This window comes from Vibrio sp. JCM 18905, from assembly GCF_055393305.1.
Genome location: NZ_AP043878.1, coordinates 919,873 through 977,543, shown reverse-complemented (window position 1 = coordinate 977,543; position 57,671 = coordinate 919,873). Strand labels below are relative to the sequence as shown.

51 protein-coding genes and 1 riboswitch (2 of these 52 only partly in view) are annotated in these 57,671 nt (G+C 45.6%); of the genes, 29 read left to right on the top strand and 22 right to left on the bottom strand.

The window, feature by feature from the left end:
• On the bottom strand, window positions 1-773 hold the 5' portion of the coding sequence (locus ACZ5ZC_RS04245; protein ID WP_464931414.1) for a formate C-acetyltransferase/glycerol dehydratase family glycyl radical enzyme. Its footprint begins 1,651 nt before the window's first position; the window shows 773 of its 2,424 coding nt (coding positions 1-773); its start codon is at window positions 771-773; the stop codon falls past the left edge of the window.
• A 2-nt stretch (window positions 774-775) separates the two neighbouring features.
• Complete coding sequence (locus ACZ5ZC_RS04240; protein WP_054866823.1) at window positions 776-1,705, bottom strand: glycyl-radical enzyme activating protein; 930 nt, start codon at window positions 1,703-1,705, stop codon at window positions 776-778.
• A 214-nt stretch (window positions 1,706-1,919) separates the two neighbouring features.
• Between ACZ5ZC_RS04240 and ACZ5ZC_RS04235 the strand changes: the two genes are divergently transcribed.
• Together ACZ5ZC_RS04235 and ACZ5ZC_RS04230 are read left to right on the top strand one after the other, a co-directional pair.
• Complete coding sequence (locus ACZ5ZC_RS04235) at window positions 1,920-2,594, top strand: fructose-6-phosphate aldolase (protein WP_005499892.1); 675 nt, start codon at window positions 1,920-1,922, stop codon at window positions 2,592-2,594.
• A 341-nt stretch (window positions 2,595-2,935) separates the two neighbouring features.
• Window positions 2,936-3,448 (top strand): DUF2799 domain-containing protein, encoded by a 513-nt coding sequence (locus ACZ5ZC_RS04230; RefSeq protein WP_005484189.1) that lies wholly within the window; start codon window positions 2,936-2,938, stop codon window positions 3,446-3,448.
• Between the two features lie 10 nt (window positions 3,449-3,458).
• Here ACZ5ZC_RS04230 and ACZ5ZC_RS04225 read toward each other — a convergent pair whose 3' ends face one another.
• From ACZ5ZC_RS04225 to ACZ5ZC_RS04215, 3 genes are all read right to left on the bottom strand, one after another.
• Window positions 3,459-3,914, bottom strand: a complete 456-nt coding sequence (locus tag ACZ5ZC_RS04225) for a GNAT family N-acetyltransferase (RefSeq protein WP_062889130.1) — start codon at window positions 3,912-3,914, stop codon at window positions 3,459-3,461.
• Between the two features lie 184 nt (window positions 3,915-4,098).
• A complete protein-coding gene (locus ACZ5ZC_RS04220; protein ID WP_005396599.1) occupies window positions 4,099-5,181 on the bottom strand; it encodes a type I restriction endonuclease in 1,083 nt (360 codons plus the stop codon).
• Between the two features lie 120 nt (window positions 5,182-5,301).
• Window positions 5,302-5,772, bottom strand: coding sequence for a GNAT family N-acetyltransferase (locus ACZ5ZC_RS04215; protein ID WP_258478427.1), 471 nt, complete (start codon window positions 5,770-5,772; stop codon window positions 5,302-5,304).
• A gap of 132 nt (window positions 5,773-5,904) precedes the next feature.
• Here ACZ5ZC_RS04215 and ACZ5ZC_RS04210 point away from each other — a divergent pair, with 132 nt between their 5' ends.
• The 10 genes from ACZ5ZC_RS04210 to ACZ5ZC_RS04165 all read left to right on the top strand — a co-directional run bounded on the left by ACZ5ZC_RS04210 (window position 5,905) and on the right by ACZ5ZC_RS04165 (window position 17,104).
• The gene (locus ACZ5ZC_RS04210) at window positions 5,905-7,095 is read left to right on the top strand and encodes an MdtL family multidrug efflux MFS transporter (protein ID WP_464931413.1); all 1,191 of its coding nucleotides are present in this window, start codon (window positions 5,905-5,907) and stop codon (window positions 7,093-7,095) included.
• Window positions 7,070-8,038 (top strand): HTH-type transcriptional regulator YidZ, encoded by a 969-nt coding sequence (gene yidZ, locus ACZ5ZC_RS04205; protein WP_054866820.1) that lies wholly within the window; start codon window positions 7,070-7,072, stop codon window positions 8,036-8,038. Before ACZ5ZC_RS04210 ends, yidZ begins: the two co-directional genes overlap by 26 nt.
• 141 nt (window positions 8,039-8,179) lie before the next feature.
• On the top strand, window positions 8,180-9,049 hold the full coding sequence (locus tag ACZ5ZC_RS04200) for a DMT family transporter (protein ID WP_021452935.1): 870 nt from the start codon (window positions 8,180-8,182) through the stop codon (window positions 9,047-9,049).
• Between the two features lie 388 nt (window positions 9,050-9,437).
• Window positions 9,438-11,612 carry an FUSC family protein gene (locus tag ACZ5ZC_RS04195; protein WP_464931412.1) on the top strand — a complete coding sequence of 725 codons (2,175 nt, stop codon included), beginning with the start codon at window positions 9,438-9,440 and terminating at the stop codon, window positions 11,610-11,612.
• Between the two features lie 10 nt (window positions 11,613-11,622).
• The gene (locus tag ACZ5ZC_RS04190) at window positions 11,623-13,266 is read left to right on the top strand and encodes a TolC family protein (protein ID WP_395196410.1); all 1,644 of its coding nucleotides are present in this window, start codon (window positions 11,623-11,625) and stop codon (window positions 13,264-13,266) included.
• Window positions 13,266-13,469, top strand: a complete 204-nt coding sequence (locus ACZ5ZC_RS04185; RefSeq protein ID WP_005462724.1) for a DUF1656 domain-containing protein — start codon at window positions 13,266-13,268, stop codon at window positions 13,467-13,469. Before ACZ5ZC_RS04190 ends, ACZ5ZC_RS04185 begins: the two co-directional genes overlap by 1 nt.
• Window positions 13,470-13,481: 12 nt before the next feature.
• The gene (locus ACZ5ZC_RS04180) at window positions 13,482-14,372 is read left to right on the top strand and encodes an efflux RND transporter periplasmic adaptor subunit (protein WP_395196411.1); all 891 of its coding nucleotides are present in this window, start codon (window positions 13,482-13,484) and stop codon (window positions 14,370-14,372) included.
• 16 nt (window positions 14,373-14,388) lie between these two features.
• A complete protein-coding gene (locus ACZ5ZC_RS04175) occupies window positions 14,389-15,075 on the top strand; it encodes a potassium channel family protein (RefSeq protein WP_005396612.1) in 687 nt (228 codons plus the stop codon).
• Window positions 15,068-16,216: an AI-2E family transporter gene (locus ACZ5ZC_RS04170; RefSeq protein WP_005396613.1), complete on the top strand. Its 1,149-nt coding sequence runs from the start codon at window positions 15,068-15,070 to the stop codon at window positions 16,214-16,216. The genes ACZ5ZC_RS04175 and ACZ5ZC_RS04170 overlap by 8 nt, the downstream gene beginning before the upstream one ends.
• A gap of 216 nt (window positions 16,217-16,432) precedes the next feature.
• Entirely contained in the window at window positions 16,433-17,104 is a 672-nt protein-coding gene (locus ACZ5ZC_RS04165) for a DUF2057 domain-containing protein (protein WP_054866817.1), read from the top strand.
• A gap of 134 nt (window positions 17,105-17,238) precedes the next feature.
• Here ACZ5ZC_RS04165 and ACZ5ZC_RS04160 read toward each other — a convergent pair whose 3' ends face one another.
• The gene (locus ACZ5ZC_RS04160; RefSeq protein ID WP_006740782.1) at window positions 17,239-18,003 is read right to left on the bottom strand and encodes a ferredoxin--NADP reductase; all 765 of its coding nucleotides are present in this window, start codon (window positions 18,001-18,003) and stop codon (window positions 17,239-17,241) included.
• Window positions 18,004-18,213: 210 nt separating this feature from the next.
• Here ACZ5ZC_RS04160 and ACZ5ZC_RS04155 point away from each other — a divergent pair, with 210 nt between their 5' ends.
• Window positions 18,214-18,666 carry an acyl-CoA thioesterase gene (locus ACZ5ZC_RS04155; RefSeq protein WP_054866870.1) on the top strand — a complete coding sequence of 151 codons (453 nt, stop codon included), beginning with the start codon at window positions 18,214-18,216 and terminating at the stop codon, window positions 18,664-18,666.
• A 971-nt stretch (window positions 18,667-19,637) separates the two neighbouring features.
• Here the strand turns inward: ACZ5ZC_RS04155 and ACZ5ZC_RS04150 are convergent.
• Entirely contained in the window at window positions 19,638-19,856 is a 219-nt protein-coding gene (locus tag ACZ5ZC_RS04150; protein ID WP_048625418.1) for a VF530 family protein, read from the bottom strand.
• 132 nt (window positions 19,857-19,988) lie between these two features.
• On the opposite strand from ACZ5ZC_RS04150, the gene ACZ5ZC_RS04145 reads away from it, so the two are divergent.
• Window positions 19,989-20,912 (top strand): LysR family transcriptional regulator, encoded by a 924-nt coding sequence (locus tag ACZ5ZC_RS04145; protein WP_054866814.1) that lies wholly within the window; start codon window positions 19,989-19,991, stop codon window positions 20,910-20,912.
• On the opposite strand, the gene ACZ5ZC_RS04140 is transcribed toward ACZ5ZC_RS04145, so the two are convergent.
• The gene (locus tag ACZ5ZC_RS04140; RefSeq protein ID WP_021822050.1) at window positions 20,909-21,199 is read right to left on the bottom strand and encodes a putative quinol monooxygenase; all 291 of its coding nucleotides are present in this window, start codon (window positions 21,197-21,199) and stop codon (window positions 20,909-20,911) included. The two genes, ACZ5ZC_RS04145 and ACZ5ZC_RS04140, sit on opposite strands and share 4 nt — an antisense overlap.
• Window positions 21,200-21,268: 69 nt before the next feature.
• The gene (gene nfsB, locus ACZ5ZC_RS04135; protein WP_005480118.1) at window positions 21,269-21,922 is read right to left on the bottom strand and encodes an oxygen-insensitive NAD(P)H nitroreductase; all 654 of its coding nucleotides are present in this window, start codon (window positions 21,920-21,922) and stop codon (window positions 21,269-21,271) included.
• Window positions 21,923-22,089: 167 nt separating this feature from the next.
• Between nfsB and ACZ5ZC_RS04130 the strand changes: the two genes are divergently transcribed.
• Both ACZ5ZC_RS04130 and ACZ5ZC_RS04125 read left to right on the top strand, forming a co-directional pair.
• On the top strand, window positions 22,090-23,553 hold the full coding sequence (locus ACZ5ZC_RS04130) for a helix-turn-helix transcriptional regulator (protein WP_394806909.1): 1,464 nt from the start codon (window positions 22,090-22,092) through the stop codon (window positions 23,551-23,553).
• A 129-nt stretch (window positions 23,554-23,682) separates the two neighbouring features.
• Window positions 23,683-26,340 (top strand): alpha-amylase family glycosyl hydrolase, encoded by a 2,658-nt coding sequence (locus ACZ5ZC_RS04125; protein ID WP_464931411.1) that lies wholly within the window; start codon window positions 23,683-23,685, stop codon window positions 26,338-26,340.
• An 84-nt stretch (window positions 26,341-26,424) separates the two neighbouring features.
• Here ACZ5ZC_RS04125 and ACZ5ZC_RS04120 read toward each other — a convergent pair whose 3' ends face one another.
• Window positions 26,425-27,582 carry a D-alanyl-D-alanine carboxypeptidase family protein gene (locus ACZ5ZC_RS04120; RefSeq protein ID WP_464931410.1) on the bottom strand — a complete coding sequence of 386 codons (1,158 nt, stop codon included), beginning with the start codon at window positions 27,580-27,582 and terminating at the stop codon, window positions 26,425-26,427.
• Window positions 27,583-27,792: 210 nt separating this feature from the next.
• On the opposite strand from ACZ5ZC_RS04120, the gene ACZ5ZC_RS04115 reads away from it, so the two are divergent.
• Together ACZ5ZC_RS04115 and trhO are read left to right on the top strand one after the other, a co-directional pair.
• Window positions 27,793-29,088 (top strand): alpha/beta fold hydrolase, encoded by a 1,296-nt coding sequence (locus ACZ5ZC_RS04115; RefSeq protein ID WP_464931409.1) that lies wholly within the window; start codon window positions 27,793-27,795, stop codon window positions 29,086-29,088.
• Between the two features lie 450 nt (window positions 29,089-29,538).
• Window positions 29,539-30,519, top strand: coding sequence for an oxygen-dependent tRNA uridine(34) hydroxylase TrhO (gene trhO, locus ACZ5ZC_RS04110; RefSeq protein WP_054866813.1), 981 nt, complete (start codon window positions 29,539-29,541; stop codon window positions 30,517-30,519).
• A gap of 70 nt (window positions 30,520-30,589) precedes the next feature.
• On the opposite strand, the gene ACZ5ZC_RS04105 is transcribed toward trhO, so the two are convergent.
• Complete coding sequence (locus tag ACZ5ZC_RS04105; RefSeq protein ID WP_005397804.1) at window positions 30,590-30,895, bottom strand: DUF6482 family protein; 306 nt, start codon at window positions 30,893-30,895, stop codon at window positions 30,590-30,592.
• 108 nt (window positions 30,896-31,003) lie between these two features.
• Between ACZ5ZC_RS04105 and ACZ5ZC_RS04100 the strand changes: the two genes are divergently transcribed.
• From ACZ5ZC_RS04100 to gbpA, 3 genes are all read left to right on the top strand, one after another.
• A complete protein-coding gene (locus ACZ5ZC_RS04100) occupies window positions 31,004-32,485 on the top strand; it encodes an FAD-binding domain-containing protein (RefSeq protein ID WP_464931408.1) in 1,482 nt (493 codons plus the stop codon).
• Window positions 32,486-32,565: 80 nt separating this feature from the next.
• Entirely contained in the window at window positions 32,566-33,066 is a 501-nt protein-coding gene (locus ACZ5ZC_RS04095; protein WP_464931407.1) for a fasciclin domain-containing protein, read from the top strand.
• A 271-nt stretch (window positions 33,067-33,337) separates the two neighbouring features.
• A riboswitch (cyclic di-GMP riboswitch) is annotated at window positions 33,338-33,438 on the top strand.
• 105 nt (window positions 33,439-33,543) lie between these two features.
• Window positions 33,544-35,007, top strand: a complete 1,464-nt coding sequence (gbpA, locus tag ACZ5ZC_RS04090; RefSeq protein WP_464931406.1) for an N-acetylglucosamine-binding protein GbpA — start codon at window positions 33,544-33,546, stop codon at window positions 35,005-35,007.
• Between the two features lie 53 nt (window positions 35,008-35,060).
• On the opposite strand, the gene ACZ5ZC_RS04085 is transcribed toward gbpA, so the two are convergent.
• Together ACZ5ZC_RS04085 and ACZ5ZC_RS04080 are read right to left on the bottom strand one after the other, a co-directional pair.
• Window positions 35,061-35,933 (bottom strand): patatin-like phospholipase family protein, encoded by an 873-nt coding sequence (locus ACZ5ZC_RS04085; RefSeq protein WP_048625429.1) that lies wholly within the window; start codon window positions 35,931-35,933, stop codon window positions 35,061-35,063.
• Window positions 35,934-36,112: 179 nt separating this feature from the next.
• Window positions 36,113-36,754: a MarC family protein gene (locus ACZ5ZC_RS04080; RefSeq protein ID WP_005397799.1), complete on the bottom strand. Its 642-nt coding sequence runs from the start codon at window positions 36,752-36,754 to the stop codon at window positions 36,113-36,115.
• 195 nt (window positions 36,755-36,949) lie between these two features.
• On the opposite strand from ACZ5ZC_RS04080, the gene nfsA reads away from it, so the two are divergent.
• Entirely contained in the window at window positions 36,950-37,672 is a 723-nt protein-coding gene (gene nfsA, locus ACZ5ZC_RS04075) for an oxygen-insensitive NADPH nitroreductase (protein WP_006740796.1), read from the top strand.
• A 65-nt stretch (window positions 37,673-37,737) separates the two neighbouring features.
• Here nfsA and ACZ5ZC_RS04070 read toward each other — a convergent pair whose 3' ends face one another.
• The gene (locus ACZ5ZC_RS04070; RefSeq protein ID WP_006740797.1) at window positions 37,738-38,631 is read right to left on the bottom strand and encodes a hypothetical protein; all 894 of its coding nucleotides are present in this window, start codon (window positions 38,629-38,631) and stop codon (window positions 37,738-37,740) included.
• A gap of 456 nt (window positions 38,632-39,087) precedes the next feature.
• On the opposite strand from ACZ5ZC_RS04070, the gene ACZ5ZC_RS04065 reads away from it, so the two are divergent.
• The 5 genes from ACZ5ZC_RS04065 (at window position 39,088) to ACZ5ZC_RS04045 (ending at window position 46,337) form a co-directional block, all read left to right on the top strand.
• The gene (locus ACZ5ZC_RS04065) at window positions 39,088-40,206 is read left to right on the top strand and encodes a polysaccharide export protein (protein ID WP_006740798.1); all 1,119 of its coding nucleotides are present in this window, start codon (window positions 39,088-39,090) and stop codon (window positions 40,204-40,206) included.
• Between the two features lie 130 nt (window positions 40,207-40,336).
• Window positions 40,337-40,777: an arsenate reductase/protein-tyrosine-phosphatase family protein gene (locus tag ACZ5ZC_RS04060; protein ID WP_031780663.1), complete on the top strand. Its 441-nt coding sequence runs from the start codon at window positions 40,337-40,339 to the stop codon at window positions 40,775-40,777.
• A 55-nt stretch (window positions 40,778-40,832) separates the two neighbouring features.
• A complete protein-coding gene (locus ACZ5ZC_RS04055) occupies window positions 40,833-42,998 on the top strand; it encodes a polysaccharide biosynthesis tyrosine autokinase (protein ID WP_237311393.1) in 2,166 nt (721 codons plus the stop codon).
• 366 nt (window positions 42,999-43,364) lie between these two features.
• Entirely contained in the window at window positions 43,365-44,630 is a 1,266-nt protein-coding gene (locus tag ACZ5ZC_RS04050; RefSeq protein ID WP_464931405.1) for a DUF1835 domain-containing protein, read from the top strand.
• Window positions 44,631-45,032: 402 nt separating this feature from the next.
• Window positions 45,033-46,337 (top strand): dicarboxylate/amino acid:cation symporter, encoded by a 1,305-nt coding sequence (locus tag ACZ5ZC_RS04045; RefSeq protein WP_005397791.1) that lies wholly within the window; start codon window positions 45,033-45,035, stop codon window positions 46,335-46,337.
• Window positions 46,338-46,441: 104 nt separating this feature from the next.
• Here the strand turns inward: ACZ5ZC_RS04045 and ACZ5ZC_RS04040 are convergent, their stop codons facing one another.
• The 4 genes from ACZ5ZC_RS04040 to ACZ5ZC_RS04025 all read right to left on the bottom strand — a co-directional run bounded on the left by ACZ5ZC_RS04040 (window position 46,442) and on the right by ACZ5ZC_RS04025 (window position 49,326).
• Window positions 46,442-46,816 (bottom strand): YkvA family protein, encoded by a 375-nt coding sequence (locus ACZ5ZC_RS04040; protein WP_047009638.1) that lies wholly within the window; start codon window positions 46,814-46,816, stop codon window positions 46,442-46,444.
• Window positions 46,817-46,987: 171 nt separating this feature from the next.
• Entirely contained in the window at window positions 46,988-48,112 is a 1,125-nt protein-coding gene (locus tag ACZ5ZC_RS04035; RefSeq protein ID WP_054866806.1) for a M20 family metallopeptidase, read from the bottom strand.
• A gap of 9 nt (window positions 48,113-48,121) precedes the next feature.
• Window positions 48,122-48,589, bottom strand: coding sequence for a YjiG family protein (locus tag ACZ5ZC_RS04030; protein ID WP_005396746.1), 468 nt, complete (start codon window positions 48,587-48,589; stop codon window positions 48,122-48,124).
• On the bottom strand, window positions 48,589-49,326 hold the full coding sequence (locus tag ACZ5ZC_RS04025; RefSeq protein WP_237311398.1) for a nucleoside recognition domain-containing protein: 738 nt from the start codon (window positions 49,324-49,326) through the stop codon (window positions 48,589-48,591). Before ACZ5ZC_RS04025 ends, ACZ5ZC_RS04030 begins: the two co-directional genes overlap by 1 nt.
• A 448-nt stretch (window positions 49,327-49,774) precedes the next feature.
• Here ACZ5ZC_RS04025 and ACZ5ZC_RS04020 point away from each other — a divergent pair, with 448 nt between their 5' ends.
• Together ACZ5ZC_RS04020 and ACZ5ZC_RS04015 are read left to right on the top strand one after the other, a co-directional pair.
• Complete coding sequence (locus ACZ5ZC_RS04020; protein ID WP_054866868.1) at window positions 49,775-50,062, top strand: hypothetical protein; 288 nt, start codon at window positions 49,775-49,777, stop codon at window positions 50,060-50,062.
• A 96-nt stretch (window positions 50,063-50,158) separates the two neighbouring features.
• Window positions 50,159-50,875 carry a DsbA family protein gene (locus ACZ5ZC_RS04015; RefSeq protein WP_170902755.1) on the top strand — a complete coding sequence of 239 codons (717 nt, stop codon included), beginning with the start codon at window positions 50,159-50,161 and terminating at the stop codon, window positions 50,873-50,875.
• A gap of 67 nt (window positions 50,876-50,942) precedes the next feature.
• Here the strand turns inward: ACZ5ZC_RS04015 and ACZ5ZC_RS04010 are convergent, their stop codons facing one another.
• From ACZ5ZC_RS04010 to malQ, 4 genes are all read right to left on the bottom strand, one after another.
• Complete coding sequence (locus tag ACZ5ZC_RS04010) at window positions 50,943-53,003, bottom strand: alpha-amylase (RefSeq protein ID WP_464931805.1); 2,061 nt, start codon at window positions 53,001-53,003, stop codon at window positions 50,943-50,945.
• Between the two features lie 180 nt (window positions 53,004-53,183).
• Window positions 53,184-53,861, bottom strand: a complete 678-nt coding sequence (gene mtgA, locus ACZ5ZC_RS04005; protein ID WP_253651951.1) for a monofunctional biosynthetic peptidoglycan transglycosylase — start codon at window positions 53,859-53,861, stop codon at window positions 53,184-53,186.
• 151 nt (window positions 53,862-54,012) lie between these two features.
• Window positions 54,013-56,208 (bottom strand): 1,4-alpha-glucan branching protein GlgB, encoded by a 2,196-nt coding sequence (gene glgB / locus ACZ5ZC_RS04000; RefSeq protein ID WP_374071103.1) that lies wholly within the window; start codon window positions 56,206-56,208, stop codon window positions 54,013-54,015.
• A gap of 282 nt (window positions 56,209-56,490) precedes the next feature.
• Window positions 56,491-57,671: the 3' portion of a 4-alpha-glucanotransferase gene (gene malQ, locus ACZ5ZC_RS03995; protein WP_005396760.1), read on the bottom strand. It continues 1,000 nt past the right edge of the window; 1,181 of the gene's 2,181 nt are visible here — the last part of the coding sequence; its start codon lies beyond the right edge, outside the window — the gene reads right to left on this strand; the stop codon is at window positions 56,491-56,493.

Genomic DNA, 57,671 nt, shown 5'->3' with positions numbered 1-57,671 from the left:
AAGTTGGTTGGCGCATGGAAAGCCACATGACGACAGTTTTCTGCGATTGTCTCCAATTCCGCTTTCCTCTCTGGTCGCGTTTCGTTTTGTGCCATTTCCAGAGCGAGATCGGCGTAACTCACCATGTGCTCCTGAATCGCAAGCAAGACAATTTCGACGGACTTATAAAACTGCTCTTTCTTTAACCCTTCATACGTCGACACGTCGTTATTAGCGCGATGCTGGCGAACCTCATCCAACAGACCGTTCATACCGATCTTCAGGATTTTTTCGTTATCCACTGCAAGGTGCGCGTCGCCCGAAGTCATGTTGCCCTCGGCTTTAATGATAGTGCTGGCTAGGATCTCTTGTTGCTCGTCGGTAAAAAGTCCATAGCAGCGATCTTGAACCGTTTTACCGCGCCAGTATGGCGTAATGGCGTGAATGCTTTGTTTGTCTTCTTCACTTACCGCAAAACCAGCCCCAGGTCGGTCGGCCAGTTCGTCGATTTCCGCTTCAATCCAACGCACCGTGTATTCAGGGAAGATTGGCGCAGCGCGTACTTTGCTCGCTTGGTTACCGACAATCAGCTCGTCGTGTTTAATCCAAATGGTACGAGTGCGTAAGTGCTCTTGTAACGCCAGTGCTCGTTGCACAATCACAGGTTTGTCTTCATTTGCCTGATACGCTCGAGTATAAGCCTCTGCGCGCTCAGTACAGATAGGCGGCGTTACGATGTTGACCAGTGCCGATTTGTGGGCTTTGATTCGCTCTGGAAGGGTATGTAGGTCCATGGTTAACCTCTAACAATCACGTTAAGTTGAGTATGTTCGCTTGCGTATTGCATTGCGTTTTCTAGCAGTTCTGGATTATTTAATGGTTTGTCAGAACACTCGTAAGGCATATCGAGCAAACGGTATTTATTGATGCCGAGGGTGTGATACGGCAGCAAGTGAAGTTCTTGACAGCTTTCTAAAGAAGCAGCGAAATCAATGATCGCTTTGAGCTCATCAATGGTGTCATTGAAACCCGCCACAACCGGCACGCGAATAACAATGCGTTTGGCAATTGGTGCCAATTTTCTAAAATTGTCTTTGATGCGTTTTAACGATCCCTTCGCCCAGCAGAGAAACTTTTCTTCGTCGGTGTGTTTAAGATCCGCTAACCAGCAATCAATATACGGCGCGACTTTTTCTACGTTTTTCCACGGTACATGCATGCACGACTCCACCGCCGTAGACACATGGTTTTGATGCAAACGTTCGGCAAGTTCTGCCACAAGACTTGGCTGCATCAGCGGCTCGCCACCAGAAAATGTCACGCCACCTTGGCTTTGATCGTAGAAAGGCTTGTCTTTCATCAACACTTCAAACAGGTCGTCCGATTTCGCCGCTTCTCCACATATGCTGAGCGCTTGTGTTGGACATACGTTTCGCAGCGCTATGATCTGCGCTTCGCTCATGGCTTTTCGATTGATGATGATTTGATCGTCAATGCGTCGGATACCATCGCTCGCCATGTCGCCGTTTACGGTTTGTTTATAAGCCGACACACAAAGCTGGCAGTCCGCCATACAACTGCGCTCATCAAACAGCAGAGAGTGCTTTTCACTGCGGCTTTCTGGGTTTTGGCACCAAGGACAGGACAAACTGCATCCCTTCAGAAACAGAATGGTGCGAATACCATCACCATCGTGGGTCGAGAACCTCTGAATATTGAAATACATTGCTGTCCGCCTCTTGGTTTGCTCTTCTACTTTTCACGCTTTTCTTTTTCTGAAAGCTTCACTTGATAATGAAATATTGCCACTTAACTTTCGTTTTGTGAAATTATTATAGTTTCAATTGAAATTACAATTGATCGAAATCAAGATCTCAGAGGATTGTCAGATCTATAGTGATCCCATCATCAAAACGAAGATTTTGTATAAGGTAGAACCCATGATCGAACTCTATTTAGATACTGCTGACGTGGCAGAAGTAAAACGCTTTAACCAATGCCTACCTCTGAAAGGGGTAACCACAAATCCAAGTATTTTGGCGAAGTCAAAACAAGGCTTGAACCAAACCTTAGCTGGCATGCAAGAAGCGCTAGGGGGCACACCCCGTTTCCATGCTCAAGTGGTGAGCACAACTGTAGAAGGCATGGTGGAAGAAGCGCGCCAAATCCATGAATTACCCTATGATATGGTCGTCAAAGTGCCAGCAACCGAAACAGGTTTATCGGCAATTAAGTTAATGAAAAAAGAGGGAATTCAAGTACTCGCCACTGCTATTTACTCTGCTCAGCAAGGTTTCCTTGCGGCATTGTGCGGCGCTGACTATCTTGCGCCTTATGTGAACCGTATTGATGCGATGAACGGAAACGGTGTAGAAGTGGTCGCAGACCTGCAATTGCTACTGGATCAAAACCAACTGCCTGCAAAAATTTTGGCAGCGAGTTTTAAGAATACCCAACAAGCGATGGAAGTGATGAAGTTAGGCATTGAAGCGATCACCTTGCCTATCGATGTGGCCGCGCAGATGTTTTCTCATCCAGCAGTTCAGCCGGCTGTCGATCAATTTGATAAAGACTGGAAATCCGCGTTTGGCAATAAACTTTCATTTGAAAGTTAAGCGTAAAATTATCGAAAGTCCCATTCCTCCTCGATCGAGGGGCTTTTGATATGGGAATCTCTGAGAAAAAGTAACATTCGCGCAGGCAACTGTTTATAGATGCGGCTTACGAAGAGATTCCACCCCACTAATCTCGCCTCAACCTTCACGCAAACTACTCTATTCGTAACATCACTACTGACGAACAACGCTCGTTCCACAAGCAAAAAATTTTGCTTCAAGCCGACAAACTCACAAGCACAACGCATCAATAAGTCGGTAATTATTAATTTTATCTATTGGAAATGAACACTGTTCATTTATAATCAGCGAACCTAACGCAGTAACAAGGAATCCACTTCATGAAACGCATTGCGCTTCTCTTTGCCATGTTTGCATTACTTTCTGGTTGTAGCAGCATGTCGCCAGAACAATGCCAAACCGCAGATTGGTATCGCGTCGGCTACCAAGATGGCCGCTCAGGCAACAACCCAAACATTTTGTACGAATACATTAAAGACTGTCGCGAAGCAGGCGTAACGCCAAATCACGTTGAGTGGCAAGACGGTTTTGATAAAGGCACCATTCTTTACTGTTCGCCAGACAATGGTTACACGGTGGGTGTAGAAGGAAAAACCTACTATGGCGTTTGCTCTAACGATCTTTTCCTTAAAAACTATCAGTTAGGCCATCAAGAATATCAGCGTCAACAACGCATTAATGCGTTAGATGCGGAGATATCACGCCTTGATCATCAATTGGATGCAAACTTAGATAAAGACAACGCGAAGCGTATTAGAGAGAGAAGAAAACAACTGGCGCGTGAGCGTGCATCACTCATCTCGCCAGGAGCTAATTACTACTTTAACTTTTAGTCGCGACGGGCTACAACGCTAGGGTCATAAAGCGGCTGTTTGGATCAGGTTGATAGTCGCCAAACGGCTCGCAGTACGCGAAGCCATGTTTTTCATATAGGCGATGCGCGGGTTCAAAAAATGCCATCGACCCAGTTTCCAAACTTAAACGTTGCATCCCCTGATGTTTCGCTTGCTCAATCACGTGATTGAGTAAGCGGGATGCCACGCCCTGTTTTCTCGCCGACGGCGTCGTACGCATCGATTTCAACTCTGCGTGACCATCTTCTAGTTGGCTCATTGCCACACATCCCAATAGCAGCTCACCATCCCAGCCCGTCCAAAACGTGATTGAAGGCAACTTCAACTTGCTTACATCTAACGCATGCACGCTCTCTGGTGGCGATGTAGCGTACATGTCCTGTAAATGCTCTTCCAACAACGCAAGCACCTGCGGCCGTTCTAAATTGTCGATTTCAATTCTCATATTTCCATCCTTGGTGTTTTAACTATCCAAATCACCTTAACTATATGTTTTAAAGTTAAATGTCCATCCAAACCTCAAAGATACCTAGGTTTGCACGAAACTAAGATGATTGAATAATAAAAAAGCCCCAACACAGACATCAAAACATCATGTGTTGGAGCTTCATTTGCATTTCTATGTAAGTCTATTCGTAAAGTGCTGGCGTACTTTGTAATTGCTCGCTAAATTTGAAAATATCGTCAATCGAGTCGATTGGATGACGGGTTTCTGTTTTAGCTTCATCAAAGAGACCAATGTACTTTTGTTTGGTATTGAACCAAAGGCGACATAATGGCTTCCTATTGTTGTCATCAAGCAGGATACCAAAATAACTTTGCGTATCACGGGCACACACTCGCTGTACATCAACTTGTTGTCGCAATATCGCTTTAACGACATTAAAACCCTCGATCTCTTCATCTGTCGTTTGAACTTTGGGTTTATCTTGAACGGATTCAACAGATTCTTCAAAAGCGTTAACGCTATCGTCAACCTTGATCGGTGCTTTATCATCTCCACCAATTGCAGATTTCAATCGAGCATTAATGCTGTCGTTCAAGAATTGTTTTAGAGCCTTCGTTGTAATATCCATGAACTGTGCTTTGACTTTTGCGGTTTGGACGCCATCGTACACTTTTGAAGTAAAGAATTTTACAAACTCCTCTTCAGGGTTCTGAAACTGTTCATGAAGTGCTTTTTTAATTTGATTGAGGTACTTGAGCTCGCCGGCAGCATCAACTACAGATTCAACATCAAAAGAAGACTTGGTAAGCTTTTTCACCTCGGGAATTACGTGCTCATCAAGATTGGCAAGATCCAAAGTCAAAAACGGCTTTTCATCCATTTTATTTGGAGCGTCTAAGTCCGTATAAAACTGATATTCAGATCCATTAGTTAAAATCGCAATACGAGCATTGGTTACTGAAAAATACCGAAACAATTGATTAGCATGTTTAGTGGCCAATGGCTCACCAAATTTTTTACACTCGATAAGAATTTGTACAACCCCATCTTTAATGAGTGCGTAATCTACCTTTTCTCCTTTCTTCGTAGCAATGTCAGCAGTAAACTCAGGGATAACCTCATTTGGATTAAAGACATCATAACCTAATACAGAGTGCAAAAATGGCATTACTAATGCGTTTTTTGTTGCTTCTTCTGTAGCTAAACTCGCTGATACTTGGGGAATTTTTTTGGAAAGAGCTTGAACTCGTTCTATAAAATCCATAAGACACTCCATCATATTGTTCATTTAAACACTTATAAAGTATATATGACACTGGTATCTTAAAATATTGTGTAGTTAAAAGTTTGAATGCCATATGCAAGCACTCACCCAACATCTAACTTAAAGCGGCTGTCTCATAATGTGCTGCGGTCCAACGGGGCCGCCGTGGTAAAGCTCATTGGTATCTTCAAACCCTGATTTTAAATAGCACTGATAAGCGGGTATGTTGCGGCAATTCACGGTGAGATAAAGCGCATGAAACTCGGGATAATGACGTTTGGCGAAATCGGCAAACTGTTGAATGGCTTGCTTGGCGATGCCTTTGCCTTGATGACGGTGATCCACCAGCAAAGCACGTACGCCTAAGCTGTTTTTCGGGCAAAAATCGTATTTCTCGCTGTAAGCTGCATCAAATAGAAAAAAGCCAACCACGTCATCGTCTGCCAAAATCAGATGTGGAAGCTCTGTGGGTTCAAGACGTGTCAGCATTTCACCCACATCCGCGACCGTAAACTGCGATTGCTCTTCTAGCACGCTAAGTTCGGAAGTGTGTTCATGTCGCTCAGGCGAATACTTTTCAATAGTAATCATAATCTTCCTTGTTGTTTTTATGCTCAATTCATACAGGGTATGTCGTAAATAGAAATACCTAGTGTCGTATTTCCCACTCGCAGGCAAACGTTTAGCACTCTATTATCCTCGCCATTCGATAGAGAGGTTTCCATGTCCCGTTTTTTACTTTGTAGTTTTGCACTCGTTTTACTCTACCCTACTGCCATTGATTTGTATCTTGTTGGTTTGCCTCAAATTGCGTCAGATCTCAACGCCAGTGAGTCACAGTTGCATATTGCGTTTTCTATCTATTTAGCTGGCATGGCTACCACCATGTTATTCGCGGGGAAAATTGCAGACTCTGTGGGACGAAAGCCTGTTGCCGTCGTCGGCGCGATGATCTTCGTGCTCGCATCTTTTCTCGGCGGAATGGCTGAACAACCAAACATTTTTTTGATTGCTCGCTTTTGCCAAGGCATCGGGGCTGGATCTTGCTATGTCGTCGCGTTCGCGATTTTACGCGACACGTTAGACGATGAACGCCGCGCGAAAGTATTGTCGATGCTCAATGGCATCACCTGTATCATTCCAGTGATCGCTCCCGTGATTGGTCACTTGATTATGCTGAAATTTCCTTGGCCGAGTTTGTTTACCACGATGGCAGGAATGGGCATTCTCGTCAGTGTATTGGCCATTTTTGTTCTCAAGGAATCACTACCCAGCCAACAAGGTGAAGAACAGACAACGCCAGAGAGCCATCAAGAGACTTTCTTCGAGCGATTTTTTATCAGTAGGCTGATCATTACTGCACTTGGAGTGACCACCATTCTGACCTTTGTTAACGCTTCACCAATTGTCGTGATGAGCATGCTTGGTTTTGATCGCGGCGGCTATTCTTCCATCATGGCAGGGACTGCGACGATCAGCATGTTGATTTCGTTCTCGGCGCCATTGGCATTGGGGATTTTTAAGCAGCGAACCTTAATGATCACCTCTCAAGTATTGCTCGCTTGTGCAGCCATAGTACTCAGTGCTGCCCATTTCCATGATGGACAATCTCTTTACTATGTATTCGGACTTGGGCTGATTTGCGCTGGCTTCGCTTGTGGCTTTGGCGTGGCCATGAGCCAAGCGCTCAGCCCATTCTCTCAACAAGCTGGCGTGGCAAGCTCGTTACTGGGCATTGCTCAAGTTTGTAGTTCCGCGTTCTATATTTGGTTTATGGGTTTCATCGGCGTTAGTGCTCTGAATATGTTGGTGTTTATCTTAGTGTTAGGTAGCGTAATCAGCCTTGCTCTAATACTATTGATTCCAAAGCCTGTTCACGATACCCATTATGAAGAAATCCCTAGCGCGACTTGATTTAAACTTACTGTTCACTCTGCAATTATTGCTGCAAGAGCAAAGCGTCTCGAGAGCCTCGAAAAAGCTGAACGTTACGCCCTCTACCGTAAGTAAGTCGCTCAACAAACTTCGTCATTGGTTCGATGATCCTTTGTTTGTCAAAACACCTAAAGGTCTTGCGCCAACGCCTTTGGCACAAAGCATGGAGCAAGATCTTGCAGAATGGCTGCAAATTGGCAGCCAGATTGCAGAAAAACGCAGCGATATTACGCCTAAAGGAGTGCGTTTTGATATCACGATTGAGTCGCCATTAGTGCTCACGGTGCTGGACAGACTCATCATCGCTATCCACCAGCGATACCCTGAAGCGAAAGTAAAAACCAGTAACTGGGATTACGATTCACTCGACGCCATCATTCGAGGCGAGGCGGATATCGGTTTTACCGGCCGAGAAAGTCACCCGAGATCGAAAGAGTCGTTGGATCTTCTGCCATATTTCTTGGATTTTGAGATTCTATTTTATGACCTGCCGATGGTGTATTTACATAAAAATCATCCGGCATTACAGCAAGAGTGGAATCTCGAGACCTTTCTGAGCTACCAACACATCAATATTGTTTGGGAAAAAAGTGAAACTTGGGCGTTGGATGAAGTGTTAACGGAACTAGGGCTACAGCGCTCTATCGGGCTGACGATGTCCAACTTTGAGCAATCCCTTTTTATGGCAGCGCAGCCCACACATGACATGATCACCACCGCGCCGCACTATTGCAAAAGCTACACAGAAAAGCTGCATCTCGATTTGGTGTGCTTGCCAATTCCGTTAGACCAAACTCAACAAGACAAGTTACTGATTCCATTTACCATGATTTGGCATAAACGCAATGCGTACAATCCCAAATTGCTATGGTTGAAAAATACCATCAAGTCATTGTACGAACAACCATCCCTACCACAGTAACACTCAGGCTAAGGTCAGGTTTTCTCTGGTGATTTTTGCTGATTTTCTCGCTCTGACAGCTATAACTAATCACTTTATCAACTAATGAAAAAGGTCGTTTGACGCTACACTCAATCCATATTTCTGCGTTAAGGGCCAAGGATGTCGACCTTTTTACTCACTGCTATTACGATGCTGGCGTTCGCCGCCAATTCATTATTGTGCCGACTTGCATTGGCCGAAGGGTTGATTGATGCAGGAAGCTTCACTCTCGTTCGATTGATATCTGGCGCGATTACCTTAATCGCATTGCTTGTCGTGAGAGGTCAGTGGAAAACCGATCGGCCAACTTCTCGCTTTCGCTTTTTTGCTGGCGTGGCTTTATTTGGTTACGCTGCCCTTTTCTCTTTCGCGTACTTACAACTGGCGACAGGAACCGGTGCTTTGCTTTTGTTTGGTGCCGTGCAACTGACTTTACTGGCAATCTATTGGTGGCAAGGTGAGCGCTTTCAGTTTCTCGAAATCATCGGTATCGGCCTTTCGATTGTTGGCTTTGTTTGGTTAATGTTGCCATCTGCCACTCGCCCCGACATCAGTTCTGCACTTCTCATGTTGATTTCTGGCGTTTGTTGGGCTGCGTTTACTGCGCTCGGCAAACAAGCGCCTTCTCCAAGTAGTGGCATCACGTGGGGATTTATCGCTGCATCTATAATTGGCATACTCCTATCACCATTGATGCTGTCCTCAATCCATCTCTCTTTGAGCGGAATCTTGCTCGCTATCACGTCTGGCGCCATTGCATCTGGCCTTGGGTATACGCTTTGGTATCAAGTCATGCGTAAGCTCTCTTTACTTCAAGCCGCCGTCAGCCAACTTTCCGTGCCAGCCATTGCTTTGCTGTTAGGTACCGTCGTACTCCACGAGTCTCTTTCACTGCATACACTTTTAACCAGTGGCATCATTCTTGGTGGTATCGCTTTGGTTTTTTTATCTCGATCCAAAAAAACAAGCGAACAATCGGCAAGCCGATAAAAAATAATAACTTTCCCTCTCAAATACCCATTCATCATCTATGCTTTTTAAAGCAGCAAAGCTCATTGCAGATGGTACGAATGGCCTGCTTTAGTATCAGGCGAAGGATATAAGGTGAGAATTGGCTCACACAACACGACGATTTTGTTTCAAAAGTGAGAATCGTCACAGATCGCGATTTTGCTCGTTTTAGGCGTTTCGTCAATACCGCCAAGGGCTAGCGCGAGATCGAGCCAAATACGCACTTTGTGTTTTGACAAAGGGTTTACAAAGCACACTTTTTCACCCGCTATATTCCGCCCCCCGAATTTATTCAGAACAAGATTCTGATTATTCACATAAGAAATTCATCAACTTATAACGATAAGCCTGAGCAAACTTTGACACTATGAACGACAAAATAAAATTCGCTATTAAAGTATCGCTTAGCCTGACTCTGGCTTATCTGATCCCGTTTGCCATGGGTTGGCCGCAAGCATCGACGGCCGCAACCACAGTGATGCTGATTGCATCCACAGGCAGTCGTCGTGAATCACTCGCCAAAGGTACCTTACGCGTGTTCGGTACGTTGGTTGGCGCCGTGGTTGGCTTGTTACTAGTGGGATTGTTTGCTCAAGACCGCTTGCTGTACATGCTGAGCGTGTCGGTTGTGGTCTCTTTCATTTTTTACTTCCGTAATGCCTATCAAAAAGATCCAACGCTACTCATGCTGACCGGTGTCATGACGCTGATGATGTCCAATGGCGGTGACGCAGAAGGTGCGTTTCTTTATGGCGTTGACCGCGCTTATATGACGGTGTTTGGGGTGGTGGTTTACACACTCGTGGGGACTTTCTTATTCCCGACCAAAACAGAACAAAATCTAAGACAGCTCATCGAACAACTCAACCAAGCACAACGCGCGTTGTTCACCGCTATCCTGCAAAATTTCGAGCAAAAATCGGCAGGACAAGTCTCTCCTCAACAAGAGGGAGAAGAAAATCCAGAAGCAGGAGAGCCACAACCTAGCGTGGATTCTCTTATCGAACAGATGTTTGCCGCCCAAAATGCGCTCGAACAGCGTTTTGCCACAGTCAGTGTGGAATGCAGCGACGTGTCGGCCTACATGAAAGAGTGGCGCTTGGCGGTTCATTTGAACAAGCAAGTAACGCAACAATTGACCGTCGCGGCGCACAGCCACTTTAGCCACCAGCAAGACCGTGAAAGCATCAGCAACTTTGATCAAGCCGTTGCGGAAATTGACGCTCTATTTGATACCTGCCAACAAGTCTGGGACGAAAAAGAGCCCGCTTTTCGTGCTCAAGAATTCAAAGTCGAATACAACCAAGCGTTGCTTGAAGACGCAGCGCACCTAGAGAAAGGATCTGCGCTTATGCTGGGGCACCTCTTGGGGCTCATGCATCAAAACTTGTCGCGTTTGGCGGAGAGCATTAGCTGCATTGACTCTGTGACGAACAATGTCTCCTTTGACGTGCCACTGCCAAAACCGAAAGGCAAGTTTCTATGGTGGGACGCAGAAAACTTTAAAACCGCGGTCAAAACCTTTGTCACTTATTGGGTTGCAGGACTGATTTGGATTTATTTCAATCCGCCAGGCGGCTACTCGTTCGTAGTCTTCTCGACCATGTTTATGTCTTTGCTGTCGTTCGTACCTGTGCACCCGATTTTGTTGCTTGTGCTGTTCACTTTCGGCTTCTTGTTCGCGGTGCCTTCTTACGTCTTCATTCTTCCGCAATTGGATCTCGGGTTAGAACTTGGCCTGTTCATTTTTATCTACACTTTTATCGGCTTTTATCTGTTCAACGGGCCAGTGACGATTTTCTACATGGTGGGCTTGTTTGTTCTTGGTTTAGACAACAACATGTTCTATCACTTCGGGATCCTCATGACGATCATGCTGCTGTTCTACATGGTGGTGTTCTTGATCATTTTCGCGCACTACTTCCCGTTTAGCTCACGACCAGAACACCTCTTTTTGACTATAAAAGAGCGCTATTTTAGGCACACTCGGGATCTGTTTGACTCCTATCAGAAGCAGTCCAGCTCGATTATTACGCCGCTCAAACGGGCCTTGCATTTGGTGACGCTCAACGTTTCATCGAAAAAGCTCAAGGTGTGGGGTTCGAAAATCAACCACAAACACTTTGACAAAACCACGCCAGAAGCGATTGGCGCGTTTAGCAAAGCGTGTGATGTACTCAGTAGTCATATCAACATCTTAATGGCCGCCGAGAAAAAGTTGCTGACCAATCCGTTGATTACTCAACTTCGCCAACAACACCGCGATTCCATCATTCCTTTGATGGCGGGCGCTTTAGCCAGCCATCAAGCAACACAAGAACTCGATTCCGTATTCGACCAATACAGTCAGGATTACCAATCATTCGAAGATAAACTGGAAGATTTTTTTAGTGAGTTGGATTTATCTGACTACGCTTATTCTGAGATAGCCGGTTTTTATATCTTGCTGAATTTAAAACGGAACGTGTTCGAAGCAATCAAGCATTGCAAGCAAACCTACGAGGATATCGATTGGGTGAACTTACAACAGAAGCGGTTTTAAAGGTGGGGATATGATGCTTCCAAAACTAACCAAACCAAGCCTCGCCATACTTTCTTTGCTCGGACTCAGTGCGTGTACCACTGTGGGGCCAGACTATGTTCATCCAAAGCAGGCGCCAATGCCAAGTGACTGGTCGGTGCAAAAAGCAGCCAAAGATACGCAGCAATCAGAGCAACAGCTACAACAATGGTGGCAGCAATTTAATGACTCAACTCTCAATCAGCTTGTTGAGTTGGCGAGCAAACAAAACCTCGATTTAGAAGCCGCGGGACTGCGTATTGTCCAAGCTCGTTCATTGCTTGGCATTTCGACTGGCTTGCAATACCCGCAAGTTCAAACCGTGTCAGGAAATCTAGCGCGTGCCTACGTGAATGATCAGGGTGTAAACAACGCCGCTCTGTCGTTTGATGCTGCGTGGGAAATGGATATTTGGGGCAAATACGCTCGTGGTATCGAATCTGCAGAAGCTGGTTATTACGCATCCATCGCGTCGTATCACGACATCATGGTCACCATCACCGCTGAGGTGGCGCGCAATTACATCAACTATCGCACATTCCAAGAACGTATTTTGCTGTCTCGCCGCAACATCGAAATTCAAGAGCGTGTCGTCCGCATTACACAGGTGCAGTTCGACTCTGGCAACGTTACAGAGCTAGACGTACAGCAAGCGAAAAACCAGCTTTACACCACAAAAGCCGCGCAACCAAGCCTCGAAGTGGCGATGAAGCAGTCGCGCACGGCACTGGCTTTGTTACTGGGTGTACTGCCTGAAGAAGTAGAGAAATTGCTGCAATCGGACGGTTTGACACAGCAAATTGCTGACTATGAAGCGCAGTTCAAATCGACAGGCAGAAAATCGGCGTTATCGGGCACCGACGAGCGCTCCATTGTGCCGCGTCCACCTCTGTTGGATACCCAAGTGGACGCGAACTTAGTGATGCGACGTCCGGATTTGCAAGTCTCTGAGATGCAAGCTCGCGCGCAGAGTGCGCAAATTGGCGTGGCGGAAACCGCTCTGTATCCAAGCTTTTCGCTGTTCGGTTCCATCGGTATCGACAGTACGGTTCCCGATGGCAGCAGTTTCAGTTTTAGCGATTCGCTCACCATGGTGGTTGGCCCAACGTTCAGTTGGAATATTTTCCAATACGGACGCGTGAAAAATAACATTCGTTTCGAAGATGCTCGCTTCCAAGAAACACTGACCAACTACAACAAAAAAGTGCTGCAAGCCGTTAATGAAGTCACCAATGCAATCGAAGCGTATGACCTGTATTTGCAGCAAAAAGATTTACGTTTGCAATCGGTCAACTCCTCCATTCGTGCATTCAATATCTCCATGACGCAGTACGAAAACGGCCAAATCTCTTTTGAACGTCTGCTCAACTCGGTAGAGAAAATGACCCGTGCGGAAGACAGCTACGCAACGATCAAAGGGAACGTGGCGAACCAAGTTGTTGCACTCTATAAAGCCCTCGGTGGAGGCTGGCAAACCCAAACAGGCAAACCCTTCCTCAGTGAATCTATTGCCAAGCAAATGACAGAACGAACTGACTGGGATGGTTATTTAAATGAAGAAAACCGCGTATTGCCGCCTTTGCGCCTCGAAACTCCGGCTGAGAACAGTGATGAAAACAAAACGGAGGATCTCTAATGCCTCATGAACTTTCTTGGGGAGACATTTACTTTTCTCCCACGTTACTGGTGCTCTTTCTCGCCGTCACGGCAACGTGGATAACGGTGATGATATTGAACAAGACACGTTTGTCTCGCTTCATTGCTTTTCCGTCTCTGACGTTTATTGCCATCATGGTCGGTTATGTGGTGGCCATCGACAGCTTTTATATTCAATTTTAGGTGCCAAACAAGATGAAAAAACTATTCGTAATCGCACTCAATCTTGTCATTCTTGGTGGCGCAGCTTGGCTCGGCTATCAAAAATTTGAAGAGTATTTTAATAACCCTTGGACACGCGACGGCCAAGTGCGCGCGAACGTCATCAAAGTAGCTCCTCGTGTATCAGGCCCAATTGTAAATGTCGCGGTGCAAGACAACCAAGAAGTGAAAACAGGCGATTTACTGTTTGAAATCGACCCTGCGACTTACGAAGTTGCTTTGTCTCAAGCCGAAGTGGCACTAGAGCGCGCCATTGTTAGCTCTCGCGGTAAAAAAATCGAATACGACCGCCTTAAAGATATTCGCGCGAAAGACCGCGGCGCAGTTTCTCACAAGGATCTGATTCGTCGTGAAATCGCTTACGAAGAATCGCTACTGCAAATCAAATCTGCAGAAGAGCAATTAAAGTCAGCGCGCCTTAACCTCAGCTTTACCAAAGTTTATGCGACCGTCGATGGTTTTGTGTCTAACCTCGATATTCGAAACGGTACGCAAGCGGTCGCAAACCAGCCACTGCTGGCGCTGATCGACAAGAACAGTTTCTGGGTGTTTGGTTTCTTCCGTGAAAACCAACTCGCGCAAATCGAACCGGGTAGCCAAGCACGTGTCACTTTGATGTCTCACCCAGACATGCCAATTGACGCAACGGTTGACTCTATCGGTTGGGGTATTGCGCCGAAAGACGGCACGGTCGGCTACAACCTTCTTCCAAACGTGAACCCTGTATTTCAGTGGATTCGCTTAGCACAACGTATTCCGGTGCGAATCTCAATCCAAGAACTTCCAGAAGATGTTGATCTTCGATTCGGGCTTTCTGCGTCCATCATGGTGATGAAAGATTCATCGGCAGAAAATGAACAGTAACTAAGTGAGAAGAACCATGGTCATTGGTAAAAAACTCAAAAACATTAATGAAGAAAACAACTTCTTCTATCTAACTTTAGCGCTGGTGATTTTGTTGCTAGGGAGTGCGATGGCACAAGTGGTAGGTGAAGGGACGATTGAACACATACTGCAGGCATTCACGGTTCTCACGTTCATTGTCTGTTTTGCCAGCCTTCGCTTCGACAAAATGTGGTCTCGTTTCCTCTATACCCTGTTTGGCGTTTGGGTTCTTGTGATTGTTATCAAGACCGTTTTCAACATCCGAGAGATGAATGTAGTGATGCTTGCCCTCACCTTCGCATTCTTTTTCGGCACTTTTAAATCCATCGCAAGGCAGATTCTTTTCACTGGCCACGTCAATAGCAACAAAGTCATTGGCTCAGTCGCGCTTTTCTTGCTGCTTGGTCTGATGTGGGCAATTGCCTATCTCATTCTTCTAGAGTTCTCGCCAACCTCATTCACTGGGATGGAAGCCATTTCTTGGGGGCAGAATTTCTCTAATGCGGCGTATTTCAGTTTCGTCACCTTAACCACGCTTGGTTATGGCGATATCAGCCCTCTAACACCTCTGGCTCAAGTCGTGGTGTATTTAGAGGCCATTACAGGTGTGTTCTATATGGCGATTGTTGTTTCAAGTCTCGTCAGTTCTAACATTGATCATCAGGTAAACAAAAATGGATAAACAATCGGTAAAAATCGACAGTAAGCTTTTCATCAGTAATATGGTGGAATCAGCAATACGCATTGGCTTGATCTTCGTCTTGCTGATGTTTACATACGACATCATCAAACCCTTCATTCTTCCCGTTATTTGGGGTGCAATTATAGCCGTCGCTTTAATGCCACTTACAAAAAAGCTGGAGCGTGCATATGGCGGTCGTAGAGGGCTGGCAGCCACGACGATTGCTTTACTTGGTATTGCACTCTTAGTCACACCACTTGTTATGGTGTCAGGCTCCATTGTAGATGGTGCAACGCATGCGCTTGAAGTATTGCAAAACGGACAAGTGAAGATCCCAGGTCCAAAACCTTCCGTTGCGGATTGGCCTGTCGTAGGTGATAAGCTCTATGAGGTGTGGACCCTATTCGCGACTAACCTTGAACAAGCGATTCAAACCTTTATGCCGCAGATAAAGTCCGCGCTCACTTCTTTGCTAGGCACACTTGGCGGTGTATTGGGCAGTTTACTGCTTTCAATCTTGTCACTTGCGATTGCAGCAGGTTTTATGACGTACTCTGAATCTGCAGCATCAGGGCTAAGAACCATCGCTATTCGTACCGCTGGTGAAAACGCTAAAAGCTGGACCACGCTTATCGCAGCAACCATTAAAAGCGTACTGCTTGGCGTAGTCGGTGTGGCGGCGATTCAAGCGCTACTGATCGGTGCTGGTTTCTTTGTATTTGGCGTTCCGGCAGCTGGTTTGCTCACTCTGATTCTGATGATCTTGTGTATCGCTCAGCTACCAGCGCTGCTTGCCGTACTACCAGTGATTGGCTTCATGTACATGACTCAAGATACAACGACAGCCACCATGTTTACTGTCTGGGTAGTAGTTGCAGCTCTTTCTGAAAACCTGTTCAAACCAATGTTAATGGGACGTGGCGTCGACGTGCCAATGCCTGTGATTCTGCTCGGTGCCATCGGTGGTATGCTTTTCTACGGCATCGTTGGTCTGTTCTTAGGTGCCGTTATCCTGGCGATTTGGTATGAGTTATTTGTTTGGTGGTTGAGCATTGAGAAAGCACAACAGCAAGAAGAAATGGCAGAACAACAAGACGCTTCTGATGACCAATCAGAGCCTGGACACGGTGCAGGCATATAATAAATCAATAAGTTAGAAAGAAATTTAATCTATAATTTATGATATCAAACCGCTCTATTGCAGCGGTTTGATTCTATTTGGATCACAGTTTCCCCGTAATAAATGCGATAAAAATGACGTTCTTGTTAAATTTTCATACTTCTTACACTTGGGAGTTGCAATCGGGCAATGAACGATGCACTCTCGATGACCACTAATTTGCTTAGGATAAAAACAATGAAATTGATCAAGCCTTTAACTTGTGCGCTTGCTCTCGCAATGAGTGGCATGGCATTCGCAGATGTAACCGTGAGTGTTCCTGACAACGTTTCAGTATTAGCGGCTAACGGTGAAAAAGCAGACCTTTCGGGTGGCTTTTTCGCCTCGGAAAGAACACTAACGTTACCTGATGGCGTTAACCAAGTCGTATTTCGCTTCGCCCCTTACTTTAACCAAGGTAATGACCGTTTAAGTGTTGAAAGCGATGTTATCGTTACACGATTTGACGCTGCCAATGCCGAGCTGACGCTACAAATGCCAGAATACCGCAACCTTCGCGATGCGGAAGAAAAGATCAAGGACTTAGATTGGAAACTGGTTGATGATTCAGGCAACACCGTCGCCGTTGAGCAAGACAAATTGATCAAACCGGGTATGCAAATCGGTCGTGATTACGTGCGTGAAGTGGAAAGCTACAACAAAACAGGCGGCGTTGCTGCTATCGCTGTTGCTGGTGCAGCCGTTGCTCAACCAGTCACACTGCCAGCAAAGATTCCTGAAGATATGAAACAAGCGAGAGCGACTGCGGTTAAATCAGATTCGACAGCAGAAGAGATGCTGCACTTCTGGTACCAAAAAGCAGACGCAGAAACCAAAGCTCGCTTTAAAGCGTACGTTAATCAACAATAAGTCTGATTAACTCTATCGATATTAAAAAAGCCACTTCATGTGGCTTTTTTGATCGAACAAGCTAGGACGTTTGAACGACTTTGGTATTGGTGATCATCATGTGTTCAATATGGTTATATCAATTTAACCAAACGCTACCAGTAACGCTCATAGATGATATTGCCTCCTGTTTTAGGACGATACTTTTCCAACCCAAGATCTTGTAGGACTGGCAAGGTATCTTTGATCATCTGCGGGTTCCCACACATCATGACAAAACTACTTTGAGCAGAGAATGGCACATCAGCAGCGTTGGACAGTCTACCCGATTCGATGAGTTCGGGAATTCGACCTTGTAACTGACCATCCACCACTTCCCTACTGACTATCGGGATGTACTTTAATCTGCCTTCATATCGTTGCTGTAGTTGCTCAATCAGATATTTGTAGACCAGATCTTTTTCGTAGCGAACCGCATGAACAAGCACAATTCGCTCATTATGAGGTGGTAAGTTTATATCATCCAGTAGCGATAAAAACGGTCCAATACCTGTACCTGTAGATAACAGCCACAGATCATGAGCCTGTTTAGGAATAGAGTCGTGGATTAAGTCACCATGTGCGGTCTCACCAACATAAATACTATCACCAGATTTAAGCTTTTGGAGCCTTGGGGAAAGTTGTCCTTGAGGGTCCGCTACTATTAGGAACTCCAACCAATCGAACTGTTCGCTTGGTGCATTAACCACAGAGTAAGCACGGCTGATCGGCTTGCCCTCATCATCTAGCAAAGCAAGCTTGGTGAACTGGCCGGCTTTAAAGGTAAGAGGCGCGCCTGAGACCCTTAAACTGAACAGCTCGCCAGTCCAGTCAATGCGTTTTTCCACCTTGGCTAGATTGAAACCTTTCAGCTCAGTCATGAGACACCTCCTATTTGGTTACTCTTAGTTAAACTTACGCCTTCAACTCGATTATGTAAAGCTTCTAGTTTACATAACAAGATTGCCATTTCATTTCACATTTTAAAAACAATTTTATTACATATTAAATGATTACATCTAGAATAAATGCTCAAAGTGATAAGTCGCGTCGCAATTTGTGGCAAAGCAGATGAAAAAGGAGCACTAAAAATGGACACACTGTTAAAAGACTTTCCCGTTATCACAGAGATCAAAGTCGCATGGGGTGAAATGGATGCTCTGCAACACGTCAATAACGTGGTCTATTTTCGCTACTTCGAGACAGCGCGTTTAGATTACTTCAACAAAATTAATCTGCTGGTCGACCTGCAAACCTCGCAAATTGGGCCAGTACTGAGCGAGACGCAATGCCGCTACAAGCTTCCTGTCACTTACCCAGACACGTTATTAGTCGGCTCGCGCGTGATCGACATGCAAGAAGATCGCATCACGATGGAATACCAAGTGCTGAGTAAGAAGTGGGGTAAGATTGCGACCATCGCGACAGCTACTGGTGTGATGTTTGATTTTGAGAACAACGTAAAAGCGGCGATTCCAGACCACGTTCGCCAGTCGATTTTAGACTTGGAAGGAACTGTGGGTAGCACGCATCATTTAGAGTAGCAAGAAACGAGAGATTAAAGGCGAGGTTCTCGACAGCGATTCTTCATCGCTGTCGGGAATAACGTAGGGCTAATCTTCCAACCTACGCGATAAGAGAACTAGCGTCATTCTAGCGAGCCATAGCGAGACGAAGAATCTACTGACAGCTTGCTGCAGACCATAGAGCGATGAATAAACTCAATACAATCTGAGGGTAGATTCTGAATCACGCTCGTTCCTCGCTGTTCAGAATGACGGTTCGAGTTTAGCTCTGACCTCTATAAAACCATCTAAAAAGCTATTCCAGACAAGCCTAAGTGACCATCCGGAATCTCGCCTTAAATGTAACAGCAGAGCTACTCTTCCAGCCTACGCGATAAGAAAAGCTGCGTCATTCTAGCGAGCCAAAGCGCGACGAAGAATCTACTTGCCGCTTGCTGCAGACCATAAAGCCATGAATAAACTCAATACAATCTGAGAGTAGATTCTGAATCACGCTCGTTCCTCGCTGTTCAGAATGACGAACCTGTTTAGGTTCTGAACTCTACAACACTATCTAAGAAAACCATCGCGGACGAGCACAAGCGAGTCATCCAGAATCTCGCTTTAGACGTATCAGCAGAGCTACTCTTCCAGCCTACGCGATAAGAAAAGCTGCGTCATTCTAGCGAGCCATAGCGAGACTAAGAATCTACTGACAGCTTGCTGCAGACCATAGAGCAATGAATGGACTCAATATATTCTGAGAGTAGATTCTGAATCACGCTCGTTCCTCGCTGTTCAGAATGACGAACCTGTTTAGGTTCTGAACTCTACAAACACTATCTAAAAAAACCATCGCGGACGAGCACAAGCGAGTCATCCAGAATCTCGCTTTAGACGTATCAGCAGAGCTACTCTTCCAGCCTACGCGATAAGAAAAGCTGCGTCATTCTAGCGAGCCAAAGCGAGACTAAGAATCTACTTACGGCTAGCTGCAGGCCATAGAGCGATTAGCAAAACGTCTCGATATATAGCGCTTCCACCTTATCTCTTGCCCATTGCGTTTTACGCAAAAACTTCAGAGAAGATTTGATCGACGGATCTTTCTTAAAACAGTTCACTCGAACGCGCTCATACAGGCCATTCCAACCAAAGTGTTCAACTAGTCGGGTGACGATTTTTTCTAAACTCAACCCATGAAGTGGGTTATTCGGCTGCTGCTGGTTCATTCTATTGATCCGATAAAGTGAAGTTGCGCGCTAATCTAACCCAAACTTGCCGTGCAACCTAATGTTTTAACCTTGAATTGCCGTGCGACTCTCCCCTATAGTAGCCCAAACTTCTTAAAAGCCCTTTTCATTATGAAAGCCCTCAACGACCTCAATATTTTTGTCGAAACCGCGCGCCAAGGCAGCTTTTCAAAAGCTGCTAATAGCATGGACATGACACCTGCCGCCATTAGCGCATCGATTAAGCGTCTTGAAGGGCAAATCGGTTTCCCGCTGTTTGTGCGTTCCACCCGAAGCCTGCGTTTAACCTCAGAGGGCGAACTATTTTTAGACAAAACCACGCAAGCGTTGGCAACATTGCAAGAGGGGTTGGATCAGATCTCAAGTGCACGTGGCGAGTTATCTGGTCAACTGCACATTACTGCGCCCTCCGATTTTGGTCGCAATATGTTGCTCGATTGGGTGGATGAGTTCATCGATCTCTACCCAAATGTTTCCATCAAACTAGAGCTGTCCGATAGCTTGACGGATATGTACACCAAGCCTGTCGATATTGCGATTCGCTACGGCGAGCCTGCCGACTCCAATCTGGTCGTGTTGGCTTTGTGTGGGTCAAACGAACGGATCTTATGTGCATCGCCAGAGTACGTAGCTACACACCCAGAACTCACCTCTCCTGCCGATTTAATGCAACACAACTGCTTGTGCTACATGGTCGCGGATTCGGTCTACAACAAATGGACGCTCACGCGTGACGGCGAGAAAGAACAAGTCGTGGTCAACGGTAACTTGATGAGCAACGATAGTGACTTGCCACATCGGTTAGCGCTCAAAGGCAAAGGCATTGCGAATAAATCGTTGATGGACATCAGCCGAGACTTAATCGAGGGAAGATTAGTGCGAGTGTTACCAGAGTGGGATTGCGGCCCAGTGCCGCTCTACATGGTGTGCGCCGATCGTCGCTTACTGACGCCAACGATTCGGACTTTCCGCGACTTTATCCAACAAAAATGCTGCCAGCAACGCGCCAACGTGCTGGCAACCTTCTGTCATTAGGCGATAAATCGAAGAGGACGAATCTGGGTATATTCAACCCAATCGTTCTCTTCCAATGTTTCAAGAAACGTCGCCATGTGCGGGCTTTGCAAATGCTTATCCAAGGCCTCTTGCGATGCCCAAATTTCTTGGAACATAAATAGGCCTTCAACTTTCTCGTCAAGATACAACTCGTATTGGCAACAGCCTTCTTCTTTGCGAGTTGGCTCTAGTAAACCAGCAAGCAAGTTCACCACCTGATCCTTACTGTCTGGATAGGCTTTCACTTCTGCAACTAAGTGGATCATCGTTTTATCACTCTTTTGCGATTTATATATTGATTACAGGGTTCTACGTCACCTGTAAGCAAGCTCGAATTAGATCTCGGTGAATACGGTTTCTGCGTCCCAGCGAGACTTTGGCGTTTTCGCGTTGAAGTCATCTTCCGCGTGGTAGCCAAGCGGCACGATCACAACGCTGGTGTAACCTTTTTCGCGCAAGCCAAATTCTTCATCCAGCACTTTGGGATCAAACCCTTCAATTGGCACTGCATCGATTTCTAGCGTCGAAGCACCCAGCAGCAACGTACCCACGTTGAGGTAAACTTGTTTCTCCATCCAATGGTTCGCATCTTTCAGATCAAAACGGTGCATGTTCACAAAGTAGCTACGACCACCGCGCACAGCCGCTTTCGCTTCTTCGGTTGGGAATCGGCCATCTTTTTCTTCTTGCGCCATTAGCGCTTCAATGTAGTCGTTATCAATGCCTGTTTTTGCACAAAACACCAATACGTGAGAAGCGTTGAGAATCTTCGCCGCGTTAAACGCGTAATTCTCTTGCGCCGCTTTAGCGATGCGCTGTTTGCCTTCTTCTGTGCTTGCCAGAATGAAATGCCAAGGCTGGGAGTTCACACTCGATGGACTAAAACGAATCAGCTCTTTAACTGCGTCGATTTTTTCTTGAGGTAGCTTGCGCGTTGGGTCAAACACTTTCGTTGAGTAACGAGATTTTGCAGCTTGTACGATATCCATGAGGTTCTCCAATTAATGAATTTAAGCTGTGTAACAGCATAACCTCATGAGATAAAGGGAAAAACCGATTTCGATTAAAAACATTTTCAAAATAAATTTGAAAATAAAACGATAAGAAAGGCTTTGAGCGTTCTCACTGAACTTCTTCATCTTTTCGGCAATAATGCTTGTTTGCTCGCAACCAAACTCAACTCATGCAGCCTCAAGATAACGTTATTACATCCTTTCTGTGTAAAAAGCTCGGTCACAATCACCTGAGAATTGCCGGCGAATATTGGCACATTGAGAAGTTGGTTGCCTTGCAATGCATGATGTTGAAGGAAGCGCCTGACCTCCAAGAAGGCCTGCTGTGGTGGAGTAAAAGTGTTTCATTATTCGACCGCCGTTTGTACGTCACATTTCAACATGGTGATGCCCAAATCCATCTGCAAGTAGAATGCAGAACGGCCGATATGCCAAATTGGGCGGAGTCGGTGTTTGGCTTGCTCAAAATGCAGTTGGAAATGCTTGAGCTAAGCGAATCAATACAGGTACAGGTTCACGCCAACAACCCACTCGCGGCCGATATTTTTCTAGGGGAAACGCGAGATTCTAAAACGAGTTCAAGCGTGTTTGACTTGGTGAAACATGTTTATTTGCTGCTTTCTCACCAGCCAATTGAACAACCAGAATTGCTGAGTGTTTTGAACGCCTTGTTCATCAAAAACAGCAATTACGCGCTCAAGTTAGAGCAAGCGGCAAGGCAACTGGGCGTCTCCAAACGCACCTTGCAACGTCGACTACAAGAAAAACAAATGAGCTACTCTCAATGCGTTGATTTCGCTAAAAGAAAGCAAGCACTCACTTTGCTCGCCGACACCCAACTCACGACGCAGCAAATCGCCTATCAACTTGGTTACGAAGAACCATCGAACTTTCACCGCACTTTTCGTCGTTGGTATCCGTTTTCACCCATGCAGTATCGCCAACAATGTTTGGATAACCGAACTCAGCTAAATCAGCAACCGATCCGCTTGTACTACGCCAAAGCCAATACCTTCGACGATAACCACATCGACCAACCTGTCGGCAAAATCTGGATGGAAGTGGACAATATTGCGTTTGAGAAAGTGGTCTCGGTAGAATGCCGTGACCGTGATGGCGCATGGCGGCGCTACCCCGCCTTCTTCGAGCGTTTTTTAAGTCATGGCACCGAACTCTGGGCAACGACCGAACTTCCGGTAGCGCATCCCCTTACCTTTCGCCTGTGTTATGAAGTCGATGGGGAACGTTACATTGAGAATAACCACCAGCGTGACTATGTGGTTTCTAAAGGGCTTTTAATTGGCGCAACGGAATACATTGTCCCGACTCGGCAGCTTATTATTATTGGGGCGCAATACACGCTCTTTATCGAACTGGCATGCCGACTTGAAAACGTTGCGAGGATTGACTGTTACGTCGATGATGACCCCACACCTCACGCGATGCGCTTGACCCAACACTCGCTACATTATGCTTGTTGGGTGCTGCAATTATCGCTCACTCAAACTGCAAAGCAGTGCCGTTTCCGCCTTTATGATGAATTCGACAACGAGCTCGCGAAAGAGCATTACCCGATACAATATCCTATTGTGCAACCGCTCAATTAAAACTGTCGGTCAGATCAAAATCGTCTCTTCGTGACATCATTCCACGTCTTTTTTGGCGTGAAATGACACTCTCAATTTCAAACCTTTGCTTTATCGTTTCTGCATTGCTGCATAACGGAGGCAAATACTGTGTTTGAAACTCTACCTAACCCAATGAATAAAATAAAAATACTTCCTTTCGCGATCGCTCTTGCCCTTTCTGGCTGTGGAAGCGACGAAACCACACCAGTCGATACAGGCAGCCACGTGGCATCCCCTGATTGGCAAGATCAAATCATTTACTTCCTGATGATCGACCGTTTTAACGACGGCGACAGCGCTCTTAATGATCAAGGGCAAAACGAATTCGATCCAACTTCGGATAAAAAATTCAGCGGCGGCGACCTCGTTGGCGTGAGTGATAAGTTAAGCTACATCGAAACTCTCGGTGCCACATCGATCTGGATTACTCCGCCAGTTGCTAACCAATGGTGGGATGCGGAGCAAAACTACGGCGGCTACCACGGGTACTGGGCGCGCGATTTCCAAAAAGTGGATGAGCACTTCGGCGACCTAGAAAGCTACCAAGCGTTAGCACGCGAAGTGCATGCGCGTAACATGTTCTTAATTCAGGACATCGTGACCAACCATGTAGGCAACTTCTTTACCTACGATGATCCTTACAGTTATGATCCAAGCCTACCTTGCCAAGGTTTCCGTTTGATTGAAAATGCACTACCCGCCGGGCAAGAGCTGCCGTACCCACTCAACATGAACGAGTGTAAAACAGACGGCACAGGCAGCTACCACTGGACGCCAACCATCACCGACCACAACGATCCGGTACAAGAAAAAACCTGGCAGCTCTCTGATTTGGATGACCTTAATACGTCCGATCCTGAAGTACGCGCTTATCTAAAAGAGAGCTACCGAAAATGGATTCGCGAAGTCGGCGTCGACGGATTCCGTATCGATACGGTGAAGTTTGTTGAACACGATTTCTGGAACGATTTCCTACACGCCGACGATGGTGTGATGACGCAAGCGGTTGATACCGGTCGTGACAACTTCCTCACTTTTGGTGAAGTATTCGAAACATCTACGCCATACAACACCGAAGGCGAAGAGAAGATGCTGACTTACATCGGTGAAAGTGGCTCACCGAAACAGCTAACCTCGGTACTGAACTTCCCATTGCAAGCGACCATGACGCGCGTATTTGCATCAGGACAACCGACCGACTATTTACGTTTCCGTCTTGAGAAAATGATGGAGATGTTCCCAAACCCATACATCATGCCGAACTTCATTGACAATCACGACATGCCGCGTTTTCTGTCGCAAGGTAGCGTGAATGACATGAAACAAGCACTGATCACCATGATGAGCGTGCCGGGTATTCCTGTGATTTACCAAGGTACAGAACAGGCGATGTCAGCGGCGCGTGATGCGATGTTCGCCGGAGGGTACCGTGAAGATGGCAACTACGTAGACTCGTTCGACCAAAACAGTGAGATGTACTTGTTTATTCAAGAACTGGCCAAGCTACGCACTGAAAACAAAGTCATGACACGTGGCGAAATAAAAGTGATTGGCAGCGATAAAGCGGGTGCGGGCGTGTTCGCCTTTACCCGAACGTTGGATAACGACGAAGTCTTGGTTGTGATGAACACATCCAACTCGCCGATGTTGATGAACCAACTCGATGTAGAACAAGTTGGCGGCACCGTCTTCCAACAACAAATCATGTCGAACTGGGCAGAAGCTCCAGAACAGTTAATCGCAGATGAAAATGGTCACGTAACCCTTGAGCTACCAGCCAAGTCTGCAGTGATTTACTCAAAAACAAGCAGCAATCAATCTGTAGATACGCCAGACCTCAACATCCAACTAGCGCAGGATTGGGAAGGACAAACCATCACTGGTGATATTGTTATCGCGGGTAGTGCGAACGCCAACGAGAAGTTGAACCTCGTCATCGATGGTAACTTGGAAACAGCGCAAACCATTACTGTAGGCGCTGATGGTCAGTTTAGAGTCACGCTGTCGACTCGTCACTTTGCTATTGGCGAACAACAGCACCGCTTCGCGATTTATTCCACCGAGAAAAAAGCAGGCATCGAGGACGTGAATTTTGTCTCGAACCCAAGCTGGTCAAGCTCGCCGGATGACACCATTGATGATGCGGGCGATGCACAAGACGGCATGGGCGGTCCTAACAGTAACTACTCATTACCAACCGATCCAACGTTCGACAAAGACAACAGCCAACTCGCAATCAACAAAGCAGAGGTGTTTACCGTTGGCAGTAACGTACGTTTGACCTTCACCATGGACAACATCACCGATACTTGGTTGCCGCCAAACGGCTTCGACCACGTGGGTTTCACCATCTTTATTGATTTACCTGAAGAAGCCGCAACTAACTTGTCTGAGCTACCGAAGATCAACGCTTCTATGCCAAGCGGAACCTGGAGTCGTAATGCGGTTGTTTTTGGCTGGCAAAGCTCGATTTACAACACCAAAGGAGCAAATGCGACGACATGGGGAGAAGCGGTCACGCCAGCACCAACAGTGACAGTAGACAAAGCCAATAACACTATTTCGATGGACTTTGCGAGTGACGCGCTGGGTCGACCTGATTCACTGGATGGCATTCGATTCTATGTGACAACTTGGGACTTGGATGGATTGTCTGCCACTTACCGTCCACTGGAACAAAACAAAGGCCCTTGGAACTTCTCCGGTGGCGCATCGGATGAGAGCAAGATTTGGGATGACTTACCAATCATCACCTTGTCTGAATAAACCGTTAAATAAGACACCGTCCAGCGTTTAGCTGGGCGGCCATCAACAAAAGAATGCAGAAAGACACTTCTGCTCGTTTTTATTCTAGTTAAAGAACGATTTCACCCACAGCACCAGACTGTCCCAAAGCTGACCGAACCACGAGCCCTCTTCTACCGCTTGGCTGCTGACCAAGGGATAACTCGCCACGGTACTGTCATCGCTTTTCCAAACGACCTTACCAATCTCATCTCCTTGCGCGAGCGGCGCAATCAACGGTTCATTTAACACCACACTCTTATCAAGCCCAGCCGTCATAGAACGAGGCAGAGTGAGATAAGCATCTTTGGCGAAGATCACCTCAACTTGATTGGCATTTCCCTTCCAAACGCGAACTTTAGACTCAACCTGCCCTTGTTTGGCAACTTGTTTGGTGTCATAAAAACGAAAACCATAACTGAGTAAATTCTTGGATTGGCTCGTTCGAGCCTGTTTACTTGGCGTGCCCATCACTACCGAAATCAACCGCATTTTCCCTTCTTTGGCGGAGCTCACCAAACTGTATCCCGCATTGCTGGTGTAACCGGTTTTGCCCCCGTCGACATCAATGGAATTGTCCCACAGTAATTTATTGCGGTTGTACTGCGTAATGTCGTTCCACTTGAAGACTTTCTCACTATATAGCGCATACACAGCGGGAACATCGTTGATGATCGACTGCATGAGTTTTGCCATATCGGTGGGTGAGGTTTGGATGCCTTCACTATCGAGACCATGGGAGTTTACAAAATAAGTGTCTTGCAGCCCTAACTTCTCAGCCCAACCATTCATCAAGGCGACAAAGCCGCGTTCACTGCCAGCAACGTGCTCAGCCAGTGCAACGCACGCGTCATTACCCGATTGGATGATCACGCCGCGCATTAAGTTCGCAACACTAATTTCATCTTTCGGTTTGATGAACATTTTAGAAGAACCGGGAAACTTGGCCGACCACGCGTTTTCGCTCACGGTGACAACATCATCCCATTTCAAACGCCCCGCTTTGATTTCTTGTCCAACGACGTAAGCGGTCATCAACTTGGTTAAACTAGCCGGAGCAAGGCCTGCTCGCCCGTTATGCTCGGCAATAATGGCACCGGATTGAAAGTCCATTAATACGTAACCTTTCGCCTTTAATTGAGGTGGGTTGGGCGTAACAACGGCAAAAGTAGGTACGCTTATTAAATAAGTCACAATAATCCATCGAGCCAGTGACACTTTCATCCGACTTCCTCCATGCTCTCACTTTGTCGCAACTCTATTGAGCATAGCTCACTCAACCAGTTGCACCAGTCGCTAATCGTTTCATTTTCTTGAACTTACATTGATTTGACCAAGGTATAGAACTGACGAAGCGATTTGGAAATAGAATTGGTTCTTCACGCCATTCGCAGTAAAGTAGCGCTATCCCTCAATAAGGAAATAAAGATAACAATGAACGCTCAATCATTTATCGACGCAGGATTGCATTACACTCCCCACAGTTTTACCGTTCCTCTGGATTACCAAAACGTGAGTAAAGGCACCATTGAAGTCTTCGCTCGTGCGGTTTGCCTAGTTGGCGATGAAGAATCGACCAAACCTTGGTTAGTTTACTTTCAGGGCGGGCCGGGCTTTCCCTCTCCGCGTCAAAACGGCAATAGCGGCTGGGTAAAACGCGCGCTGCAAGAGTACCGAGTTTTGCTTCTCGACCAGCGCGGTACGGGCAATAGTTCGATGGTTAATCATCAGACTCTGGCTCATTTCACGCCGCAACAACAGGCCGAGTACTTAAGCCACTTCCGAGCGGATAACATCGTGCGCGACGCGGAGTACATTCGTGAGCAATTTGGCGTCGAAAAATGGGCGATCTTAGGTCAAAGCTTTGGTGGTTTTTGCTCCCTCACCTATTTGTCTTTGTTCCCAGACAGCTTGCTGCAAAGCTACATCACGGGTGGCGTGCCATCAGTCTCGCGTCATGCCGACGATGTGTATGAAGCCACCTTCAAACGCACCATGGAGAAAAACCAAGCGTTCTTCCAGCAATTTCCAAAAGCGCAACAACTTTGCCAAAACATTGCGAATCACTTGCTGGAAAACGAAGAGTACCTACCAAATGGTCAACGCTTCACGGTGGAGCAATTTCAACAAATCGGCATCAACTTTGGTGTGAGTGATACTTTCTTGCCAACTTACTATTGGCTAGAAAGTGCATTGATTGAAGTGAACGGCAAACAACAACTTCGTTATGAGTTCTTGAACGATATGTTGGCGCAGCAAAACTTCCAAACCAACCCGATTTACGCCATTTTGCATGAATCGATTTATTGCCAAGGCTTTGCGTCGAATTGGAGTGCTCACCGTGTTCGCCAAAGCCGTTCAGAGTTTAATTATGAACCTGGCAAGCTATTTTACTTTACGGGGGAAATGGTCTTCCCATGGATGTTCGATCAATACGTCAACCTCAAGCCACTAAAAGATGCCGCTGAAATATTGGCCGCGAAAGAAGATTGGACTGCGCTGTACGATCAAACACAACTGGCTCAAAACAAAGTGCCTGTCAGTTGCGCCGTTTACGCCGATGATATGTTTGTTGAAATGGATATCAGCCGAGAGACGCTCGCGTTAATCCCAAATTCAAAAGCGTGGATCACCAACGAGTACGAGCACAACGGTTTACGTGCGGACGGTGAACGCATTCTCGACAGACTCATTGCCATGGGTAAACAGACCGCAGCTACGTTGAAGTAAGCACGGCAGACGTTAGAAATGCGCCTTTTCAGTATTTGGTGAAAAGGCGTTTTATAGCGGTTTATGAACAATGGCGATCAGTCTTTCACTCTTTGTCCCTCACCACTTTATGTCTAAAACTGCGACATGTCCTTTCCTTGTCAATAACTCCGGTGATTATTTGGTGCTTCTTGCGCCTAACTTTTTTGAAGGGCCTAAAACAGAATAACAGCATAAATTTAAACCAAAAGTATCGGCTCCAACCTACCTAACTCACTATAATTAATGCTTATAATTTGAACACATAGCGGCTTCACCTGCGGACATGCTCCCCCTATCAAAGACCGCCAGGCCCCGCCTACTCATAATATCCATATAATTTGTCCGTATTTCCGACTAATTTAGTCAGGTATACTTCGTGCCGCTAAAATTTTAAGGTCGTTGACCACCTGTATTTTTAAAGGAAACCTCATGAGTCAGTATGTAGTTTGTGCGCTGTACAAGTTTATTGAGCTGAATAACTATCAAGAACTACGCGAGCCATTACTTGCGTTGATGGAAAAACACCATATTCGCGGAACATTACTGCTGGCAAGTGAGGGCATCAACGGCACTGTTGCCTCTGATCGTGCAGGTATTGATACGCTACTGGAGTGGCTAAACAACGAGCCTCGTTTGACAGGCACCGTATACAAAGAGTCGTATTCTGAGACCCAGCCATTCAATCGCACCAAAGTAAAATTGAAAAAAGAGATCGTAACATTGGGTGTCGAAGGCATCGACCCTCGACACGTAGTGGGTACTTACGTGAAACCTCAAGAGTGGAACGATCTTATTGCTGATCCTGAAGTGTTTGTTGTCGATACACGTAATGATTACGAAATCGAGATCGGCACATTCAAAGGCGCTGTAAACCCAAATACTGAAACCTTTCGTGAATTCCCAGACTATGTAAAAGAAAACATGGACCCGGAAAAGCATAAGAAAGTGGCGATGTTCTGTACCGGTGGTATCCGCTGCGAAAAATCAACTGCTTACATGAAAGAACAGGGCTTTGATGAGGTCTACCACTTAGAAGGCGGCATTCTAAAGTACCTTGAAGAGGTACCAGAGGAAGAGAGTATGTGGGAAGGCGATTGTTACGTGTTTGATGGCCGTGTTGCAGTAAACCACCAGCTAGAAAAAGCAGATTACGATTTATGTAACGCTTGTCGCCTACCGATCACTGAAGAAGACAAACAGTCAGAATTGTTCGAGCAAGGCGTGAGCTGCCCGAAATGTCACGGCACACATTCAGAAGAACAAATTGCTCGATTCCGCGAACGTGAAAAACAAATTGTTCTTGCAGAACAGCGAGGCGAGCAGCATGTTGGTGGCGAAAGTGCCAAGCAAAGAGAAGCTCGACGTGCCGCTAAGTACGCACAAAAAGAAGCTCAGCGTAAACAAGACTAAGCTCGACTCTAATTCTATTTTAAGCGAGCTGCCGTAAGGTGGCTCGCTTTTACTATGCACCAACACTCTTTCAATACAGTTTTGTATCCCTCACCAAAACCTCTAGTTGATTGTCTCTTTTGCCTTCGGGTAGCCCCACCATCTCGTCATAAGCACTTTTATGTACTAAAACCTGCTTATTTGCTTTGATATTCTTGCACTTCTTTTGCATCTCGATAAGGGAATGAGCCCTCAAAAAGATACCGTTGTCATCAGTGATGAATTGCGCTTTCCCATCAACTACGACAGATGCTTGATACAATGCGAGATCAAGCGAGTGAATGATCAATTTATCTACGTAGAAGAACTTTTCTAACTTACTCAGTGGTATCGACATATCTCACCTCCTTGTGAGCAACCTCTACGTTTTAATGAACAAAACCGATCATTAGGTGAAATCTCTTCGGATCATTTGCGTACAACATCGGAAACAAAGAGGATTCCGATGCAAACAATCAATGTCGTGTGGTTAAAACGAGATTTAAGACTGACTGACCACCAGCCCTTAACACAAGCATTGTCGTCAAAGCACCCAACGGTACTTTTATATATTGTTGAACCGTTGCTGTTAAACAACCCTCACTATTCTGAGCGTCACTGGCGATTTATTTGGCAATCATTGCAAGACATGAATGAGACGCTCAAAGCCTATGGACACCGCATCACGGTTCTGTTTGGCGATGCCTTAGCATGTTTTCAATCAATTCAAATTCAATATCAAATCAACGCTGTGTTTTCTCATCAGGAAATAGGGCTCAACTGCACCTTTGAGCGCGATAAGCAAATTGCCGACTGGCTGCATGAGCAGAACATCACGTGGTTTGAGTTCGAGCACGGTGCTGTTATTAGAGGAGCAAAAGGCCGGCAGGGTTGGGACAAACATTGGGATTTGGTCATGAGAGCCTCCATAAGCCCTCTTGAGCTGCAGACCAACTTGTTGCATTCATTGGATGCAGAATCTCTCGGCTGCGCGTTTTCGCCACCTTCATCCTGGCTATCAAAATGCAAAGGAATGCAAACGGGAGGAAGCCAACTCGCTTGGAAAACACTGGAAGATTTTTTCAATCGACGAGGTCGCGATTATTATCGAAGCATCTCTAATCCTACAGCCTCACGTACAGCCTGTACTCGCCTTTCTCCATACCTCGCTTGGGGTAATATATCCTTGCGTGAAGTTTATCAGTACCTATTGAAATACTGGCAAGTTGCTGGGTTTCGTCGCAGCTTAATTGCGTTGTCTTCACGGCTGCATTGGCACTGTCACTTCATGCAGAAATTCGAGTCGGAATACGACATGGAGTTTTACTGTGTTAACCGGGCTTACGAACCGTTGATTAAACAAAGTAGCACTTTCGATGAAGAAAAGTTAGCAGCATGGAAATCCGGGCATACAGGCATACCTTTGATCGATGCCTGTATGCGCTGTTTGCATCAGACTGGCTATATAAACTTTCGCATGCGTGCCATGCTGGTTAGTTTTCTCACTCATCACATGAACATGGATTGGCGAACTGGCGTGACGCATTTAGCGCAACTATTCCTCGACTTTGAGCCTGGTATTCATTACCCACAATTCCAAATGCAAGCCGGGGTAACTGGGACCAATACAATCCGGATTTACAACCCGGTTAAGCAAGCCCAAGAACATGACCCTGATGGCGCGTTCATCTATAAATGGGTGCCTGAATTGCAAATGGTCCCCACCCCACTATTGTTCGAGCCCTGGACAATGACACAGATGGAAACCGTCATGTACCACTTGAAACCGGATAGCCGTTACCTAGCGCCTATTGTCGACCTAAATAGCGCAGCTAAAGACGCAAGGGAGCGTCTATGGACATGGCGCAAACGGGCCGATGTAAAACAAGAAGGCAAACGGATTTTAACGCGACACGTGAGACCATCGAAAGAAAGCAGGGCTCGTTGATCATCTCTTCATTTAGATACGTACAAACGGAGACATTCTCTAGGGAAACCGTTGTACCCTCAACTCGTAAGGAACACATTATGTTTAAACGTATCTTGGTTATCACGGCTACATTGATGGCGACTTTATCTTTTATGCTTCCCGTCAAGGCTCATGAGCATGGCATGATGAAGGCTGATATTGTCGACGTTGCCACTGAAAACGGCTCTTTCAATACACTTGTCGCTGCAGTGAAAGCGGCTGATCTAGTCGATACACTCAAAGGAGAAGGACCATTTACTGTTTTTGCACCAACGGATGACGCTTTTGCAAAACTGCCTGACGGTACAGTCGATATGCTCTTAATGCCGGAAAACAAAGACAAGTTAGTATCCATTTTGACTTATCACGTCGTCCCAGGGAAAGTAATGGCTGCCGATGTTGTTAAGCTGGACAAAGCGACTACGGTTCAGGGGCAAGACGTGATGATTAAAACCATGGGTGATAAAGTCATGGTCAACGATGCAAATGTAATGGCAACCGATGTGAAAGCTAAAAACGGCGTCATTCATGTTATTGATACCGTCATTATGCCTAATTAAATGATTCAGAGGGCGGTATATTCCGCCCTTTAAACGGTGCTTCTTCTATCCTTAATACTGCCCCTTCCCACATTCAACCCAACAACTAGCAACCCATTCACTCTAACTATAAAAAAGACAAAAACAACATTAAAACCAATACCTTAGAAGCAAAATAGCACAATATCAATGAGGCTGGCGTACCGTTACCTTTCAATTTGAGAACATGATTCCATGTCAGTGTCGTTTACTTTTCCACATGTAAATTCTTGAGCTAAATTTTGGCTGCTCAATCACATTTCGGCAAACCACTCGAAAGGGTGGGACGCAAAGCTTCCGGTCTGTCAGCATTCCATCATCAAAAGTAATGCTCATGATAGCGGGGTTGCCATGTTGCAACACTACATTATCCAAAGTATGGATTCATACAGCGTTGCTTCATGCTCAGCATGCGCCGAGGTGTGACATTAATTTGTCAGCCATAACAGAGGACATGTGATGAAATCCTTCCCAACCAAATCCGTACTTGCATTAGCACTTGCAAGCATTAGCTCAAGTGCTGCGGCTCACGGCTACGTATCAGAAACCAATGATGGTGTCGCTGCAAGTCGCGCGGCACTATGTAAGTATCCAACACCTGATACTAAAGAAAAAAATAATAACTGCGGTGCCATTCAATACGAGCCACAAAGTGTTGAAGGTCCTGATGGTTTTCCACAAACAGGGCCTCGCGATGGAAAAATATCAAGTGCCGAAACCGCTCTAGCTGCCGCTCTTGATGAACAAACTGCCGACCGCTGGGTTAAACGTCCTATTCAATCAGGTACACAGACTTTTGAATGGACATTTACCGCTAACCATGTGACGCGTGACTGGAAATATTACATCACCAAACCTGATTGGAACCCAAATGCCTCACTATCACGCGACTCGTTTGATCTGACTCCTTTCTGTGTAGTCGACGGCAATATGGTTCAACCTCCAAAACAGGTGAGCCATCAATGTAATGTGCCTACGCGAGAGGGGTATCACGTCATTCTGGCGGTATGGGATATTGGCGACACAGCGGCTTCATTTTATAACGTGATCGATGTGAAATTTGATGGTGACAGTCCAGTCATTCCAGATTGGACGCAAGGCGGTCAAATTATTCCGACGATGGATTTAAATGTTGGAGATTCGGTTTATACACGCGTATTTGATCAGGCGGGTGAAAACATAGCTTATCGAACCGAGCTAGAAATTACCGATGCAGTCATGGGCAAAGCGAAAAATTGGTCTTACGCTCTAGCAACGAAGATCAACCAAGAGCAAACTAAACTGCAAGCTGGACAGTATGCCGAGGATAAATTCACTCCTGTTTATGGTACTAACCCGGTGTACCTGCAAGCTAATAGCGGCCTTGAGCGTGTAGAAATCGGCTACAAGATAGAAACTCCCGCTCCAGAGTATTCACTCACAGTAGATGGCTTAGCAGACGAATATATTATTGAGTCAACACCGACAACGTTGGATCTGACACTCACTGCTGAAGGCGATTTAAACGCAGAACTCACCGTGTACAATCACCACCGTGAGCCACTTGCAAGCTGGGCAGATGAAATGAAAGACGGTTCGGTAGAGGCTGTATCGCTCGCTTTAACCAAATCAGAGCCTGGTCACCATATGCTCGTGACTCGTATTAAAGACAAAGATGGCAACTTGGTGGATCAGCAAACGCTCGACTTTCACTTAAAAGAAGAGTCAGTAACGCCACCACCATCTGGCGAGTACGATTTTGTCTTTCCTGAAGGGCTATCTAGCTACACGGCGGGCACAAAAGTGCTTGCAAGCGACGGTGCCATTTACCAATGTAAACCTTTCCCATACTCTGGTTACTGTGTACAGTGGAAAGAAAGCGCAAACCAATACGAACCAGGAACTGGTTCACACTGGGAAATGGCTTGGGATAAAGTCAACTAAATCGCCCTTTGAACGTTAAATAAAAAGAGCCTCGCTATGAGGCTCTTTCATTATCAAACGCAAAAATGGCAGTTTTCCCGATCTAAACCGTGAACACCTGACAAATTAGCCAAATGAGCCCGCCCTTCAATCAGCCCCATTTCATAACCTTCCAATAGAACGTTTTGTCGCATTGATAAGCGCTGAACAGGAAAATTATCTGGTGGTGCAATCACTCTGACATGCGTTCCCGGTGGAGGGTTACGAATAAATTCCAACGATTGATTGTAGTTATCTGCACGTCTTAACATCGCGTCCGCCATTTTAGGATGTTCGGCAAATAACTTCTTCATCAGCCATGTGGTTTTTACTGGCTTCTTGGCATAATTTAGCGGGTGAGAAAGCACAACGGTTATGTCTCGAGCCCCGCGACGATAAGCCTCACGCACCGGGATGGAATCTGCCACCCCGCCATCGGTATAGCAGCCTCCAGAAAAGCAAGGGGTATGCTTGTATGCAATGGGTAACGCTGTTGTCGCTTCAATCGCATGGTGAAAATTATCACGCGTCACGCGATAATAATCTGCCTGTCCTGTATCTACATTCGTCGTCGCTGCCAGAAAAGGAATGCCATTAAACAGTTTATTTTCATCGACGGGATACAAACGATTAGACTCTTCAAACAGCCACTTCACATCAATGAGGTCCCCACCTTTAACGAATCGAGTCGGATCAAAAAAGCGTTTACTCGTTGCCAGCTTAGTAATGACATTAATGCTGCGATGCGGATAGTCGGTCAAATAACCAATCAAGTTTGATGCGCCAGCAGATACACCAATGGCAAAGTCAAACGGTTTATAACTCTGCTCTAAAAACGCATCTAGCACTCCGCTTGCGAAGACACCTCGCATCGCGCCACCTTCCACTACAATTGCTTTTGTTGCCATATTTCCCCCATTATTCTTGCCAAAAGAGTAATGAAATTCGTGCAATCAAAACAATTGAATATTCTTATTATTGAAATAGGTGAAGTCTATTTATTTCTTTCTTAGAAAGTGAAAACTAAAGTTCAAAAAATCCACACCAGCTAGAAATGTAGGTGTGGATTTAGACGAGATGGAGACGCCTATGAGAAAACAGTTTTATAGGCTTCGCCCGCGCCATCAATAAACATTTGAGTACCGATAACCGCTAGGATTAAGCCCATCATTTTCGTCACGACGTTCAGAGCACTCGGTCCAACTGCTTTGACCAATTTGTCTCCAAATAAAAACAATATATAGGTAATAACACACAACACAGCAAAAGAAACGATGGTAATAATGGTTTGATCAAAACCACCCGCCGTAGCAAAGTTCATCGCGGTAGCAATCGTTCCAGGCCCTGCTAATATCGGCATTGCAAGTGGAGAAACGGCGATGCTCAACGCCGCCTGCTGCTGCGCTGGAGAATACGCTTTCTCTTTAGTTTTCTGATGCGTCGAATCACCTTGAAGCATATTAAAACCGATCAAAAACACCAAGATACCGCCCGTTATTCGCAAGGCGTACAGCGTGATACCAAACAAATCAAAAATTAATTTACCGGCGATCGAAAATATCGCAATGATGACAAATGCAATAAAAACAGAACGAAGCGCCATGGAACGCACGGTTTCTTTATCCTCATCTGCCGTTAAACTCAAAAAGATAGGAATATTGGCGATGGGGTTCATGATCGCAAAGAAGCCCATAAACACCGTGACTGTATGAACGATGAGTTCTTTCATATTTTCCACTGCAGTTAAATTGTTGATTCTAAAAACAGTATATACGCTCTCAAGCAGAACGAGTGATGTATTCTCTATTCATCTTCACACTTATGCGCTAAGCATTGTTTTTCTTTTGAGATAGTTTACCGACTCATCAAATATCGCTAAGGTGAGGCTTCAGCCTTTACATGTAACAGGGGATGTTAAGTCACCATGAACAGTACGATACAAACAATTCTCAATCACCGCTCAATTCGAAAGTTCACCTCGCAACCTATTGAAAGCGAACAATTAGAAACGATTCTACAAGCTGGCCTTGCGGCGTCTTCATCAAGTATGTTGCAAGTCGTCTCAATTATCCGCGTTACCGATAAAGAAAAGCGTACGCTATTGGCACAATATGCGGGGAATCAAGGGTACGTTGAAAGCGCTGCTGAGTTTTTGGTGTTTTGCATTGATTACCAGCGCCACGCCAGTATCAATCCTGATGTGCAAGCTGATTTCACCGAGTTAACACTTATCGGTGCTGTTGATTCTGGCATCATGGCACAAAACTGCTTACTTGCGGCAGAGTCTATGGGACTAGGAGGCGTGTATATTGGTGGCTTACGAAACAATGCTCAAAAAGTCGACGAGTTACTAGGCCTACCTAAAAATACAGCCATTTTATTTGGTATGTGTCTTGGTCATCCAGATCAAGCCCCTGAAGTTAAGCCACGTCTACCTGCTCATGTCGTGGTGCATGAAAATCAGTATCAAGACCTAAATTTGGATGATATTCAGGCTTATGACCAAACCATGCAAAACTACTATGCAAACCGTTCGAGCAATCAAAAACAAAGCACTTGGTCACAAGAAGTCACCAGTAAACTAGCTGGCGAATCACGTCCGCACATCCTGCCTTACTTAAACAGTAAAGGGCTCACTAAAAGGTGATGAACACAGTACAATAGGATCAAAAAAGGCCTCTGAAGAGGCCTTTTAATTATCAGTACAGTTAATTAGTTACCGCCTGAACCACCTGATGGCGGATCAACAGGATCAACTGGTTTGCCTGGCTTCGCATCTGGAATCGGTGGCACTACCGGTTTGAAATCATCTACAGGTTTTCCTGCTTCGATCTCTTTTTCAACCTGGTTAACTACATCTTTAGTATCTTCTTCAGATACCTCTACGTAAATAACATCACCAGAATCATTTTTAGGGTAATTTGGGTTCTTCTTAATTACCTCTTCAGTTACAGCTTTGGCTGCTACTGAAATTGCTTTCGGAGAAGCCGTAGGGTTCGCTTTAATGACATCTGAAACTACATTCGCTGTAGCAACCAGTTTAGTCGCTAATGCTTTTGTTGCAGCATCACCACTCTCATCTAACTGCTTAACTACACTTTCAGTATTGCGAAGCAAATCATTAACTGAAACGCCCATCGCATTGACATCAAGACCTAAATCAGCAAACACTTGCTCTGCAACCTCTGGCGTGTAAATTGCACCTTCTTCCAAAGTATCCGTTACTAGAGTAGTAAACGGTGAACCTGTTACAGGTGCATCTGCTTGCGCTAGACCTTTTGGAATTTTGTAATCAGTTGTAATACGTTTACCATTAGATGCATCTACACTCTTATCAGTGTGCTTTAATGTGAAAGTACACTCACTTGGAGCACTAACTACGTCTATGTGACTAATGCGCGCATAGCCAACCATACCTTTGTAGTTTGTTGTCAGTTCATCAGCCTTACCTTTTAAATCTCCACCACAGTCGTAAGAGACTTCCATGCCGATAACAGCTGGATCATAAGCCTGTACTGAGTATGTTTTTACCTCAGGATCGCTGTCACTACCACAACCTGCTAGTAGGACTGCAGCCACACTTGCCGTTAAAAGTTTGATTTTCAAAATTAGCTCCAATATTTGTTGTTATATCCGACCGCAACAGGAAGCATAACGGCAGTTGCATATGGTGTAAATAGGATGCATACAATTTTGGCATGAGTTTTTTCACATTCCTGCCTGTTTACATGTGCAAAATCATGCATTCATCTCAATAACGCTAAATAGACATAATTTTGTCATGTATTCGTCAGTATTTTTTTAAGTATGTAGTTGCCTTTATTGCAACCAGATGGATAATGGTTGACTATTTTTGTGGGGTAGATTTTTCACCTTCATAAATGAAACTAAGAGCTCTAAGTCGCTAGCAGCCATTTGGAGTGTTTATTACACAAATAATTCTGAATGGACTCGCTTTCTAAAGGCTTAAAACTGCAGTAAATCGTCAACATTGATGAAATGCAGTTCAATTAGAATGAATCAATTTCAGTCGGCAAACTTTCTTTCGGTAGTTATAAACCAATGAACACATTTAATAAATTTTTGGGGATATCAGTACTTCCTATCCTTCTTACAGGGTGTACTCTGCCTGGTAGCCACCTTTCGGTCAGTGACAAAACAGTAATGAGCACTGAATCGAGTGATATAGAATCGCAGGTTACGGTTTATCCTTTAACTTTGGAGCGAGTGACCTCTTTAAATTCAATAGATCCTTTTTCAAAGCCAAATCCAGAGTTAGATATTGAAATCGCCAAGTATGAATACGAAGTAGGACCTGGTGATATCTTAAATATTACTATTTGGGACCACCCAGAGCTCACGATCCCAGCTGGCTCATATCGTAGTTCAGCCGAAGCAGGTAACTGGGTGCATTCGGATGGCACGATCTTCTACCCTTACATTGGCGTTGTACACGTTGAAGGTAAAAACGTTCGCCAAATTCGTGCAGACATTGCCAACCGTCTTGCAAAATACATTGAGAGCCCGCAAGTCGATGTAAGCGTTGCAGCATTTCGCTCTAAAAAGACTTATGTGACTGGCGAAGTGAACAAGCCAGGGCAACAACCAATCACAAACATTCCTCTTACACTTCTTGATGCCGTGAATAGAGCAGGCGGACTGGCAGCCGAAGCCGATTGGCGTAATGCAACACTGACGCGAAACGGTGTCGTTGAAAATGTCTCTTTGTATGCTCTGATGCAACAAGGCGACTTAACTCAAAACCGTCTTCTAAAGCCAGGTGATATTGTTCATATTCCCCGTAACGATGCACAAAAAGTATTTGTTATGGGCGAAGTTAACGATCCGAAGCTACTCAAAATTGATCGCAGCGGTATGAGCCTTACTGAAGCTCTAAGTAGCGTTGGTGGTATTAATGAAATCTCCGCCGATGCTACTGGCGTCTTCGTCATCAGACGTTCAAAAGAAGAAGCTAAAATGGCGGACATTTATCAGTTGGATGTTTCTGATGCTTCTGCTTTGGTGATTGGAACAGAGTTTGATCTCAACCCATACGACATAGTCTATGTAACAGCCGCGCCTGTTAGCCGTTGGAACCGCGTTATTGCTCAACTTGTTCCAACCATTTCCGGCTTTAACGAATTAACCGAAGGTGTACTACGAGTACGCACTTGGCCGTAAAAACGACGTGCCGCAAGAAAGTTATCTCTTGCGGCATGCATTCAATAGTTACGTAGCTCAATTGTGCAATATAAAGAAGCAAGCAATTCAGTTGGGATCATAGGCATACAATTTAAAATAGGGTAAGCATTTGTTTTCTAATATTCTTGTCGTCTGTGTAGGTAATATTTGCCGCTCTCCAACAGGAGAGCGGCTTTTGCAGTCTTTACTACCAAACAAACATGTCGCGTCAGCGGGAATCGCGGTGGATAAAAGTCATTTAACAGGAAAAGCTGCTGATGATATGGCAACCACCATCGCGAATGAACATGGCGTAAGCTTAGATGGACACGAAGCACGACAATTAACACCTGAGCTTTGCGCTCAATACGATCTGATATTGGTTATGGAAAAAGGTCATTTAGAAGCCTTAACCAAAGTCGCTCCTGAGGCACGAGGCAAAACGATGCTGTTTGGACAATGGATAAGTGAAAAAAACATTCCTGATCCATACAGACAAAGTAGAGAAGCCTTCGAACATGCTTATACGCTTATAGAAAAAGCAGCAAAAGCGTGGTCTCAAAAACTATAAGCCGCAAGGCTAAATAAATAAACGCCAATGGCAAGGTATTTAAGAAGTTAAAGTAATGACAACACAAACTATTAAGCAATCACGTCAAGCCGACGATGAGATCGATTTGGGAAAGTTATTTGGGATCATTCTTGATGCCAAATGGCTCATTCTATGTACCGTAGTCCTATTTTCAATTATAGGCGTCGGCGTTGCCATTCTATCAACACCTATCTACAAAGCTGACGCTCTTATCCAAATTGAAAGTAAGAGCTCCGGTGGTATTTCAGCGATGGTTGGTGATATGGGAGAGCTGTTTTCAGCAGAGTCATCAGCGACAACAGAAATTGAGATCATTAAATCTCGTATGATTTTGGGTGGTACAGTTGATAAGTTCAACTTAACCACGGTCGTCTCTCCGAATTACATGCCTATCATCGGTAAGGGCTTAGCTCGACTGCAAGGCGAACAAATCAGTCTGAGCGTTTCACGATTTAATACCCCTTCTTACGCAGTTGGAATTCCTCTAACTCTCGAAGTTATTGATTCTGAAAAACAGACGTTCAAACTTATAGAAGATGACAATAACGTCATTTTAGAAGGTAAGGTTGGCGAGCTCATTGAAAAGAACGGCTATCAATTCTTAGCTACAGAAATGATAGCGCAAGACGGCGCATCGTTTACCGTGAGTAAAGTCAGCAAATTAGATGCAATCAATGCACTGCAACAAAACTTATCGATTAGCGAACGTGGTAAGCAAACCGGGATTATTTCTTTAAGCTTCTCTGGTGAAGATCGCGCTAAGATTCAAGCTATCTTGAACGACATTAGCCAGAACTACTTCTTGCAAAACGTTCAAAGAAACTCAGCAGAGGCAGAGCAAAGTCTCGAGTTCTTGAAAGGCCACCTTCCAGACATCAAAACAAAACTGACCGCTTCTGAAGACGTTTTAAATCGATTCCGTCAAGAAAATGAATCTATCGACTTAGGCCTTGAAGCTCAATCAACGCTGAAAGTGATGGTTGAATTAGAAGCGCAGTTAAATGAGCTTACATTCAAAGAGAGTGAAATCAGCCAGCGCTTTACACAAGATCACCCGGCTTATAAGTCTCTGCTTGATAAACGTGAGACGCTACTCAAAGAGAAAGAGCGTCTTAATAAACAAGTTCAAAAGTTACCGAAAACACAGCGTGAAGTTCTACGCATGACGCGCGATGTAGAAGTAAACCAACAAATCTACATACAGCTATTGAACAAGGTTCAAGAGCTCAACATCATTAAAGCAGGAACCGTTGGCAACGTTCGAATCTTAGATAACGCTCAATCGTTCTCTAAGCCAATCAAGCCGAAAAAAGCGCTTATCGTTGTGCTAGCAACACTGCTTGGCGGCATGGCAGGCGTGGCTTTCGTATTAATTCGTGCGGCATTCCACCGTGGTGTAGAAACACCAGATCAAATTGAGCAGATTGGTATGCCTGTTTACGCTAGCGTTCCAAAATCTATTCAACAACTGGAATTTGCAAACAAGCTTAAACGAAACAAAGGCAGCAACGATGAGCTAGTCCTTCTTGCTGAAGCTAACCCGGCCGATCTTTCCATCGAGGCCCTGCGTAGTCTTCGTACTAGCCTGCACTTTGCGATGATGGAAGCGAAGAACAATGTTCTTATGATTTCAGGTCCAGCACCATCTATCGGTAAAACGTTTGTATCGACAAACTTTGCAGCCGTCGCTGCAAAAACAGGTCAGAAAGTACTGCTTATCGATGCGGATATGCGTAAAGGTTATTTGCAGCAATGTTTTGGTTTACGTTGGGATAACGGTCTTTCTGATTATTTGAGCGGCAAGACATCCCATAGCAATATCATTAAATCAACATCCATCGACAATCTAGATGTGGTTACTCGTGGCCAAGTACCACCAAACCCGTCAGAGCTTTTGATGCATCCTCGCTTTAAGAGCTTTGTTGACGAAATGTCGGCGCAGTACGATCTTGTGATCATCGATACGCCGCCTGTACTCGCGGTTACCGACCCAAGCATTGTTGGTGCAATCGCAGGAACAACACTGATGGTAGCTCGTTTTGATCAAACGACTTTGAAGGAAATTGAAGTCGCACAAGGTCGCTTTGAACAATCCGGCGTGGAAGTAAAAGGCGTGATTCTAAACGCCGTAGAGAAGAAAGCGTCAAACTCATACGGATATGGTTACGGTTACTATAACTACGCTTACAAGAGCGAGTAATTAATATCTACATGTATTACAAAGCCCTGCTAGACCTAGCAGGGCTTTTTTATTACTGGATCCTGTAATGCATATCTACTAGAAAACGGATGGTTGTTAGCATCTACATAGGCATTGGCTGTCAAACTATTCAGCACTTCTTTAATGGGGCTGATATTTTGTGATGCAGCTCTCTCATGAATAGTTGCATGATGGATTGTGAAACTCTACTATCAGCCTGCTCACGCCTAAAGCCCCCAACACTCGCGGAAAGAACTTGGTTCACGGCAACTCTTCTACCCTACTCTGTGTAGCAGGCACAATCTGTTTTTACCTTCTTTTTAGCTTCTATTTAGGCGAGTGTGGAAGAGATAAGAAAGGTGAAAAATGAACTCTACAAATAGCTTCTTAATCAACATTAACCAACAAAAATCCGTTGCTAAAAAAAGGCTCAAAGCTATACGTCAACACGATGATGAGATGTTGGATCGAGTTAAGCGATTTCACTCCAAACCAGAATCATTAGCTCCCAATACAATTCAATTAGCTGACGTTCAACATTCGCTAGCCAGAGAATTAGGTTTACCCAGTTGGAGTAAATTAAAAGCGCATGTCCAAGAGTTAGAAGCTCACAAAGACGCCATCAAAAATCACTTCCCTCCTCTTGATAGCGAACTAAAAACGCTCCATGTCCGCTGTGGGCATGATATTCAGCAACGGCTTAAAGACAGCGGATTCAAGGGGAAATTTTTAGCCCTGATAGATCCGCTTTGTATGGGTCCAATCCCAGCAACACCACAAAACTTCCTTGCCATTCGTGCCCAATATGTCGTAGAGACTCTGCTGCCCGTGATGAAGCGTGAAGACTCAGTGCAAGATATTGTCAAATTTGAGCAAGCTAATATCGATACGCTGCTCAGTGATACATTTGAACGAATCGTCTTTTGGGTCGAACATGACAGCTATGACCAATTAATGCTGATTCGTGCCCTAACGTTGTTAGAGAATGTAGAAAACAAGGTGATAGAGATCATTGAATTGAACCAGTTCCCTGGCACTGAGCGATTCATCGGTTTAGGGCAGTTGCCTAAAGAGGCTATTCGCGCTTGTTGGCAATACCGTAAACCCGTGACAGCCAAATTATTCAGTCAGGCTAAACATTCCTGGCACGCTGTCACATCACCGACCCCCATCTCTATGGTTAATTTGATCGAGCAGCATGATCTAGATTGCTTACCCAATATGCTCAACGTGCTAATACGCCATATGCAAGAGTTACCTCATTCACAAACAGGATTAAGCTTGACTCAGCAGATTGCATTAGAGGTCCTAAGTTCTCAAAATCGTTCAATTCTCATCAAAGATTGGTTTGAGCAATATCAACAACGTGAACCTCTGCCTTACCTGGGCGATACGATGTTTTACGCCTTACTCCTCCCTCTAGCACAAGGTCAAACGCCTTTAATCACGATTGAGTCACGTGAAAGGGAGTGGTGGGAACAAAGCGTCCATATCACTGAGACTGGTCTGCATTGTTTGGAAGGCTTCATCCGAGCGAAGCAACGCTATTGGGTTGGGGGTATTAGCAATACCACTCAGAATAATTGGAGTTGGGATCACCTCCAATTATCTACATTGACCAACCTTCATTGATTCATCGGATAAATAACATAAGCAGGGGCATAGACGGCTCGTTAGCCCCTTGTGTTCAGCCCAATACAAAAACAATCAAAAAGAGACGGCTTCTAGCCTGAATAAAATCTAGATAGTTATGCAAGAGCAACATTCCTTAGAGATAATATGCACTCCATTTACTACTAAAAATAAATGTAAATACTCTTTCTTATCGGTTGTATGTTCGATAAAAGTGTTAAAATACAAACTTTTCGACCAGTCAAATAGTTAAGGTTTGGTTAAAACTCTATTTTTATTAGTGATAAAGTTCACATCTATTAACCATTTAGAGGATTATTCTTTCGTATTTTCTCACTCCACTGCTACTCTGCTCGCCGCTTTGAAGTGAACTCAAGGTGCATAACTATAAGGAGTGTTCTCATGAATACCAAGAAACCGATGTCGCTAACCAGCCGCGTAATTTTGGGTATGGTAGCGGGTATCTTGACAGGATTTGCAATTCGCACACTTTTTGCCGGCAACGGATTTGTCGACGCATACATTGTTAATGGATTATTTGAAGTTGGTGGACAGATCTTCGTCGCCAGCTTAAAAATGCTCGTAGTCCCTCTAGTGTTTGTTTCACTAGTTTGTGGTACTAGCTCCCTCAAAGACCTTTCTACACTGGGTCGCATGGGTGGTAAAACCCTCGCTTTCTACGTTACAACAACGGCTATCGCGATTACGCTTGCTCTAACTATGGGTACTCTGTTCCAGCCAGGTGCTGGCGCTGACCTAACCGCAGCAAGTTCATTCAAATCAGCAGAAGCACCATCTTTGGGTCAGGTGATCATCGATATGTTCCCAACCAACCCTATCAGTGCGATGGCTGAAGGTAAAACCCTGCAAGTTATTGTGTTCGCAGTGCTATTTGGTATCGCGATCAGCGCAGCAGGCAAACCTGGTGAACGTATTGCAGCGTTCTTCTCTGATCTGAATGAAGTGATCATGAAACTGGTTGCGATTTTGATGAACTTGGCGCCTTATGGTGTGTTCTTCTTAATGGCGAAGCTATTTACTGGTCTTGGTCTGGGCGCAATCGTCAATCTGGCAGAGTACTTCTTAGTACTGGCGGGTACGCTTGTCCTGCACGGCCTAGTCACTTACAGCTTAATGTTAAAAGGTTTCACTGGTCTAAATCCAATTACGTTCCTACGTAAGATGGAAGACGCGATCATGTTTGCTTTCTCGACCGCATCATCAAACGCGACGATTCCAGTGACAATGGAAACGGCTAAGCACCGTATGGGGGTTGAGAACCGCGTATCATCTTTCACAGTACCACTTGGTGCAACCGTGAACATGGACGGTACGGCGATCATGCAAGGTGTAGCAACCGCCTTTATTGCTCAAGCCTTCAATATTGATTTAACTATGGGCGATTACCTAATGGTAATCATGACAGCGACATTGGCATCTATCGGTACTGCGGGTGTCCCTGGTGTTGGCCTTGTAATGCTAGCCATGGTATTGAACCAAGTTGGTCTGCCGCTTGAAGGTATTGCGCTCATCATGGGTGTTGACCGTCTACTTGATATGATTCGTACTGCGGTAAACATCACTGGTGACAGTGCAGTTACCGTCATTGTCGCAAAATCAGAAGGCGCATTGGATGAAGCTCGCTTCAACGATCCAATGGCAGGCGTAGCCGAAGAAGAAGTGCATCTTAAACGCGCTGACGCCTAAATCGTTCTACGATTACCATTCTGAAATTATATAGTCCTGTCTAAAAGAAAGCCCCGATGGAAACATCGGGGCTTTTGTTTTCTCCGCGTCTAGAAATGCTTTTTCTAATCCGCCATCGAATTCAGTTTTTCTCTAGCTTGCTCTTCGTGTTCTTTAGTGATGGCATTGCCAACAGAGTTGGCGGCTAAGGTAAGCGCTGCCATGTCATCGGTAAAGCCGACGCCTGCGAGAACATCTGGCACCATATCGGTGGGTAATACGAAGTAAGCCAATGCGCCACCTAAAATCGCCTTATGGCGAACGGCGGTGTTGGAATCTGTCATCGCGAGCCATGATTTGATGCCCATAACGGCAATTTCTTCACCCGCTTTCTTAACCGACCCTTTCATTTTGCGCCAGAATGTTTTCTCATCTGGCGCTTGCATCGTTTGATCTTTGGCGTCTTTCGGCGCCGATTTTACAGACATTGTTGTGCTCATCGTTGCCTCCGAAATTTATGACTGTGGCCAACATATTAATAAATCGAACCTGAACGCAAGATTAATAACAAGAAATGATAGTAAAGTGAAACAAAAACACGGATAGAAAAATCCCCAAACCGAAGTCCGGGGATTATTGTCTTGGGAACCAAGCTTTAGAAGCAGAATGCCTTATTGAGCAATCTTCTCCAGTACACGCATCAGCATTTTGATACGTGGTTCGATAGACTCAAGCAACAAGTACTCTTGGTCACTGTGGAAACCTGCACCGATAGGTCCTAGACCATCCAAAGTTGGAACGCCAAGAATTGCCGTATTGTTTGCATCAGAGCCGCCACCCACTTCTTTCCAGTTGATGTCGATAGCCAGTTCACTTGCTGCGTCTTCAACTAATGCCATCAGGCTTTCGGTTTGCGCGCTTGGCACCATAGAAGGTTTGTAAGCTTCACGAACCAACTCGATGCTAACGCCATCAACGAATGGTGTTTCCAGCATGCCGTTTAGCTTGCTATCGACATCATCGTATTCTTCATTACTCCAGAAACGCACATCCACGATCGCTTCAGCGTGCTCAGGGACGATGTTTGCGCCGTTACCGCCAGACACAATACCCACGTTTAATGTGGTGCCAGATTCGAAGTTCGTCATGGCATTGATTGCGAGAATCCAGTTCGCCATCTCGGTAATTGCACTGCGGCCATTTTCTGGCTCGTTGCCAGCGTGGGCTGCAATGCCATTAAACGTGATTTTGTAACGCGCCATGCCTTTGCGCGCTTTGACTAAACCGCCGTCTGCACGTGCTGCTTCTGCCACCAATACGTTCTTCGCGTTTTTTGCAACAGATTGAATCCAGTCGACCGAATATAACGATCCGGTTTCTTCGTCTGGGTTCATGCAGATACAAATCGACAGTTTATCCAACACCGCTTGGTCGAGGTTACGCATCGCGTACACAATATTCAGCAAGCCAGATTTCATGTCCGAGACACCCGGACCGTACGCTTTTTCAGGGTCTTGAGACATAGGACGTAATCCAGCGGTACCGACAGGGAACACTGTATCCATGTGACCAATCAGCATCACGTCAACTTGCTCTGCTTCAGGCTTGTTTCGAACTTCAAGACCGATGCCCGCTCTGCCACAGTCGATGCGTTTTACGCTCCAACCTGACATCGCTTGGTACTTCTCTTCAAATTGAGAAGCGATGAACTCAATGCCATCAGTGGTGTACGTACCACAATCGACATTAATGAGAGGACGAAGTTCTTCGAGATATTCATTGAGAGAAAACTGCATGATTGCTCCTTAAACAAACAAGTTCATGACTAGCATTGCGCCAAATGCGTTCAATACGGAAATCGCAATCATGACTGGGATGTAACGACCTTCAGTACCGATAGGTCCCATAATTCGACCCATGTACTGAACCTGTGAGCCCATTAGGTAAATTGCAGGTGCAAGAATCGCGATGTGCGTACCATTCAAGATGCCTTGGTCAAACAATGTGATAACCACGCCAACTGCGCCGCCCATCGACATCCAAGCACCAATCAGCACCGCAGCTGCTTCACCTGGCAAACCAAAAACCGCCATTACTGGAGAAAATACCGAGCCCATCAAATCCAACGCGCCAGTAATCTGTAACGCTTTAATGATGACAAACGCCATAAGAACGTTAGGCACGGTTGATGTTGTCGCAATAACCCAGCCTTTTTTAGCGCCTTCAACGAAAATATCCGTCACCATCGGCTTACTTGCTTTTACGTCACTCATTACGCCGTCTCCTCTTTTAAGTTCTCAGATTTGTTTTGATCTTGCTTGTCTTCTTTACCTTCTGTGATGTTTAGGTAGATACGGAATAAGTTCGCGCCCACAATTTTAAATAAGAACATCACCACAACCGCCAAACCAATAGAAGACGTTACGGCAAGCGAACCATCCGCCATCGTCAGCGTAAACAGCACCGCCCCTGAGGAAAAAAAGTTAACAATGGTGGCACCAGCGGTGAACTGGAACATAGTGAACACATCGGTTTCGCGTTTGGTAAGATGGCCTTCATCTTTAAGCTGACGAGTCATCGCCGCACCTGCGTCGGTACTTTGCAGCGAAGCGATAAGAGCCAAACCAGAGTTACCTGGAATACCCATAGTTGGACGAAGAAGCGGCGTTAACAGTTTGCGTGCTGCTTCTAGTGCGCCATAGTGCTCAAGTACATTGATCATACCCAATGCGAACATAACGGTAGGAATCAAAGTAAGTGCAAAAATGAAACCGTCACGTGCACCGCTACCACCAGTACCACGAAGCGACGTTGTTGCAACTTGCACACCGTCAGCCGTTTCGGTAACACCATAAGCCACCTTGCCGAAAGAGCCATTCAACGTGGTGAAATCAAATACGCCATACCATTCGTTCGATTGCATGAGACCAGAAAAGAAGACGACCGCAAACGCCAGTGCAACGTAGCACCCCAGCGTAACTTTGCGCTCGGTTTGAACAGGATTTTTCATAACATTACCTACACATGTGGGACAGGACACATATGTTCACCCGAATAATGTGCTAGAGAGATGATCAAAATCAATCCGCCTGCCGAACATTCTGGCGACTCAGTTATGAAGTTTTGTTTTATGATTTTAATCACATTTGAAAGATAATAAAAATTTGTGCTAACAATTAGGTATATTAATCTATATCGATACCTCAGGAATTCTTCATCAATCCGACCAATGATTCTGACGAATATTGCTTTCTACAACATTCATGACGTACTTCATACTTTGGCATTGAGGCGATATCGATTAACTCGAAAGTAACATTCCATAATGAAATTTAGGTTAGGATTGTCCGGTCACATGCAAACGGCATAAACCAGAATCAACAGGACTAGGCAGCCCATTGTTACGCTCACAACCTAAAATAGCCAAGTGGACACTCGCCCTCGTATTTTGGGTGGTGATGGTATGTTTAAGCCAAAACTCCGGCTTCTCGAAAAGCTGCCCTAAGGCTCACCAGATACAGAGTCAGCAAGATGAAAGCGTGAATTTATCACCATCTTGCGACCTTTCAGAGAAGCTAGTTCAAGCGTACCAACACCAGTTGGATCATATTCTTATTCCATTTTTTCTGTTTGCTTTGATTGTGGCGCTGCCGATGGCATCCACAGCAATTCATTATCTGGAATACACTGAACCGATACCGGAAAAGTGTCGGGTTCACCTAAAACTTTGCGTGTTTAGAGAATAAACCTAGCAAGGCGAAAGACCTTATCGCCTGACTTTTGTACGTATTTTATTCACTTCACATAACAAACAACGAAATTTAAAAGTTTTAGGAAATATTATGACATTCACTCGTACACTTTTGACGTTAACGATGGCTATCGTACCTGCCGTATCTTTCGCATCAGAAAAGACCGCAGAACAAAAGCTGGAGGAAGTTACTCAGATACTAAAAGAGAATCCTCAAATTCTTGATTCATTGCACCAAAACCTTCAAGAGTACATTGCGTATCAACAGTCATTTGGCGACACCTTGAAGGAGGTTCGTCACTATCTAAGTGATGGCAAACATTCCTCTTTTGGTGCTGAAAACCCTGAGTTAACCATTATTAACGTAACGGACTACAGTTGCCCTTTTTGTAAACGTTTAGAAGGAGAACTGGTCAAAGTTGGTGAGGAATATCCGCAGATAAAAGTGCTTAACCTCAATGTCTCTTTTAAAGAACAATACGAGAAAAACGGCTACAACTCGGCAAGTTACGCATTAAATGTTTGGCAAAACCAGCGAGATAAGTACGAACAAGTGCATGAGTTACTGGTGAAAAAACCGGGCGCACATGATGCACGTTCGTTAAAACAAATCGCGAAAAAAACGGGGACAGAAGCGCAGCTTGTCGACGACAAAGAGACCAAAGCGCTGCTTGATAAGAACTATCAGTATTTCACGCAACTTGGTTTACGCGGCACGCCTGCGTTGATCATTAATGATCAAGTCATTCCTGGCTATGTGCCGTTTGACGAGCTAGAAAAAGTCATCGACCAAGAACTGGCGAACTAAAACAACAAAGCCCTTCCTTGATAACTCAAGGAAGGGCTTTTTATTTATCGACATAAAGAGCGTTTAGTTACTTATTACGTCCTACAAACGCCACGACGACTTTGTCATTGCCAAGCGAGCGAGAGAACACATACGCGCCTTCTTGTTCAATCACTTCGTGCTGACCCGCACCAATCGCTGGGTGCACTTTACGAAACTGACCAAGGGTTTGCCAATGTTTCAGCAGCGCTTGCTTCTCATCCGATAATTTCCATACCATGTCAGAGCGTGTGCCTTGGTGGAAATCATCCGCGTAAGGGCCAATGTTACGACCCACTTCATCACCATAATAAACCTGAACCGCACCTGGGCTAAGAAGCAATGCGTTCGCCGCGTTACGTTGCATGCCGTAATCTTTAAAACGTGAGAAAAACAACTCCGTATCGTGAGAAGACATGTAACTGACTGGGTTGAAGTCTTTCTCGTTCGCGATAGTTTCCGCATAGCTTTGGTAAGTGTCTGCCATTTGGCTAAAGCACGCCGCGCCTTTGTCTAGCTTCTTCTGCATATCGAAGTTGATCAACGCGTCAAAACCATCATCGAAATAAGGGCTGCGATACGCGGTGTGTCCCCAGACTTCGCCCATCATCCAGAACGGCTGACCTGATTTGCCATTTTCTTTACGCCACTGTTCAAGACTGCTTGATGCCTCTTCTTTCAAGCGTTTCCACACATCACCTTCAACGTGCTTCACCGTATCGACACGGTAGCCATCAATGCCAAAGCGTTTCACCCAATCAGTTTGCCACTCAATTAGATAATCCGAGACGGTGTAATTGTCACGAGCTTCTACGCGAGTGCCAGGGTTATCTAATAGCCACTGAGCTGGTTTTACAGCTTTGCCTTGTTCGGTGATAAAGTCAGGCAGCCCCGCCAATGACATGGTGATGTCGCTACTGCCCGGAGCTGAGTAACCTGGCAAGCCGGTTCTTACCCAATCGCCGCCCCACCACTTCGCCCAGTTAGGACTCTGATAATCAATATTCTGGTGATAGCTATGCCAATTTTCACCCGCTTTTGGTTGCCAGTCGCCCCATTTCTTGGGCAGATCGGCATTAGGCTTTAACACATCAATACCGTCGAACTGTAGATCCGCCAATGTTGAGTAACCAGAATGGTTGATAACCGCATCCATCAAGACTTTGAGGCCACGTTTGTGTGCCTCTTCCACCAGCGTTTTTAAATCTTGTTCATTACCGAAGTTCTCATCAATCTGGGTGAAGTCACGCGTCCAGTAGCCGTGGTATGCATAAAACGGAAATGAACCACTATCGCCACCACCGACAAAGCCGTGCACTTGCTCAACGATTGGCGACAACCAAATCGCGTCTGTACCTAGGCTTTTGATGTAATCAAGTTTCTCAATCACGCCTTTAAGGTCACCGCCGTGGAAGGTACCTATCTCTTCTTTGCCGTCTTTTTTGCGACCATAACTGTTGTCGTTACTTGCGTCTGCGTTGTTGAAACGGTCAACCATCACGAAGTAAATGTTCGCGTTTCGGTAATCAAATAGCACCGCTTCTTTGGTTTTCTGTACAGGCTCTAAAAGCACTAGGCCGCCAGAGTCTTTGCTTGGCGTCAGCGATACTTGCTGATCTTGCACTTCAACCATTTGCCCCGAGTAAGCATCTCGCAACTTGGTGCCATCCGGGAAACTGTCACCTAACGCAATGGTGACTTCTCCGCCTTGGTAAACCTCACATTGCACTTGTGGGATTGGGCGTTTGAATTCAGTTTTGGCGGCTTTCTTAGGTTCACGCTTAAAACGAAGTGTTTTGGCTTCTGCATCAAAAGCAAAAGAGTAATCGCCGGTAAAGCGGATTTTTAACGGCAGTTCCGTTGGTTTTCCGCAGTTCAGCGCAAGAGGTTTGTTGAACTTCACTTTCTGACCATCGGGTGCAACGCAATCACCTTCAACGCCCGTGATTTTAAGCGTGTATCCGTCTTTGGTTAGAGGCACAACCAAAGGCTGTTCTGCACTTAATGGGAAGTCACGGCTGTTGGTCGTGGTAGAAATGGTGATGTTAGGCTCGGCGATGGCACTTGCCGACGCAAGCAGTAAAGTAGTGGTAATCAGGTTCAGTTTCATCGTTCAGTCCATTGGTAGCACATGGTAACCATGCACATTTATTAGTTTTATTCACACTAATTGTGCCTAGGTAAGAAACTGAACACATCATTCTAACTGCCTACGCCCCAAAGGGTGTGACGCTTCACATTTTATTGATATAGGGGCGTAGTTCTATTTAAACACAATGGATTTAGGAACTTAAAGTTGCACGCTGCCAAGATTGCTCATTTGATTCATTGCCCATCTTGTGCGGCGAGCAGTGTAATCACTTTGTGGATAGACTTTGATTCGATATGGGTTTGGCAACACCACGGCTAAACGCGCTGCTTGCCACTTCGAGAGTTGCTTTGCACTGACACCAAAATAATTCTGCGCCGCCGCTTCAGCACCGTAAATACCGGGACCAAATTCAGCCACATTTAGATACACTTCGAGAATGCGCTCTTTACTCCACATCAGCTCCATCAGCAAAGCAAAGTAAAGCTCGTAAGCCTTGCGAGCGTAGGAGTGAGAAGGAAACAAAAACACATTTTTCGCGGCTTGTTGGGTAATCGTGCTCGCGCCTCTCGACGGGCCATTGTCACCTGCTTCGGCAATCACGTCGAATAGCGATTCGAAGTCCAATCCATAGTGATGAGGGAATTTTTGGTCTTCGGTCGCAATCACCGCTAACTGCATATTTTTTGAAATACGCGACAAGGGTACCCATTCGTGTTGGCTGCTATTTGGATAGTTCTTTGGTGGCGCAACAATGCGGCTTAACTTCCATCCCCATATTGGCGGATCGACATATTTCACCACACCAACCAAAACGACTGGGGCGATCAGAAATATCAACACCATTTTAAATAGAAATGACTTAAGCCTTTTCAACATGTGTGGCTCCCCAATGCATTAGCGATTGATGATAAACAAACCAGCGAGCTTGCCTGATTCAATCAGGAACAACAAGTTTTCGAGGTAAAAAATAGGTCAAAAAAAGCCCGATTTACATTGTAAAACGGGCTTAGAATTTGATTAGGTTGAATTATTTGTTCAGCTTGTAGAACACGGTTGAAAGAGGTGGTAAACGAAGCTCAAGTGATTGAGGCAGTGATTCACTTTCGACTTTTTCCGTTTTCACACTGGTCTGCACTTTAAAATCGCTGCCGCCGTATTTGCTGTCGTCCGTGTTCAGCAGTAGTTCGTATTGACCTGCATTTGGAACACCTAAACGGAAACGCTCGTGTGGTACGGGCGTAAAGTTGGTGATGATGAGAATACGCTCACCCTCTTTACTGATACGCTCGTGCGCTAGGATACTCGCATCCGCTTCGTCTTGTAGACGCCACTCAAAACCAGCAGGAACACAATCTTGATCGTGCATCGCCGCTTCATTTCGGTACAAGTGGTTCAAATCTCGCATCAGCTTTTGAACGCCTTGATGACGCTCATATTCCAGCAAGAACCATTGCAACTGATCATCGTGGTTCCACTCCGCCGTTTGGCCGATTTCCGCGCCCATGAAGTTCAGCTTTTTGCCCGGTTGACCATACATGTAACCGTAGTATGCACGTAGGTTTGCGGTTTGCTGCCATTCATCGCCCGGCATCTTGTTATGGATAGAGCCTTTGCCGTACACCACCTCATCGTGAGAGAGAGACAAGACGTAGTTTTCGCTGTGCGCATAAACCAACGGGAATGTGACGGTATTGTGGTGGTATTTGCGGTGAACAGGATCTTCTTTGATGTATGAAAGACTGTCGTGCATCCACCCCATATTCCACTTGAAGCCAAAACCTAAACCACCCATAAAGGTTGGCGCAGACACCCCCGGAAACGCCGTTGACTCTTCCGCAATCGTCATCGCATTCGGGAAGTGCTTGTACACTTCTTCGTTCATCCATTTTAAGGTTGCGATTGCGTCGTAGTTTTCGTTACCACCGTCGACGTTCGGTACCCACTGATCGTGACTACGTGAATAATCGAGATAGAGCATCGATGCGACTGCGTCCACGCGAATGCCATCAATATGGAATTGTTCAAACCAATACAGCGCATTCGATACAAGGAAGCGACGCACATGCTCACGGCCTAAATCATAGATGTATGAGTTCCAATCTTGGTGCCAACCGCGACGCGGATCCGGGTCGTGGAACAGAGGCGTACCATCAAAGTTCGCTAAGCCATGATCATCCGATGGGAAGTGCGCCGGAACCCAATCCAGCACTACACCGATACCAGCTTGGTGACACGCATCCACGAAGAATTTGAAATCATCAGGTGAGCCAAAACGGCTGGTTGGCGCAAACAAGCCAACGGGTTGATAGCCCCATGAACCGTAGAATGGATGCTCAGACACAGGCATCAGCTCAACGTGGGTGTAGCCCATATCCACAAGGTATGGCACCAACTGCTCCGCGAGTTCGCGGTAGTTGAGGAAATCGCCTTTCTCGTTGCGCTTCCATGACCCAGCATGCAGCTCATAAAACGATAACGCTTCATCACGCTTTTGTGTCACTGCGCGATTTTGCCATTTCGCATCTTGCCATTGGTAACGCTTGTGATCGTAAGTAATGGATGCGAACGATGGGTACTGCTCAGAGTAAAAACCCCAAGGGTCTTGTTTGTGTGGCAGCCCTTCCCCATTTGGCCCTTTGAGCTCAAATTTGTACTGAACGCCTTCTTCTAAGCCAGGAATGAACAAGCCCCAAATGCCATAATCTAAACGTTGCATTGGGTGACGACGACCGTCCCATTGGTTGAAGCAACCCACAAGGCTAACAGCCGATGCATGCGGTGCGTAGACAAGGAAGCGAACACCGGAGATGTTTTCACCGCCACGTTCTAGCGTGACAAAGTGTGCGCCCATATAGTGATACATGTCTTTGGGCGTATGCAGATGCTCGTACTCTTGGTAAATATTGTGGTACTGGTACGGGTCATCAATAATTTGTTCAACACCATTCCAATCGACCGCCAAACGGTAGTGGGTCAGGTGTAAATCGCGTTGCTCTTTTAAGATGAAACCGCTGTCGCCATCACGCTCAAGCGCCACGCGAGGTTCGCCATTAACAAGCAGTTCAACCTTGTTTGCGCCCGGCATCCACACTCGCAGCGATCCTTCGCCATCATCAATGAATGGCCCCAACGCCGAAAATGGGTCTGAGTAAGCCGCCTCAGCAAGCAGTTCGTATGCGCGTTCGTGTTGTTTCTTTATTTTCTTGGTTTTGGTGGTTTTCAAATCTTTCTCCCTAGAGCCAATATCCTTTTCAAGACCAGAAATCTGAATCAAACATCGGTTTCTCCACAGCCAACGTTGTGAACTCACAAAAGACTTCGCTTAAAACATGTATGCATCAAGCGATGTCAAAAACAAAAAATGCCCGCTATTGTCGCGGGCATAATAACGGTACTTCATCCTAACGGATTGTGTTTTCGGAATGAGTGACCTAGACGGAACTTTCGTACCTCTGAGCTAACAAAATTGGTAATCCGCTCATTCATCTACGTCACTCTACGCATCTTATTTGCTCGCCTGTGCGCGAACTTCAGTGAGGCGTTTGGAAATGCGATTCACATCTTCACGGCTGAAGATTTCATCTAGGTTCATCGACAATTTACGACGCCAGTTTGGATACTCATCCACCGTGCCAGGAATGTTGACCGGTTGATCCATTTCTAGCCAGTCTTCAAGCTGAACGCTAAGCAGTGCAGAGTCACCCGCAGCTACGTGCAGTTGCAGCGCTTCGCTTAGGTACGAGTCCATCGGTACGTACTGAGCATCATGACCAATGCCTTCTGGCAAATAGCCGTGCCAGCGAACGCTGTCTAAGATACCTTGCTTGCACTTCAAGCGATCAGCAAATAAGCCTTCCAACTGTTTTTCATCTGGGTAAAGGCCAATCTCACGACCCATTTTCAAATCATCGCAGTGCCAGAAACCACGCAGGGTTGGCATGTCATGCGTACACAGTGCCGCCATCGATTGCTCTGCGTAGTGCTTCGGAGAAATGAACCCACCGTCTTCTTTCGAAGTTTCGAAGAAGAATACTTTGTATGAGTGCACACCTGCATCGCGTAGGATATCGACGATTTCATCTGGCACAGTACCTAAGTCTTCACCAATCACAGAACACTGATGACGATGAGATTCTAGCGCTAGGATTGCGAGCATGTCTTCCACTGGGTAGTACAAGTAAGCGCCCTCTGTCGCCTTCTCGCCTTTTGGAATCCACCAAAGGCGAAGCAGGCCAAGTACGTGGTCGATACGCAGTGCACCACAGTGCTTCATGTTGGCACGTAACAACTTGATGTACGCGTCGTAACCAGTCGCTTCTAAAACTTGAGGGTTAAGCGGTGGCAGACCCCAGTTTTGACCCAGAGGACCAAGTACATCCGGCGGCGCACCGATGCTGGCGTCTAACACTAAGTTACCGTCGTCGGCCCAAGTTTCACTACCTGAGTCGGCAACACCGACAGCAAGGTCACGGTACAAGCCAACAGCCATGCCTTTTTCTTCTGCCAGTGACTGCGCTTCTTTGATTTGATCGTCTGCGATCCACTGTAGGTACATGTACAAGTGAACGCGGTCTTGGTTGTCTTTGATGTATTTCTGAGTACCGGCTGCGTCGAATGTGCGGTATTTCTCAGGGAATACAGGCCAACCCCACATGTTTGAATCTTCTGCGTGTAAATCAGCATGAA

Excerpts from the sequence above, each read along its gene's own strand:
- ACZ5ZC_RS04240 (WP_054866823.1), bottom strand. The coding sequence starts at position 1,705 with ATGTATTTCAATATTCAGAGGTTCTCGACCCACGATGGTGATGGTATT.
- ACZ5ZC_RS04235 (WP_005499892.1), top strand. The coding sequence starts at position 1,920 with ATGATCGAACTCTATTTAGATACTGCTGACGTGGCAGAAGTAAAACGC.
- ACZ5ZC_RS04230 (WP_005484189.1), top strand. The coding sequence starts at position 2,936 with ATGAAACGCATTGCGCTTCTCTTTGCCATGTTTGCATTACTTTCTGGT.
- ACZ5ZC_RS04225 (WP_062889130.1), bottom strand. The coding sequence starts at position 3,914 with ATGAGAATTGAAATCGACAATTTAGAACGGCCGCAGGTGCTTGCGTTG.
- ACZ5ZC_RS04220 (WP_005396599.1), bottom strand. The coding sequence starts at position 5,181 with ATGGATTTTATAGAACGAGTTCAAGCTCTTTCCAAAAAAATTCCCCAA.
- ACZ5ZC_RS04215 (WP_258478427.1), bottom strand. The coding sequence starts at position 5,772 with ATGATTACTATTGAAAAGTATTCGCCTGAGCGACATGAACACACTTCC.
- ACZ5ZC_RS04210 (WP_464931413.1), top strand. The coding sequence starts at position 5,905 with ATGTCCCGTTTTTTACTTTGTAGTTTTGCACTCGTTTTACTCTACCCT.
- yidZ (WP_054866820.1), top strand. The coding sequence starts at position 7,070 with ATGAAGAAATCCCTAGCGCGACTTGATTTAAACTTACTGTTCACTCTG.
- ACZ5ZC_RS04200 (WP_021452935.1), top strand. The coding sequence starts at position 8,180 with ATGTCGACCTTTTTACTCACTGCTATTACGATGCTGGCGTTCGCCGCC.
- ACZ5ZC_RS04195 (WP_464931412.1), top strand. The coding sequence starts at position 9,438 with ATGAACGACAAAATAAAATTCGCTATTAAAGTATCGCTTAGCCTGACT.
- ACZ5ZC_RS04190 (WP_395196410.1), top strand. The coding sequence starts at position 11,623 with ATGATGCTTCCAAAACTAACCAAACCAAGCCTCGCCATACTTTCTTTG.
- ACZ5ZC_RS04185 (WP_005462724.1), top strand. The coding sequence starts at position 13,266 with ATGCCTCATGAACTTTCTTGGGGAGACATTTACTTTTCTCCCACGTTA.
- ACZ5ZC_RS04180 (WP_395196411.1), top strand. The coding sequence starts at position 13,482 with ATGAAAAAACTATTCGTAATCGCACTCAATCTTGTCATTCTTGGTGGC.
- ACZ5ZC_RS04175 (WP_005396612.1), top strand. The coding sequence starts at position 14,389 with ATGGTCATTGGTAAAAAACTCAAAAACATTAATGAAGAAAACAACTTC.
- ACZ5ZC_RS04170 (WP_005396613.1), top strand. The coding sequence starts at position 15,068 with ATGGATAAACAATCGGTAAAAATCGACAGTAAGCTTTTCATCAGTAAT.
- ACZ5ZC_RS04165 (WP_054866817.1), top strand. The coding sequence starts at position 16,433 with ATGAAATTGATCAAGCCTTTAACTTGTGCGCTTGCTCTCGCAATGAGT.
- ACZ5ZC_RS04160 (WP_006740782.1), bottom strand. The coding sequence starts at position 18,003 with ATGACTGAGCTGAAAGGTTTCAATCTAGCCAAGGTGGAAAAACGCATT.
- ACZ5ZC_RS04155 (WP_054866870.1), top strand. The coding sequence starts at position 18,214 with ATGGACACACTGTTAAAAGACTTTCCCGTTATCACAGAGATCAAAGTC.
- ACZ5ZC_RS04150 (WP_048625418.1), bottom strand. The coding sequence starts at position 19,856 with ATGAACCAGCAGCAGCCGAATAACCCACTTCATGGGTTGAGTTTAGAA.
- ACZ5ZC_RS04145 (WP_054866814.1), top strand. The coding sequence starts at position 19,989 with ATGAAAGCCCTCAACGACCTCAATATTTTTGTCGAAACCGCGCGCCAA.
- ACZ5ZC_RS04140 (WP_021822050.1), bottom strand. The coding sequence starts at position 21,199 with ATGATCCACTTAGTTGCAGAAGTGAAAGCCTATCCAGACAGTAAGGAT.
- nfsB (WP_005480118.1), bottom strand. The coding sequence starts at position 21,922 with ATGGATATCGTACAAGCTGCAAAATCTCGTTACTCAACGAAAGTGTTT.
- ACZ5ZC_RS04120 (WP_464931410.1), bottom strand. The coding sequence starts at position 27,582 with ATGAAAGTGTCACTGGCTCGATGGATTATTGTGACTTATTTAATAAGC.
- ACZ5ZC_RS04115 (WP_464931409.1), top strand. The coding sequence starts at position 27,793 with ATGAACGCTCAATCATTTATCGACGCAGGATTGCATTACACTCCCCAC.
- trhO (WP_054866813.1), top strand. The coding sequence starts at position 29,539 with ATGAGTCAGTATGTAGTTTGTGCGCTGTACAAGTTTATTGAGCTGAAT.
- ACZ5ZC_RS04105 (WP_005397804.1), bottom strand. The coding sequence starts at position 30,895 with ATGTCGATACCACTGAGTAAGTTAGAAAAGTTCTTCTACGTAGATAAA.
- ACZ5ZC_RS04100 (WP_464931408.1), top strand. The coding sequence starts at position 31,004 with ATGCAAACAATCAATGTCGTGTGGTTAAAACGAGATTTAAGACTGACT.
- ACZ5ZC_RS04095 (WP_464931407.1), top strand. The coding sequence starts at position 32,566 with ATGTTTAAACGTATCTTGGTTATCACGGCTACATTGATGGCGACTTTA.
- gbpA (WP_464931406.1), top strand. The coding sequence starts at position 33,544 with ATGAAATCCTTCCCAACCAAATCCGTACTTGCATTAGCACTTGCAAGC.
- ACZ5ZC_RS04085 (WP_048625429.1), bottom strand. The coding sequence starts at position 35,933 with ATGGCAACAAAAGCAATTGTAGTGGAAGGTGGCGCGATGCGAGGTGTC.
- ACZ5ZC_RS04080 (WP_005397799.1), bottom strand. The coding sequence starts at position 36,754 with ATGAAAGAACTCATCGTTCATACAGTCACGGTGTTTATGGGCTTCTTT.
- nfsA (WP_006740796.1), top strand. The coding sequence starts at position 36,950 with ATGAACAGTACGATACAAACAATTCTCAATCACCGCTCAATTCGAAAG.
- ACZ5ZC_RS04065 (WP_006740798.1), top strand. The coding sequence starts at position 39,088 with ATGAACACATTTAATAAATTTTTGGGGATATCAGTACTTCCTATCCTT.
- ACZ5ZC_RS04055 (WP_237311393.1), top strand. The coding sequence starts at position 40,833 with ATGACAACACAAACTATTAAGCAATCACGTCAAGCCGACGATGAGATC.
- ACZ5ZC_RS04050 (WP_464931405.1), top strand. The coding sequence starts at position 43,365 with ATGAACTCTACAAATAGCTTCTTAATCAACATTAACCAACAAAAATCC.
- ACZ5ZC_RS04045 (WP_005397791.1), top strand. The coding sequence starts at position 45,033 with ATGAATACCAAGAAACCGATGTCGCTAACCAGCCGCGTAATTTTGGGT.
- ACZ5ZC_RS04040 (WP_047009638.1), bottom strand. The coding sequence starts at position 46,816 with ATGAGCACAACAATGTCTGTAAAATCGGCGCCGAAAGACGCCAAAGAT.
- ACZ5ZC_RS04035 (WP_054866806.1), bottom strand. The coding sequence starts at position 48,112 with ATGCAGTTTTCTCTCAATGAATATCTCGAAGAACTTCGTCCTCTCATT.
- ACZ5ZC_RS04030 (WP_005396746.1), bottom strand. The coding sequence starts at position 48,589 with ATGAGTGACGTAAAAGCAAGTAAGCCGATGGTGACGGATATTTTCGTT.
- ACZ5ZC_RS04025 (WP_237311398.1), bottom strand. The coding sequence starts at position 49,326 with ATGAAAAATCCTGTTCAAACCGAGCGCAAAGTTACGCTGGGGTGCTAC.
- ACZ5ZC_RS04020 (WP_054866868.1), top strand. The coding sequence starts at position 49,775 with ATGGTATGTTTAAGCCAAAACTCCGGCTTCTCGAAAAGCTGCCCTAAG.
- ACZ5ZC_RS04015 (WP_170902755.1), top strand. The coding sequence starts at position 50,159 with ATGACATTCACTCGTACACTTTTGACGTTAACGATGGCTATCGTACCT.
- ACZ5ZC_RS04010 (WP_464931805.1), bottom strand. The coding sequence starts at position 53,003 with ATGAAACTGAACCTGATTACCACTACTTTACTGCTTGCGTCGGCAAGT.
- mtgA (WP_253651951.1), bottom strand. The coding sequence starts at position 53,861 with ATGTTGAAAAGGCTTAAGTCATTTCTATTTAAAATGGTGTTGATATTT.